This window comes from Streptomyces yerevanensis (genome assembly GCF_000716805.1).
In the GTDB taxonomy this organism is placed as follows: domain Bacteria; phylum Actinomycetota; class Actinomycetes; order Streptomycetales; family Streptomycetaceae; genus Streptomyces; species Streptomyces flaveus.
In genome coordinates, this window is sequence record NZ_JNWJ01000058.1 from 1 (window position 1) to 46,685 (window position 46,685).

General features: G+C 70.3%; 45 protein-coding genes and 2 riboswitches. Of the genes, 26 read left to right on the forward strand and 19 right to left on the reverse strand.

Going from position 1 to position 46,685, the window contains the following annotated elements; genetic code table 11:
- Positions 1–319: 319 nt before the first annotated feature.
- A riboswitch (SAM riboswitch) is annotated at positions 320–436 on the forward strand.
- A 39-nt stretch (positions 437–475) separates the two neighbouring features.
- The gene (locus OP79_RS38930) at positions 476–1,867 is read left to right on the forward strand and encodes an aminotransferase class V-fold PLP-dependent enzyme (protein ID WP_033327383.1); all 1,392 of its coding nucleotides are present in this window, start codon (positions 476–478) and stop codon (positions 1,865–1,867) included.
- Here OP79_RS38930 and OP79_RS38935 read toward each other — a convergent pair.
- The 7 genes from OP79_RS38935 to OP79_RS38965 all read right to left on the reverse strand — a co-directional run bounded on the left by OP79_RS38935 (position 1,798) and on the right by OP79_RS38965 (position 8,128).
- Positions 1,798–3,012 carry a glycerate kinase gene (locus tag OP79_RS38935; protein ID WP_033327384.1) on the reverse strand — a complete coding sequence of 405 codons (1,215 nt, stop codon included), beginning with the start codon at positions 3,010–3,012 and terminating at the stop codon, positions 1,798–1,800. The genes OP79_RS38930 and OP79_RS38935 overlap by 70 nt on opposite strands.
- A gap of 67 nt (positions 3,013–3,079) precedes the next feature.
- The gene (locus tag OP79_RS38940) at positions 3,080–4,501 is read right to left on the reverse strand and encodes an SLC13 family permease (RefSeq protein WP_425428670.1); all 1,422 of its coding nucleotides are present in this window, start codon (positions 4,499–4,501) and stop codon (positions 3,080–3,082) included.
- An 83-nt stretch (positions 4,502–4,584) separates the two neighbouring features.
- Positions 4,585–5,247: a response regulator transcription factor gene (locus tag OP79_RS38945; protein WP_033327386.1), complete on the reverse strand. Its 663-nt coding sequence runs from the start codon at positions 5,245–5,247 to the stop codon at positions 4,585–4,587.
- Between the two features lie 13 nt (positions 5,248–5,260).
- Positions 5,261–6,736 carry a sensor histidine kinase gene (locus OP79_RS38950; protein WP_078492284.1) on the reverse strand — a complete coding sequence of 492 codons (1,476 nt, stop codon included), beginning with the start codon at positions 6,734–6,736 and terminating at the stop codon, positions 5,261–5,263.
- Complete coding sequence (locus OP79_RS38955) at positions 6,690–7,037, reverse strand: hypothetical protein (RefSeq protein ID WP_033327387.1); 348 nt, start codon at positions 7,035–7,037, stop codon at positions 6,690–6,692. The genes OP79_RS38950 and OP79_RS38955 overlap by 47 nt, the downstream gene beginning before the upstream one ends.
- A gap of 81 nt (positions 7,038–7,118) precedes the next feature.
- On the reverse strand, positions 7,119–7,400 hold the full coding sequence (locus OP79_RS38960) for an Lrp/AsnC family transcriptional regulator (RefSeq protein ID WP_033327388.1): 282 nt from the start codon (positions 7,398–7,400) through the stop codon (positions 7,119–7,121).
- Positions 7,397–8,128: a rhomboid family intramembrane serine protease gene (locus tag OP79_RS38965; protein WP_033327389.1), complete on the reverse strand. Its 732-nt coding sequence runs from the start codon at positions 8,126–8,128 to the stop codon at positions 7,397–7,399. The genes OP79_RS38960 and OP79_RS38965 overlap by 4 nt, the downstream gene beginning before the upstream one ends.
- Before the next feature lie 160 nt (positions 8,129–8,288).
- On the opposite strand from OP79_RS38965, the gene OP79_RS38970 reads away from it, so the two are divergent.
- From OP79_RS38970 to OP79_RS38995, 6 genes are all read left to right on the forward strand, one after another.
- Positions 8,289–8,528 carry a hypothetical protein gene (locus OP79_RS38970; protein ID WP_033327390.1) on the forward strand — a complete coding sequence of 80 codons (240 nt, stop codon included), beginning with the start codon at positions 8,289–8,291 and terminating at the stop codon, positions 8,526–8,528.
- 34 nt (positions 8,529–8,562) lie between these two features.
- Positions 8,563–9,912, forward strand: coding sequence for an NYN domain-containing protein (locus OP79_RS38975; protein ID WP_033327391.1), 1,350 nt, complete (start codon positions 8,563–8,565; stop codon positions 9,910–9,912).
- A 352-nt stretch (positions 9,913–10,264) separates the two neighbouring features.
- Positions 10,265–11,296 (forward strand): C40 family peptidase, encoded by a 1,032-nt coding sequence (locus OP79_RS38980; protein ID WP_033327436.1) that lies wholly within the window; start codon positions 10,265–10,267, stop codon positions 11,294–11,296.
- 30 nt (positions 11,297–11,326) lie between these two features.
- Positions 11,327–12,370 carry an alpha/beta hydrolase family protein gene (locus OP79_RS38985; RefSeq protein ID WP_078492285.1) on the forward strand — a complete coding sequence of 348 codons (1,044 nt, stop codon included), beginning with the start codon at positions 11,327–11,329 and terminating at the stop codon, positions 12,368–12,370.
- 215 nt (positions 12,371–12,585) lie between these two features.
- A complete protein-coding gene (locus OP79_RS38990; protein ID WP_033327392.1) occupies positions 12,586–13,605 on the forward strand; it encodes a C40 family peptidase in 1,020 nt (339 codons plus the stop codon).
- A gap of 64 nt (positions 13,606–13,669) precedes the next feature.
- Positions 13,670–14,839 (forward strand): lipoprotein, encoded by a 1,170-nt coding sequence (locus OP79_RS38995; RefSeq protein ID WP_033327393.1) that lies wholly within the window; start codon positions 13,670–13,672, stop codon positions 14,837–14,839.
- Here OP79_RS38995 and OP79_RS39000 read toward each other — a convergent pair.
- Complete coding sequence (locus OP79_RS39000; RefSeq protein ID WP_033327394.1) at positions 14,827–16,059, reverse strand: glycosyltransferase family 87 protein; 1,233 nt, start codon at positions 16,057–16,059, stop codon at positions 14,827–14,829. The two genes, OP79_RS38995 and OP79_RS39000, sit on opposite strands and share 13 nt — an antisense overlap.
- A 133-nt stretch (positions 16,060–16,192) precedes the next feature.
- Here OP79_RS39000 and OP79_RS39005 point away from each other — a divergent pair, with 133 nt between their 5' ends.
- A complete protein-coding gene (locus OP79_RS39005) occupies positions 16,193–17,335 on the forward strand; it encodes a glycosyltransferase family 4 protein (protein WP_033327396.1) in 1,143 nt (380 codons plus the stop codon).
- A gap of 59 nt (positions 17,336–17,394) precedes the next feature.
- Positions 17,395–19,017, forward strand: coding sequence for a GMC oxidoreductase (locus OP79_RS39010; protein ID WP_483855338.1), 1,623 nt, complete (start codon positions 17,395–17,397; stop codon positions 19,015–19,017).
- Between the two features lie 22 nt (positions 19,018–19,039).
- Here OP79_RS39010 and OP79_RS39015 read toward each other — a convergent pair whose 3' ends face one another.
- Positions 19,040–20,836, reverse strand: a complete 1,797-nt coding sequence (locus tag OP79_RS39015) for an AMP-dependent synthetase/ligase (protein WP_033327398.1) — start codon at positions 20,834–20,836, stop codon at positions 19,040–19,042.
- A gap of 306 nt (positions 20,837–21,142) precedes the next feature.
- Between OP79_RS39015 and OP79_RS39020 the strand changes: the two genes are divergently transcribed.
- From OP79_RS39020 to OP79_RS39045, 6 genes are all read left to right on the forward strand, one after another.
- On the forward strand, positions 21,143–21,934 hold the full coding sequence (locus OP79_RS39020) for a metallophosphoesterase family protein (protein ID WP_033327400.1): 792 nt from the start codon (positions 21,143–21,145) through the stop codon (positions 21,932–21,934).
- Between the two features lie 136 nt (positions 21,935–22,070).
- Positions 22,071–22,514 (forward strand): SRPBCC family protein, encoded by a 444-nt coding sequence (locus OP79_RS39025; RefSeq protein ID WP_033327401.1) that lies wholly within the window; start codon positions 22,071–22,073, stop codon positions 22,512–22,514.
- A gap of 209 nt (positions 22,515–22,723) precedes the next feature.
- Entirely contained in the window at positions 22,724–23,893 is a 1,170-nt protein-coding gene (locus tag OP79_RS39030) for an ArsA family ATPase (RefSeq protein ID WP_033327402.1), read from the forward strand.
- A 122-nt stretch (positions 23,894–24,015) separates the two neighbouring features.
- Positions 24,016–24,501 carry a DUF5304 domain-containing protein gene (locus OP79_RS39035; protein WP_033327404.1) on the forward strand — a complete coding sequence of 162 codons (486 nt, stop codon included), beginning with the start codon at positions 24,016–24,018 and terminating at the stop codon, positions 24,499–24,501.
- 332 nt (positions 24,502–24,833) lie between these two features.
- Positions 24,834–25,787: an ROK family glucokinase gene (locus tag OP79_RS39040; protein WP_033327405.1), complete on the forward strand. Its 954-nt coding sequence runs from the start codon at positions 24,834–24,836 to the stop codon at positions 25,785–25,787.
- 234 nt (positions 25,788–26,021) lie between these two features.
- Positions 26,022–26,771 (forward strand): endonuclease/exonuclease/phosphatase family protein, encoded by a 750-nt coding sequence (locus tag OP79_RS39045; protein WP_033327407.1) that lies wholly within the window; start codon positions 26,022–26,024, stop codon positions 26,769–26,771.
- Positions 26,772–26,786: 15 nt separating this feature from the next.
- On the opposite strand, the gene OP79_RS39050 is transcribed toward OP79_RS39045, so the two are convergent.
- Together OP79_RS39050 and OP79_RS39055 are read right to left on the reverse strand one after the other, a co-directional pair.
- Positions 26,787–27,491, reverse strand: a complete 705-nt coding sequence (locus tag OP79_RS39050; protein WP_033327409.1) for a hypothetical protein — start codon at positions 27,489–27,491, stop codon at positions 26,787–26,789.
- Positions 27,484–28,320 carry an alpha/beta hydrolase gene (locus OP79_RS39055; RefSeq protein WP_033327411.1) on the reverse strand — a complete coding sequence of 279 codons (837 nt, stop codon included), beginning with the start codon at positions 28,318–28,320 and terminating at the stop codon, positions 27,484–27,486. Before OP79_RS39055 ends, OP79_RS39050 begins: the two co-directional genes overlap by 8 nt.
- 244 nt (positions 28,321–28,564) lie before the next feature.
- On the opposite strand from OP79_RS39055, the gene OP79_RS39060 reads away from it, so the two are divergent.
- From OP79_RS39060 to OP79_RS39075, 4 genes are all read left to right on the forward strand, one after another.
- Positions 28,565–29,362: a lysophospholipid acyltransferase family protein gene (locus OP79_RS39060; protein ID WP_033327438.1), complete on the forward strand. Its 798-nt coding sequence runs from the start codon at positions 28,565–28,567 to the stop codon at positions 29,360–29,362.
- A gap of 50 nt (positions 29,363–29,412) precedes the next feature.
- The gene (macS, locus tag OP79_RS39065; protein ID WP_033327413.1) at positions 29,413–30,624 is read left to right on the forward strand and encodes a MacS family sensor histidine kinase; all 1,212 of its coding nucleotides are present in this window, start codon (positions 29,413–29,415) and stop codon (positions 30,622–30,624) included.
- Positions 30,625–30,775: 151 nt separating this feature from the next.
- Complete coding sequence (locus OP79_RS39070) at positions 30,776–31,453, forward strand: response regulator (protein WP_033327414.1); 678 nt, start codon at positions 30,776–30,778, stop codon at positions 31,451–31,453.
- A gap of 174 nt (positions 31,454–31,627) precedes the next feature.
- The gene (locus tag OP79_RS39075; protein ID WP_033327415.1) at positions 31,628–32,656 is read left to right on the forward strand and encodes a 6-phosphofructokinase; all 1,029 of its coding nucleotides are present in this window, start codon (positions 31,628–31,630) and stop codon (positions 32,654–32,656) included.
- A 25-nt stretch (positions 32,657–32,681) separates the two neighbouring features.
- On the opposite strand, the gene OP79_RS39080 is transcribed toward OP79_RS39075, so the two are convergent.
- Positions 32,682–34,589 (reverse strand): anthranilate synthase family protein, encoded by a 1,908-nt coding sequence (locus tag OP79_RS39080; RefSeq protein ID WP_033327416.1) that lies wholly within the window; start codon positions 34,587–34,589, stop codon positions 32,682–32,684.
- A 118-nt stretch (positions 34,590–34,707) separates the two neighbouring features.
- A complete protein-coding gene (locus tag OP79_RS58690) occupies positions 34,708–34,770 on the reverse strand; it encodes a trp operon leader peptide (protein WP_152788727.1) in 63 nt (20 codons plus the stop codon).
- Between the two features lie 117 nt (positions 34,771–34,887).
- On the opposite strand from OP79_RS58690, the gene OP79_RS39085 reads away from it, so the two are divergent.
- Together OP79_RS39085 and OP79_RS39090 are read left to right on the forward strand one after the other, a co-directional pair.
- Positions 34,888–36,243: a class II 3-deoxy-7-phosphoheptulonate synthase gene (locus OP79_RS39085; RefSeq protein WP_033327418.1), complete on the forward strand. Its 1,356-nt coding sequence runs from the start codon at positions 34,888–34,890 to the stop codon at positions 36,241–36,243.
- A gap of 173 nt (positions 36,244–36,416) precedes the next feature.
- Entirely contained in the window at positions 36,417–36,656 is a 240-nt protein-coding gene (locus tag OP79_RS39090) for a (2Fe-2S)-binding protein (protein WP_078492286.1), read from the forward strand.
- Between the two features lie 28 nt (positions 36,657–36,684).
- On the opposite strand, the gene bfr is transcribed toward OP79_RS39090, so the two are convergent.
- Positions 36,685–37,164: a bacterioferritin gene (bfr, locus tag OP79_RS39095; protein WP_033327421.1), complete on the reverse strand. Its 480-nt coding sequence runs from the start codon at positions 37,162–37,164 to the stop codon at positions 36,685–36,687.
- 155 nt (positions 37,165–37,319) lie between these two features.
- Between bfr and OP79_RS39100 the strand changes: the two genes are divergently transcribed.
- A complete protein-coding gene (locus tag OP79_RS39100) occupies positions 37,320–37,952 on the forward strand; it encodes a sulfite oxidase-like oxidoreductase (RefSeq protein ID WP_033327422.1) in 633 nt (210 codons plus the stop codon).
- 22 nt (positions 37,953–37,974) lie between these two features.
- On the opposite strand, the gene OP79_RS39105 is transcribed toward OP79_RS39100, so the two are convergent.
- The 5 genes from OP79_RS39105 to thiO all read right to left on the reverse strand — a co-directional run bounded on the left by OP79_RS39105 (position 37,975) and on the right by thiO (position 43,589).
- Positions 37,975–38,844, reverse strand: coding sequence for a deoxyribonuclease IV (locus tag OP79_RS39105; RefSeq protein WP_033327423.1), 870 nt, complete (start codon positions 38,842–38,844; stop codon positions 37,975–37,977).
- Between the two features lie 68 nt (positions 38,845–38,912).
- Positions 38,913–40,853: a Stk1 family PASTA domain-containing Ser/Thr kinase gene (gene pknB / locus OP79_RS39110; RefSeq protein WP_033327440.1), complete on the reverse strand. Its 1,941-nt coding sequence runs from the start codon at positions 40,851–40,853 to the stop codon at positions 38,913–38,915.
- A 538-nt stretch (positions 40,854–41,391) separates the two neighbouring features.
- The gene (locus OP79_RS39115; RefSeq protein ID WP_033327425.1) at positions 41,392–42,186 is read right to left on the reverse strand and encodes a thiazole synthase; all 795 of its coding nucleotides are present in this window, start codon (positions 42,184–42,186) and stop codon (positions 41,392–41,394) included.
- Between the two features lie 3 nt (positions 42,187–42,189).
- Positions 42,190–42,390 carry a sulfur carrier protein ThiS gene (thiS, locus tag OP79_RS39120; protein WP_033327442.1) on the reverse strand — a complete coding sequence of 67 codons (201 nt, stop codon included), beginning with the start codon at positions 42,388–42,390 and terminating at the stop codon, positions 42,190–42,192.
- Between the two features lie 11 nt (positions 42,391–42,401).
- Positions 42,402–43,589 (reverse strand): glycine oxidase ThiO, encoded by a 1,188-nt coding sequence (gene thiO, locus OP79_RS39125; protein ID WP_033327426.1) that lies wholly within the window; start codon positions 43,587–43,589, stop codon positions 42,402–42,404.
- Positions 43,587–43,700, reverse strand: a riboswitch (TPP riboswitch). Its footprint overlaps the gene before it by 3 nt.
- Positions 43,701–43,752: 52 nt before the next feature.
- Here thiO and OP79_RS39130 point away from each other — a divergent pair.
- The 4 genes from OP79_RS39130 (at position 43,753) to thiE (ending at position 46,590) form a co-directional block, all read left to right on the forward strand.
- A complete protein-coding gene (locus OP79_RS39130) occupies positions 43,753–44,100 on the forward strand; it encodes an avidin-fold protein (RefSeq protein ID WP_033327428.1) in 348 nt (115 codons plus the stop codon).
- An 86-nt stretch (positions 44,101–44,186) separates the two neighbouring features.
- Positions 44,187–45,416 (forward strand): NAD(P)/FAD-dependent oxidoreductase, encoded by a 1,230-nt coding sequence (locus OP79_RS39135; protein ID WP_078492287.1) that lies wholly within the window; start codon positions 44,187–44,189, stop codon positions 45,414–45,416.
- A gap of 79 nt (positions 45,417–45,495) precedes the next feature.
- A complete protein-coding gene (locus OP79_RS39140) occupies positions 45,496–45,861 on the forward strand; it encodes an Rv2175c family DNA-binding protein (RefSeq protein WP_033327430.1) in 366 nt (121 codons plus the stop codon).
- 78 nt (positions 45,862–45,939) lie between these two features.
- Positions 45,940–46,590, forward strand: a complete 651-nt coding sequence (thiE, locus tag OP79_RS39145) for a thiamine phosphate synthase (RefSeq protein WP_033327432.1) — start codon at positions 45,940–45,942, stop codon at positions 46,588–46,590.
- Positions 46,591–46,685 lie beyond the last annotated feature (95 nt).

Consider the following 46,685-nt stretch of genomic DNA (forward strand, 5'->3'; position numbering starts at 1 on the left):
TTGGGGGCGCGGGCTTCCCCCGGGGGCGGGCTTGTGCGGCGAGCGGGCTTTCTCGGGGCACGGGCAGGCGCAGGCTTTTCAGGGGCGCGGGGCTGTATCAATGTGCGGCTCCGCCGCGCGGGCGCGACCAGCCACGACGCACCCGCAGCCGCGACACGCAGTGTCACCCACCACCCCCTGGCGGGGGCCAGGGGCGCAGCCCCTGGGATGGGACGGGTAGGGGCGGCGGGGGCGAAGAAACCCCTTGTCCCGACCCCGGCGGTCCGGGATCCGGACGGGAGTTGCGGGCGGACGATCAGACTGCGTATGTTCGATGGCAGGTCATGAGTGACAGCCAAAAGGCCCCGGCCGGCTGTCCGGCAACCCTCCGTCCGTGGCGGGGTGCCCCGGGTGAAGACCAGGTCGTAGGCAGCAAGGCCTGCGACAAGCGCGGACCCCTCGCACAGACCAGGGGTCCTGGTCTTGAGGGAGTGTCATGTCTGTCTCCACCGCTGTCGCCGAGCAGTCCGTCGCCGAGCCGTTGCCCGTTCTGGGACGTGACGTCACCGTCCCGCTCGTCACCGGCGGCGAGGTCACGTACGCCGCACTCGACTACGCCGCCAGTGCCCCGGCCCTCCAGCGCGTCTGGGACGACGTGGCCGCGTACGCGCCGTACTACGGGAGCGTGCACCGTGGGGCCGGGTACCTGTCCCAGCTGTCCACCGACCTGTTCGAGAACGCCCGGAAGACCGTCGCCGAGTTTCTCGACTGCCGGGACGGTGACCAGGTCGTTTTCACCCGGTCCACCACCGACTCGCTGAACCTGCTCGCCGCCGCCCTCCCCGCCGACTGCCAGGTCTACGTCTTCGAGACCGAGCACCACGCCTCGCTGCTGCCCTGGCGGGAGGCCCGCGTCACGTACCTCGACGCGCCGCGCACGCCCGCCCAGGCCGTCGCCATCCTCGAGCGCGCTCTCGCCGAACGCGACCCCGAGGGGCCGGCTCTCGTCTGCGTCACCGGTGCCTCGAACGTCACCGGCGAGCTGTGGCCCGTACGCGAACTGGCCGCTGCCGCGCACGCACACGGTGCGCGGATCGTGCTCGACGCCGCACAGCTGGCGCCCCATCACCCCGTCTCCGTACGGGAGTTGGACGTCGACTGGGTCGCGTTCTCGGGGCACAAGCTGTACGCGCCCTTCGGGGCGGGTGTGCTGGCCGGGCGCTCCGACTGGCTGCGTACGGCCGACCCGTACCTCGCGGGCGGCGGTGCGAGCCGGAAGGTCTCTCGGCGTACGGACGGCGGCGTCGATGTGGAGTGGCATGACAGTGCCGCCCGCCATGAGGCCGGGTCGCCCAACGTCATCGGCGCCTACTCCATCGCCTCCGCCTGCAAGGCCCTCACCGAGGCCGGCTTCGACACGCTCGTCGCCCGTGAGCAGCATCTGATCGACACCGTACGGGCAGGTCTCGCCGAGGTGCCCGAGGTCCGGGTCCTCTCCCTCTTCGGGGACGACGCCCCGCGCGTCGGCGTCATCTCCTTCGTCGTCGAGGGGTGGAACAGCTCGCACTTCGCCGCCGCGCTCTCCGCCGAGTACGGCATCGGGGTACGGGATGGGCTGTTCTGCGCCCACCCTCTCCTTCGTACCCTTCTCGGCAGTGACCCGCAGACCCAGGGCGAGTGCGGCGCACCCGAGGCCGCGCCCGGTGAGAAGTCGCTCAACGCGATCCGGGTGAGCTTCGGGGCGGGGACGCCGGACGAGCACGTGGAGCGGTTCGTGGGCGCGGTCAAGGAGCTGGTGAGGGACGGCGCACGGTGGAACTACCGTACGGAGGACGGCCGTTGTGTCCCGGACACCTCCACCGGCACGTCTGCCGCAACCTCCGCGTGAACCGGTAGCCGGGCGCCCAGCAGGATCATCCGCAGGGCCCGCTCGGTCGCGTCCGTGAGGAGTTCGCTGCCGCGGACCAGTGCTTCGGCGAGGGCCATCGGGGCGGGGAGGATGCCGGTGAAGGCGTCCACACCCGGCACCGTGTGCGCGCCCTCGCCGAGCGTGCCCGCGAGGGCGAGGACCGGACGCCCGTGCAGCTTGGCGCGGCGGGCCACCTCCGCCGGGATCTTGCCGCGCGGCGTCTGCAGGTCCAGGGCGCCCTCGGCGGTGAGGACCAGGTCGGCGCGGGCGAGGCGGGCGTCCAGGTCGAGGTGGTCCAGGAGGACGTCGAAGCGGGGGAGGAGTCGGGCGCCCAGGGCGGCCAGGCCCGCGCCCAGGCCTCCGGAGGCGCCGGTTCCGGGGCCGCCGCACAGGTCGGAAGTGACCGAGAGGTCCCGCTTGAGGACGTACGCCCAGTTCTCCAGGCCCGCCGACAGCTCCTCGACCTGCGCGGGCGTCGCGCCCTTCTGCGGGCCGAAGACCCGCGCCACGCCGCGCTCGCCGCACAGCACGTTGTACGGGTTGCAGGCGACCAGCAGTTCCGTCTCCGCCAGACGGGCGTCGAGGCCGGTCGGGTCGATTCGGTGCAGGCGGATCAACTCCCGTCCGCCGTGCGGGAGTTCGAAGCCGTCCGCGTCGAGCAGCCGGGCGCCGAGTGCCTGGAGCGCACCGGCGCCCCCGTCCGACGTACCCGAATCGCCGCAGCCCACCAGGATCCGCCGTACGCCCGTGTCGAGGGCGGCGCGGATCAGTTCGCCGACGCCGTACGTGGTCGTGGCGCCCGGGTCGCGCAGGCTGTGCGGGACGAGGGAGAGGCCCGCGACCGCCGCCATCTCCACCACCGCCGTGTCCCGCGAACCGAGGAGCGCGAAGTGGGTGCCGACGAGTTCCCCCACCGGACCCGTGGCGGGCAGGGCGACCAGCCTGCCTCCGGTCGAGGCGGCCAGTGCGGCGGCCGTGCCCTCGCCGCCGTCGACCAGGGGGATGAGGTCGATCTCGGCGTCGGGGACGACACGGCGTACGCCGGCCGCGATGGCGTCGGCGGCGGCCCGGGCGGACAGGGACTCCTTGAAGCCGCTGGGGGCCACGGCGAAACGGGTCAGCATGGTGGAACTCCTTGTGGACTTCAGAGGGTTGAGGGGGTTGGGGGTGAGGGCTTCGGGACCGCGGGCGTCAGGGCTTGAGGACCGGCACGCCCAGCAGCGGCCATACCGCGAGCGCGAAGAGCAGGACGAGTGCGGCGGTCAGCGGGGCCAGTACGGCGGACAGGCGCAGCAGGTCGTGCGAGGTGTAGGTCGGCGTGCCGGGGATCTCGGCGAAGAGCGTGACCGGTTTCGCGGAGGCCGGGAGCGTGTGGCAGAAGCCGGCCGCTGCGGTGGACGCCAGCGCGGCGGCCACCGGGTTGACGCCGGCGCCCACGGCCGCCGCGATGACCAGCGGGACGAGGACGGACGAGCGGGCCGAACGGGACTGGAGCACGAGATGCGCCGCCGTGCTGACCGCGATGACGAGCGCGAGGAAGAGCCACGGCTCCACATCGACCGGCAGGCCGGCGACCAGCCACTTCGCCGCCCCGGAATTCGCGAGCGCGACGCCCATCGCCATCGTCGCGGCCATGAAGAGGAGCAGCGACCAGGGGACGGTCTTGAGGGCGTCCTTGAGATGTACGGTGCCGAGCGCGGGGGAGGACGCGACGATCGCGCCGATCAGGGCGACGATCGCGGGGGGCACCTGGTGGAGCGGTTCGCTGCACCACAGGGCCACCACGGTGGCGAGCAGCATCAGACAGCGGGACTCGGCGGACGACCACGGACCGGTGACCGGGTTCTCGCTGTGCCGCTGGATGTCATCGGCCGTGATCCGTACGGGACCTCGGCGGTCCGCGCGCCGTGTGGTCGTCAACAGCACGACCTCGGCGGCCAGATGGGAGGAGGCCACCGCCAATGGCAGGCCGATCAGCAGCCATTGTGTGAAGCCGACCCGGTTGCCGGTCGCCTCCCACAGCACCGACACCGTGATCAGATGCGCTCCCGCACCGATCAGGGTCGCCACCGCGGACAGAAGGATCACGGTCGGAAACAGCAGCGCCAGCATCACGACCAGTCGCTTCCGGTCGGCCAGCACCTTGGCGAGCGCGAGGAACACCGGCAGCGCGAGCGCCGCCCGGCCGGAGGTCGCGGGCACCGCGAAGGCCGTCACGACCAGCGCCGCCGTGGTCAGATGGGCCAGCTGACGGACGCTGCGCGCGCCGCTGACCAGGAACGCGGCCGCCCGTCCGGCGAGTCCCGTCCGGGCCACCGCCGCCGCGAGCACGAAGGCGCAGATCAGCAGCCACACGGTCGAGTCGCCGAGAGTGCCGAAGAGCGTCTCGCTGCTGATCACCCCGGTCACCGTGAGGGCGAGTCCGGCACCCAGGGCGATGTACGTGTCGTCGATGGGCGTACCGATCCAGGCGCAGGTCGCAAGCGCGAAGACGGCGAGCGTCAGTCTCGCGTCACCGCTGAGCCCGGGGAAGTTACCGGGCACGACCAGCAGGGCGCAGATGCTGAGGGCCACGCAGAGGGCGGCGGCTTGGCGTATTTGTGGGGAAGTCAGGCTCACGACATCCAGAGTTCATGCGCGCGGTGAGCCCTCAATGAGCCTTGGATGAAGGGAACTTCATGCGGCCGGGCCCGGCGTCATCCGGGCAGCCGGTACCCCATCCCGCGCACCGTCTCCACGCTCTGCGCCCCCAGCTTCTTGCGCAGCGAACGGACGTACACGTCAACGATGTTGGACCCCGGATCGAAGTCGTAGCCCCATACGTGGGACAGGATCTGCTCGCGCGAAAGGACCTGTCCGGGGTGGCGCAGGAACAGCTCCAGGAGTACGAACTCACGCGCCGTCAGATCGACCGTCCGCTCTCCCGCGCGGGCCCGGCGGGTGCGCAGGTCCAGGGTCAGGTCCCCGCCGCGCAGCATGGTCACCTCGGGCGCCCCGACCGCCGTACGCAGCCGCAGCCGCACCCGGGCGAGGAGTTCCTCGAAGCGGAACGGCTTGGTCATCCAGTCGTCGGCACCGCCCTCCAGACCGGCCACCGTGTCGCGTACGGAGTCCCGGGCGGTCAGCACGATCACCGGGACCGTCACCCGGGCCTCACGCAGTTCCCGCAGCACCGTGAAGCCGTCCCGGCCCGGCAGCCCGATGTCGAGGATCACGAGGTCGAAGCCACCGGTCAGCGCGTACTCGTAGGCCGCGTCGCCGTCGCCGACGACAGTCGTGGTGAAACCGCCCGCACGCAGCCCTTTCTCGACGAAGGAGGCGATGCGCTCCTCGTCCTCGACGATCAGGATCCGGTTCATGCGCGACAACCCGTCATGTGCGTTCCTCTTCCAGTACGAGTACGAAGGTGGCCCCGCCGCCCTCGGTGTCCCGCAGCTCCACCTGCCCGCGATGCCCCTCCGCGATGGCCCGGACGATCGACAGGCCAAGGCCCGCGCCGGAGCCGCGGGCGCCGCGCCGTGCGGTGCCCCGGCGGAACCGTTCGAAGATCAGCTCGGCGTCCTGCGGCTGAACGCCGGGCCCCGAGTCGGCGACGTACAGCTCGATGCGGGAGCCGGTGAGGCGCGAGCCGATGCGGATGGCCTGGCCGGGGGTCGTGTGCTGTACGGCGTTCTGCGCGAGCTGCACCATCGCCTGGGTGATGCGCTGCGGGTCGAGGCGGACCTCCCCGTCGGCGACTTCGGCCAGTTCCCAGCGGCGCTCACCGAGCGTGCGGGCCTTGACGAAGACATCGGCGGTGAGCTCGCCGAGCTGTACGGGCTCGGGCGTGACGAAGTCGGGGCGCTCGGCCTTGGCGAGCAGCAGCAGGTCCTCGACGATCCGGCTCATCCGGTCCAGCTCGTCGGTGACCAGACGTACGGTCTCCTCGCGCTCGGCCGGATCGTCGCCCATCAGTTCCAGGTGACCGCGCACGATCGTGATCGGGGTGCGCAGCTCGTGGCCCGCGTCGTCGACGAACTCCCGCTGCGCGGCGAAGGCCCGCTCCAGGCGGTCCAGCATCGCGTTGAACGTCTCGGCGAGTGCGGCAACGTCGTCCCGGCCCTGGACCGGGATACGGCGGGTGAGGTCCTGCTCGGTGAGCTGTGCGGCGGCGGTACGGACCAGGCGTACGGGATTGAGGATCCGCCCGGCCACCACCCAGCCGATGCCCGTCGTCATCACCAGCGCGACCCCGGAGATGGCCAGCAGGATACGGAACACCTCGTTCGCGCGGGCCTGCTCGCGCCCGGGGTGGAAGGCGACGACGAAGGCGGCCTCGGGCTCGCCGCCGGACCGGGCGATGGCGACCTTGGCCCAGCGGATCTCTCCGGAGGCGCGGTGCAGCGTACCGGTGGAGTCGGGGGACTCGAAGATGCGGCGACGGGCTTCCCGGTCGTTGTGCAGCGGCCGGGGGACGTCGATCTCGCGTTGCTGGGTGCGCTGTGCGGGGCCCTGGTCCGGCCGTCCGATCAGGCCGATCAGCTCCTCGTCGGGATCGGCGTACTGCCGCTCGAGGAAGACCACCAGCAGCCGCTCGGGGTCGGTGAAGGGACGACCGGTCTCCGGGTCCTTGCCCCGGGTCTCGAAGTTGGCGAACTCACCGGTCTCCTGCGCGAGCAGCCGGCTGACCCGGTTGTCGACGTCGCGCAGAAGGATCGAGCGCGTGGTCATGGCCACCGCCGCGAAGGCGACCGCCGTCACGAGCAGCAGCCAGAGCAGGATGCGGACCCGGGCCGTGATCCACCGGCGTACGGGAACGGGCTCAGCCGTCGTCGCCGGGACCGTCGTCGTCGCCGGGCCCGTCGTCATCCGACCCGCCACCTGTTCCGCCGCCGCTCGTCTTGCCACCTGTCGCGTCGTCCGTCCCGGCTCCCGCTCCGCCGTCGTCGTTGTTGTCGTCGTCGGTCACCGGAGGCCGGGAGACGACCTCGTCACTGGGGGTGGGTTTCTTCGAGGGGGTCTCCGAAGGTGTCCCACCCTTGTCGAGCTCGACCTTGGCGGGGACCTTGGGAGACTCCGGGCTGTCGGTCAGGGCGTAACTGGTCGCGGCGATCCCCAGCGGAATGGCCACGACGGCCGTGAGGGCTGCGATGCGATGAGAGAAGCTCATGGCCCAGATCCTCCGGCCGGAACCCGGCACGGAGGATGAGCCCAAGATGAGGAACTCTTCATCCGGCGGCCATGACGACCGTCAGCTGTCGAGCCCGAGGGCGAACGCGGCCTCAAGATCATGCTGCGAGTACGTACGGAACGCCACATGCGTGTCCGTGGCCTCGACCCCCGGAATCTTGCTGATCTGCCCGGGGATGATGTCCGCCAGATCGTCATGAGCCTTTACCCGGACCATGGCGATCAGGTCGTAGGTGCCGGTCACGGAGAAGACCTCGCTGACGGAGTCCAGCGCCGCGATCGACTCGGCGATCTCAGGAATCCGGTCCACGCTGGTCTTGATGAGCACGATCGCGGTGATCACGGCTGGTTTTCTCCCTCGGTGGCCTTCGCTGGGGATTTCACTGTAGCCGTCCAGCGATAGCGCACCCACGCGTAGCCGAAGCCGAACGAGAACCCCAGCAAGTGGGCCAGATACGCGACCCCCGGGCCCCGCGTCTCGCGGGTCGCCGCCAGCCACTGGAGGGACGCCCAGAACGGCAGGACCACCCAGGCCGGGAACCGCAGCGGCAGGAAGAACAGGAACGGGAAGAGACTGGTCACCCGGGCTTTGGGGAACAGGTAAAGGAACGCGCCGAGGACCGCGGAGATCGCACCGGAGGCGCCGACCAGGGTGTGTCCGGAGTCGGCGTGGGCGGCCGCGTAGCCCAGCAGGGCCAGGCAACCGCAGCCCACGTAGAAGAGGGCGTACTGGATGTGACCCATCCGTTCCTCGGCCATCCCACCGAAGACATGGAGGAAGAGCATGTTGCCGAGGAGATGCAGCCAGCTGCCGTGCACGAAGAGCGCCGTGGCCGGGGTGAGGGCGGCGCGCGGTGCCCCGCTGAACAGCTCGACGGGCACGACACCCCAGCGCTCGAAATAGGCCCGCTGCGCGGAAAGGAGCTCGTCACCGGTGCCGTACGCGGGGTTGAGCCCCGAGGCCGGGCCGACCAGGAAGATCAGACAGCACAGGGTGATCAGTGAGTGGGTCACCGGTGCGGACTGACTCCGGGCCGCACGGATGACGGTCGTACCCCAGTTGCCGATCATGGACAGATCATGACGTAACCGGACCAGATGGCACAGAGTGCCTCGCCGTTCCCTGGTGACGGGCGTCGACTACACGCCAGGCCGTAGGGTTACGAGCCAACACGCTCCGGCGTATGCCCGGCGCGGAACGAGAACTTGAGGAAAGCGAGCGACTGCGACGATGACGGTTCCCCTGCCGACTGCCGAGACCCGGTGGCGCTGCACGCTCTGCGGCAATCTCACACGCTTCGACGTGACCCGTTCGTCGAAGGTCGTCGAGTACGTGCACCTCGATCTGGCCGGTGAGCCGAAGGTCGAGGAGCGGGAGGTGGTCAGTGAGACCATCGAGTCGGTGCGCTGCCGCTGGTGCAACGCGGTGGATCAGGTGGAACTGGTGGACAGGCCGGGCGCCGGCTCCTGAGGGAGCGGGCCCCGTCGAGATATTGGGGTGACCGATGGTGGAGACCACAGGCGGGGAGCCGGCCGACGGCGCCGCTGAGGTGCTCGACCGTCCGATGCCCGACGGAGTGCGCCGCAGAGTCGTACAGATCGTCTCGGACGGCTTCGGTGGACTGACGGTCGCCGAACTGCCCACCCAGCTGCGGCAGTACGCCCGCTTCACCCCGACCCGCCGCGCCAAGTTCGCGGGGAACGCCATGGCCGCGGCGCTGGAGACCGATCCGCTCTTCCGGCAGCGGATCGGTGAGCGGTTCAGAGAGACCCAGCCGGAGCTCTGCGGTGCCCTCGACTCGGGCTCGCCGCCCCCGGCCGCGGACCCGCTCGACGTGGCGGCCGCGGCCTATGTGCTCCGGCCCACGGGCTGGGTGAAGCTGGTGACCGCCGCGGGCGAGGAGGCCCAGCGGGCGGACGCCGAGCGCGCCGACGAGGAGAACCGCGCCGAGCTGGAGCGGCTGCGCGAGGAGCTCGCCGAGGCCCGCGACCAGACCCGGGCCGAGACCGAACGGCTGCGTACGGAGCTGGAGTCGGCGAAGAGAGAGGCCGATTCGCTGCATCGCAAGCTGCGTTCGGCCCTCAGTGACGTCAAACGCGGCGAGGCCGCCCTGCGGAAGGTGCGGGGCGAGATCGAGTCCGTACGGGCCGAGGGGCAGGCCCAGGTGTCGGCCGCCGAGAGCGAGAGCCGGCGGCTGAAGGCACGGCTCGGGGAGGCCGAGGCCGCCCTGGAGACCGCCCGCAGAGCGGCGCGGGAGGGCCGCAGCGTCGAGGACATGCGCGTACGGCTGCTGCTCGACACCGTGCTCGACGCGGCACAGGGGCTGCGGCGCGAGCTGGCCCTGCCGCCCGTGTCGGTGCGGCCTGCGGAGACCGTGGACGCGGTCGAACCGGGACGTATGACCCCGAAGGACATCGCCGCCCGCGCGCTGTCCGAGAACGATCCCGCGATCCTGGACCAGCTGCTCGCGCTGCCGCAGGCGCATCTGGTCGTCGACGGCTACAACGTCACCAAGACCGGCTATCCCCAAATGCCGCTGGAGAAGCAGAGGTTGCGCCTCCTCGGCCAGCTCTCGCAGCTCGCCGCACAGACCGGCGCCGAGGTCACCTGCGTCTTCGACGGAGCCGAACTGGCCGCCCCGGTACTGCTCGCGCCGCCGCGCGGCGTGCGGGTGCTGTTCTCCAAAGCGGGCGTCACCGCTGATGAGTTGATCCGTCAGCTGGTGCGCGCCGAGCCGCCCGGGCGGCCCGTCATCGTCGCCTCGACCGACCGTGAGGTGGCCGACGGAGTGGCCAAGGCGGGCGCGCGGCCGGTGGCTTCCGCGGTGCTGCTCAAGCGATTTTCGCGGGGTTGAGCCGGGCTGTTCGGGGCAGGTGACCCGGCCGTCTCCAGCAGGGCGGAGCTTATGCGTCATACGCCCCATGAGGGTCATAGGTCCCAACCGCAACTTCTGTGCTGCTTGCCCTAATTGGCATGGTCTTCACGCAACGTAGTGTCAAGCGCGTATTACCGCATGTGAGTTCGGAGTAAAGAAAACGCTCGGTAACCGAGAATTTTCCTGCAAGGATTTGATCTGATCACAGGAGGATCACTAAGGTCTGGCCTCGAACCTCCACTCGGGCGATCACTCATTGGGAGTGACGGTGGAGGGGCACCGCCAACCGGTGTTCTCGGTGGCGGCTGAGGTAATGAAGGAGCTCGCCCACGTGGCGTCCCACCGTCGACCTAAGCAGCCGAGCCGCACCCGCGTGACCGTGCTCACCACCGCCGCCGCTGCTGCCGTGGCCCTCACCTCACAGGCGGCCAACGCCGCGCCCGGCGAAAAGCCCAGCAAGGACGAGGTCAAGTCCAAGGTCGACAAGCTCTACCACGAGTCGGAGCTGGCCACCGACAAGTACAACGGCGCCAAGGAGAAGCAGGACAAGCTGGAGAAGGAGATCGACACCCTCCAGGACCAGGTCGCACGCGGCCAGGGCGATCTCAACGAACTCCGCGACGGCCTCGGCCTGATGGCCAGCTCCCAGTACCGCACGGGCGGCATCGACCCCTCCGTGCAGCTGTTCCTCTCCTCGGACCCGGACGACTACCTCGACAAGGCGTCCGCGATGGACCAGCTGAGCTCTCAGCAGGTCGAGACGCTCAAGAAGGTCCAGGAAAAGCAGCGCACGCTCGCCCAGCAGCGCCAGGAAGCCGCCAAGAAGCTCAAGGACCTCGCCGACACCCGCGAGACCCTGGCCAAGAAGAAGAAGGAAGTCCAGAGCAAGCTCGCCGACGCGCAGAAGCTCCTCAACACCCTGACCGCCGCGGAGAAGGCGGCGCTCGCCACCGAGGAGCAGCGCGCCAGCCGTTCCGCCGGGGACCGCGTCGACCTCGGCAACGAGAAGCCGGCCTCCGGCCGCGGTGCCGCCGCCCTCGCCGCCGCCGAGACCCAGCTCGGCAAACCGTACGTCTCCGGCGGCAGCGGCCCCAACTCCTACGACTGCTCCGGGCTTACCCAGTGGGCCTACGCCCAGGCGGGGGTGTCGATCACCCGGACCACGTACACGCAGGAGAACGACGGCACGAAGATCGGTCGCGGCGAGCTCGCGCCCGGCGACCTGGTCTTCTTCAACAACCTCGGGCACGTCGGCCTGTACGCGGGCAACGGCACGATCATTCACGCCCCGAAGCCGGGCGCCGTCGTCCGCTTCGAGTCGATGAGCACCATCGGCACCTTCCAGTTCGGCGTACGCGTCTGATCCCCTCGCGCTCGGGCGATACTGGGCCGCATGCGGATACTGGGCACGGCCCGTGCCGCCGCCGGGCTGGTACTGGTCCTGGTGGCGGCGATCGGCTGCACCGGAAGCGATGACGGCGACGATGCCGGGCGTACGAATCCACCGGCGTCCACCCGCGCGGCGAGCAAGTCCCCCAGCGCGACGCCCAGTCCGAGCGCTTCGCCGGCCAACCCCGTGTCGATCCCGGGCCTGATCGAGCGCAAGCACACCGGTTCCGACCTGCGGCTCGGCGACGTACGCGCACGGACCGACGCCTACACCAGCTACACGGTCACGTACGAGGCGAACGGGCTCACCATCTCGGGCCTGATGAACATCCCCCGGGGCAAGGGACCGTTCCCGGCACTGGTGCTGGCCCACGGCTACATCGACCCGGCCATCTACACCACCGGCCGCGGGCTGGCGCGCGAGCAGGACCTGCTGGCCCGTAACGGCTACGTGGTCCTGCACACCGACTACCGCAACCACGCGGGCTCCGACAAGGACCCTGACAACGACGTCAACCTCCGCCTCGGCTACACCGAGGACGTCATCGGTGCCGCCATGGCACTGCGCTCCTCCGGCCGCCCGGAGATCGACGGCGAGCGGATCGGCCTGCTCGGCCGGTCGATGGGCGGCGGCGTCGTCTACAACACGCTGGTGGTGGCACCCGGCCTCTTCGACGCCGCGGTGGTCTTCGCGCCCGTGAGCTCACGTCCGGCCGAGAACCTCGACCACTTCCAGCGCCGTAACGGCGATCCGGTCGTCGCCGAGATCGAGGCGAAGCACGGCACCCCCAAGGAGAACCCGGAGTTCTGGGAGCAGATCTCGCCGCTCACCCACGTCGACCGGGTCACCGAGCCGCTGCTGCTGCTCCACGGCACCGCCGACGACACCTGCCCGATCGCCTGGTCGGAGCGGACGGTCGCCGACTTCGAGGCGGCGGGCAAGAGCGTCGAGTTCGTGAAGTACGCCGGTGAAGGGCACACGTTCGCGCCCCGGTGGCCGGACTCGATGGACCGGACGATGGCGTTCTTCGAGCGGCACCTTCGCTGAGCGAGCGGCGCTTTCGCTGAGTGACCGGCCCGTCCGAACGGGGGAATTCCTCCGCCTCCCACGGACCGTACGCCCCGCTGATGACCTGCTTCTGAGGCGGGACGTCACGTTCTGTGCACGCCGGGTGCTTTGTTCGCTGCGTGATCGCGCGGCTACTGTCTGGCGCGCTTCCCCCAACTCAGGGGGTCCGTAAGCGGAAGGGAGAGCGGCTTCCCATGGGGTCACATCGCCGTCCCGCACCATCCGGTCTCGACCGGGGCGCCCGCAGCGCCACCCTTTGCGTACTGTCCGCCGCGGCAGCGGCCCTCGGCGTCATTCCGGCCGGCGCCGAACCGGCCGCACCGCAGGAGGACGCCCGCGCCGAGGTGGACCGGCTGTACGCGGAGGCCGAGCGGGCCACCGATGCGCACAACAAGGCCGACGAGCGCGCGGACACCCTGCGCGAGAAGGTGACCAACGCCCAGGACCGGATCGCCCGGCAGCAGGACCGCATCAACACCATGCGGGACGCGCTCGGCCTGCTCGCCGGGGCCGAGTACCGCTCGGGCGGCCTCGGCCCCGCCCTGGCGCTGATGTTCTCCGACGACCCCGACGACTACCTCGACAAGGCGGCCGTACTCGACCGGATCAGCGCCCGCCAGGCCGGAGCACTCCGGGCCCTGAGGAGCGCCACGCGGGATCTCTCCCAGGAACGCGAGGAAGCCACCCGCCACCTCGCCGAGCTGGAGCAGAGCCGCGCGGCCGTGGCCCGCCACAAACACACCGTCGAGCGCAATCTCGCCAGGGCACAGCAGCTCCTCGGCGCGCTGCCGGACGACGCGCGCGCCACCTACGACCGGACCTCCCGCTCCGGCCGCGTCCTCGACCTCGGCGGCGCCGTCCCGTCCTCCGCGCGCGCGGCAGCCGCCGTCGCCGCGGCCCGCTCGGCCGTCGGCCGCCCGTACGTCTGGGGCGGCAACGGGCCCACCGGCTTCGACTGTTCGGGCCTCATGCAGTGGTCGTACGCGCAGGCCGGCGTCGGCCTGCCGCGCACCTCGCAGGCCCAGGCGTACGCCGGACGCCAGGTGCCGCTCTCGCAGGCGCAGCCCGGCGACCTGGTCACCTACCGCGACGACGCCAGCCATATCGGGATGTACATGGGCGACGGACAGGTGATCCACGCGCCCCACCCGGGCGCTCCCGTGCGCTACGACCCCGTCGGCATGATGCCGATCTCGTCCGTGACGCGCCCCTGACCCCCCAGACACGGGCCCCGTACGATCGGGACTCGTGGCTGGTCATAGGCGTGCGCCGTGGTGGATGGTCGGGCTGTTGCTGGCCGGCCTGGTGGGCTGCGGCTCCGCGGGCTCCGACGCCGCGGCCGCAGACGTCCAGCGGCTGCTCGACCGGCGGGCGCGGGCGGTGCTCGACGACAGCGAGAGCGCGTACGTCGCGACACAGGCGCCCAGCGGTGAACGGGCCGCCGCCCGCACCGAGTTCGAGCGGCTACGGGCCCTGCCGCTGGCGTCCTGGTCCTACCGCGTGACCGGCTTCCACCGCTCCGGCGACCGCGCCACGGCCGACGCGGACCTCCGCTACCGCATAGCCGGGTACGACAGGGCGCCCCTCGTCACCGCCCGCACCCTGAGCCTGGGACGCGCCGACGGCCGCTGGTACGTCGCCTCCGACCGGCCGGCCGAGGACGCCGGCGAGCAGCTGTGGGAGCAGGGGGCCGTCGAGGTCGTACGCGGGGAGCGCAGCCTCGTCCTCGGCGTCGGGCAGACGGCCGAGGCCCTGCGCGGGTACGCGGAACTGGCCGACCGCGCGGTGCCCGCGGTGCGGGAGGCGTGGGGCGAGGAATGGTCGGGACGGGTCGTCGTCCTCGTACCGAAGTCGCTGGAGGAGATGGCGGAGCTGCTCGGGGCGCCCGCGTCCGGATACCGGGGGATAGCGGCGGTCACCACCGGCGAGACGGGCGGCGCGGCGCAGGCGCCCGCGGACCGGATCGTGGTCAACCCCGACGCGTACGCCGTCCTCGGAGACTTCGGCCGGCAGGTCGTCCTCACCCACGAGACCACCCATGTCGCGACCCGCGCCCAGACCACGGCGGCGACCCCCCTGTGGCTCTCCGAGGGCTACGCGGACTGGGTCGGCTACCGCGGCACCGGCCGCGCCCCCGCACAGGCCGCCCCCGAACTGCGGGACGCGGTCCGCGAGGGGCGGATGCCCGGTGGGCTCCCGGCCGACAAGGACTTCGAGTTCGGCGGGGAGACGGGCGGCCTTGCGCAGGCGTACGAGGCCGGCTGGATGGCCTGCCGGCTGATCGCCGAACGGTGGGGCGAGGTGCGCCTCGGCGAGTTCTACCGCGCCGTGGGCGCGCACGGGAGGCGCGAGGGTGCGGTTCAGGCCGCGATGCGGGAGGTGCTGGACACGACCCCGGAGAAGTTCACCGAGCGGTGGCGGGCGTATCTGCGCTCTCAACTCGGCTGAATCAGTTCCTCGGTGCGGGGCGCCCGAGCGGGTTCCGGAGCCGGCGGCGCGGACGGGACCGTGTCGCGCCAGAGGCGCAGCGCCGCGATGACCGTCGCTGCGACCAGCAGGCCGTTGCGGGCGAAGAGGAGGGTGATGCCCAGTGCGTCGCTGGCCACGACATGGCCGAACCAGAGGGGGAACTCCAGGACCGTCAGGAAGGCCGCCGCGAGCAGCAGGACGGTCGGCAGGGGCATCCGGCTGTCGCGGAAGACCAGGCAGACGGCGGCGAGGCCGATCAGCCACACCAGGTACTGCGGGCTGATCACCCGGCTGGTGACCGTGAACAGGAGCACGGCCACGAACGCGGCGTCCGCGAGCGTGTGCGGCGCGAACCGCCTGGCGCGCAGCCGCCACAGCAGGAGCCAGCCGAAGGCGAGCACGGTCAGCATGAGAGCCGCGGTGCTCACGACACCGACGTACGGGCCGACGAACTCCACGGAGCCGTAGTTGAGCTTCACCTCGCCCTCCCAGCCGTAGTGCCGGGCGACGTGGAAGACGAGGGAGCCGACGGACTCGACCTCGGTGCCCCGGTCGCGCTGGGAGGTCAGGAACGCGAACGCGCCGGGCATCGCGACGAACAGCAACAGGAGCGACGTGGCCGTCACCGCCGCGGCGTCCCAGGGCCTCCGTTTCGTGGCGCCCACGAGCAGCAGCGCCGGCCACACCTTCAGGAGCGCGCCGAAGGCCGCGAGCGCGCCCAGCAACCGTGGCCGCCCTACGCCCGCGAGCAGCGCCGCCACGGCGACGGCCGTCACCATCACGTCATAGCGGGCGTACACCGTCGGGCCGAGCAGGGGGACACCCACCGTCCACACCCAGGCGCCGCGCGGACTCCGGCCGGGGCGCCGGCCCGCGTACCCGAGCAGGGCGAGGACGCACAGGTCGGCGAGGCAGGCGAGGACGAAGAACGCCGAGGCGTAGTCGAGGAACGGCAGCAGTGCGGGGGAGAGGATGGGGAGCGCGGCGGCGGGCGGATACTGCCAGGCCACGTCGCTCAGCGGGAAGGTGCCGTCGCGCAGGGTGTGGTACCAGCCCTGGTAGATCCCCGAGACGTCACTCGTGACGTCCGGACCCGGGAACACGACCACCTTGAAGACGAAGAGGAGCAGCACAATCCTGGTCAGGCACCAGACCGCGAGCAGCCCGTACGGAACCCTTGTCGCCCTTGCGCCCGCCATGGCCACCCAGTTCTCTCGATACGGATTCCGTGTGTGGCCATGATGGCCTGCCCGACTGTGAGCGGGCCAATGAAACGAGGCCGGGCGGAGCCGTGAGAGCCGGGCCGGGACGGGTTCGATACTGTCGGGCCCGATGCACAAGACCCTCATCGTGACCAACGACTTCCCGCCCAGACCGGGTGGCATCCAGGCCTTCCTGCACAACATGGCGCTACGCCTGGACCCCGACCGGCTCGTCGTCTACGCGTCCACGTGGAAACGCGGACGCGACGGCATCGAGGCGACCGCCGCCTTCGACGCCGAGCAGCCCTTCACCGTCGTACGCGACCGCACGACGATGCTGCTGCCGACACCGGACGCCACGCGACGGGCCGTCGGGCTGCTGCGGGGGCACGGCTGCACGTCGGTGTGGTTCGGCGCGGCGGCTCCGCTCGGCCTGATGGCGCCCGCACTCCGCAAGGCCGGTGCAGAGCGCCTCGTGGCCACCACACACGGCCACGAGGCGGGCTGGGCCCAGCTGCCCGCCTCACGCCAACTCCTGCGCCGTATCGGCGAGTCCACGGACACGATCACCTACCTCGGCGAGTACACCCGTTCACGGATCGCCACCGCGCTGACGCCCGCGGCGGCGGGCCGTATGGTCCAACTGCCGCCCGGCGTCGACGAGAAGACCTTCCACCCCGGTTCGGGCGGAGCTGCCGTACGGGCCCGCCTCGGCCTCACCGACCGCCCGGTGGTCGTCTGTGTCTCACGGCTCGTCCCGCGCAAGGGCCAGGACACGCTCATCCTCGCCATGCCGCGCATCCTCGCGAAGGAGCCGGATGCCGTCCTGCTGATCGTCGGCGGCGGACCGTACGAGAAGGAACTGCGCAAACTCGCGTACGAGACCGGGGTCGCCGACTCCGTGCACTTCACCGGCGCCGTCCCCTGGTCCGAACTCCCCGCCCACTACGGCGCGGGCGACGTCTTCGCCATGCCCTGCCGCACCCGCCGGGGCGGGCTCGACGTGGAGGGCCTCGGCATCGTCTACCTGGAGGCCTCCGCGACGGGCCTGCCGGTCGTCGCCGGCGACTCCGGCGGCGCGCCGGACGCCGTGCTGGACGGCGAGACCGGCTGGGTCGTCCGAGGCGGCTCCCCGGAGGCGGCAGCGGACCGCATCGTCACGCTCCTGGGCGACGCGGAGCTTCGGCGCCGGATGGGGGAGCGGGGGCGGGAGTGGGTCGAGGAAAGGTGGCGCTGGGACTTGCTGGCGGACCGCTTGCGGGAGTTGCTGTAGCGGGAGCCCTAGGCGGAACGGGAAAATCCGCACATGCTGCGCACATGACAGCAAAACTGATGCAGCATCAGCTGACGAGACGTCAAATCCTGGGCATGGCGGCCCTCCAGACCGCCGCCGCGTCCGGTCTCACCCGCATCGGTCTGCAGTCGGCGTCGGCCGCCGAACCGGCCGCCGTCGACAACGCTCCCGCCATCGTGATCGGCTCGGGCTACGGCGGTGCCGTCGCCGCCCTCCGCCTCGGTCAGGCAGGCATCCGCACGATCGTCCTCGAGATGGGCCGGCTGTGGAACACGCCGGGCTCCGACGGCAAGGTCTTCTGCTCCACGGCAGCCCCCGACCAGCGGTCCATGTGGTTCCGCACGCGCACCGAGGCGCCGCTCGCCACCTTCCTGTGGCTCGACGTCGTCAACAGGGACATCAGCCGGTACCCCGGGGTCCTGGACCGCGTGCGCTTCGCCGACATGTCCGTGTTCGTCGGCCGGGGCGTCGGGGGCGGTTCGCTCGTCAACGGCGGTATGGCGGTCACCCCGCTCCAGTCGTACTTTGCCGAGCAGTTCCCCACCGTGGACGTGAACGAGATGTACGGCACGTACTTCCCGCGCGCCCGCTCCGTGCTCGGCGTCAACACCGTCGACCCCGCCTGGTTCGAGTCGACCGAGTGGTACCAGTTCACGCGTGTGTCCCGCAAACACGCCCAGAACACCGGCCTGCGGACCACCTTCGTGCCGAGCGTCTACGACTTCGGCCACATGCAACGCGAGGCGGCCGGTACGGCGACGAAGTCGGCGCTCGCCCAGGAGGTGATCTACGGCAACAACCACGGCAAGCGCAGCCTGGACAAGACGTATCTGGCATCGGCGCTCGGCACCGGGAACGTCACCATCCACACCATGGAGAAGGTGAGGGCCATCAGCCGGGCGAGCGACGGCACGTACGTCCTGACCGCCGACCGCATCGACGCCACCGGCACGGTCGTCGAGACCAAGCAGTACGGCTGCACGTACCTCTTCCTCGGCGGCGGCAGCCTCGGCACCACCGAACTCCTCGTCCGCGCGCGGGAGACAGGGACGCTTCCCGCCCTGGACGCGAGCGTCGGCAGCGGCTGGGGGACCAACGGGAACGTGATGCTCGGGCGGGCCAACCATCTGTGGGACACCGTCGGGGCCAACCAGTCCACCATGCCCGTCATGGGCATCGACGACTGGGCCAACACCGCCAACCCCGTCTTCGCCGAGATCGCCCCGCTGCCCACGGGCCTCGAGCACTGGGTCAGCCTCTATCTGGCGATCACCAAGAACCCGCAGCGGGCGTCGTTCTCGTACGACAGCGGCACCGGCGGGGTGAGGCTCGGCTGGACGGCCGCCCAGAGTGCGGTCTCCGTCTCCATGGCCAAGAAGCTGTTCGACCGGATCAACTCCGCGAACTCGACGATCTACCGGTACGACCTGTTCGGCTCGTCCAACAAGATCTTCGCCGACGACTTCACGTACCACCCGCTCGGCGGCTGCGTGCTGGGCAAGGCGACGGACAACTACGGGAGGGTGAAGGGATATTCGAAGCTGTACGTCACCGACGGCTCGCTCGTGCCCGGCTCGATCGGGGTGAACCCGTTCGTCACGATCACGGCGCTCGCCGAACGCACGATGGCGCGGGTCCTCGCCGAGGACACCGCGCCATGAGTCGTCGTACGGCCGGGGTCGGCTACTTCTGGTAGAGCGCCTCGATCTCGGCCGCGTAGTCCTTCGCCACCACGTTCCGCTTGAGCTTCAGGGACGGCGTCAGGTGGCCCGAATCCTCCGTGAACTGGGAGGGGAGAATGCGGAACTTCCGCACCGATTCCGCCTTCGACACCGCGGCGTTGCCGTCGTCGACCGCCGACTGGATCGCGGCCAGCAGGTCCGCGTCCTCGCACAGCGACGCCGCGGTGGAACCCTCCGGCTTGCCGTGCTCGTCGGCCCAACGGCCCAGGAACTCCTCGTCGATGGTGACCAGCGCGCCCACGAACGGCCGCCCGTCGCCCACCACCATGCACTCCGCGACCAGCGCATGCGCACGGATACGGTCCTCGATCACCGCCGGAGCGACGTTCTTGCCGCCCGCGGTGACGATGATCTCCTTCTTGCGGCCGGTGATCCTCAGATACCCGTCCTCGTCGAGCGTGCCGATGTCACCGGTGTGGAACCAGCCGTCGGCCAGCGCCTCCTCGGTCGCGGCCTCGTTGTTCCAGTACCCCTTGAACAGGTGCTCGCCGTGCAGCAGCACCTCACCGTCGTCCGCGATCCGGATCACGGAGCCGGGCAGCGGCTGGCCGACCGTACCGATCTTCTGCCGGTCCCAGGGGTTGAAGGCTGTGGCCGCGCAGGACTCGGTCAGTCCGTAGCCCTCCAGGACCGTGAAGCCGATGCCGCGGAAGAAGTGCCCGAGCCGTTCACCCAGCGGGGCGCCGCCGGAGATCGCGTACTCGCCCTTGCCGCCGAGAACGGCTCGCAGCTTGCTGTAGACGAGCTTGTCGAACGTCCTGTGCTTGATCTTCAGACCGAGCGACGGGCCCGACGGGGTGTCCAGCGCCTTGCTGTACGCGATCGCCGTGTCCGCCGCCTTGTCGAAGATCTTGCCCTTGCCGTCCGCCTGCGCCTTGGCGCGCGCCGAGTTGTAGACCTTCTCGAAGACCCGCGGCACACCGAGGATCAACGTCGGCCGGAACGAGGCCAGTTCGTCCGTGAGGTTCTTGATGTCCGGGACGGTGCCCAGCTTGATCGGCGCCATCATCGGCGCGACCTGCACGAGCCGCCCGAAGACATGCGCGAGCGGCAGGAAGAGGAGAACCGAGCACTCGCCCGTACGGAACAGGGGCCGCAGCCGCTCCACGATGTTGCCGCACTCCGCGAAGAAACTGCGGTGGGTGAGCACACAGCCTTTGGGGCGGCCGGTGGTCCCGGAGGTGTAGACGATGGTCGCCGGGTCGTCCGCCTTGGCGCGCGAACTGCGCTCCGCGACCGTCTCGTCGGCGACGGCCTTGCCCGCGCGGCCCAACTCCTCGATGCCGCCCGCCTCGATCTGCCAGACGTGCTTCAGCTCGGGCAGCCGGTCGCGCACCGACTCGACGGACGCGGCGTGGGTGTCCAGCTCCACGATGCAGGCGGTCGCGCCCGAGTCACCGAGGATCCACTGCACCTGCTCCGGCGAACTCGTCTCGTACACCGGCACGGTGACCGCGCCCGCGCTCCAGATCGCGAAGTCCAGCAGCGTCCACTCGTAGCGCGTACGGGACATCAGGCCGACCCGGTCGCCGGGCTGCACCCCCGACGCGATCAGCCCCTTGGCGGCGGTCTGCACCTCGGCGAGGAACACGGTCGCGGTGACATCCGTCCAACTGCCGCCCACCTTGCGGGCGATGACCGCGACATCCGGATGCTGCGCGGCGTTTCTGTGGACGATGTCGGTCAGATTGCCGTCCGCGGGGACCTCGTACAAAGCCGGAAGGCTGAACTCGCGCAAGACTGCTGCTCCTCATAGTGCGCCGACGCCACGACCTCGTGTGTTGCGACGGAGCGGTCCAAGGCTCGGGCGGGTACTTCGGGGAATCAGTTGTTGAAACCCTAAGTACAACGGGACTACCCGGACGTTACCCGCCAGTACCACTTCTACGACAGGGGGGTCCGGGAGATGTTCCCCGCGTCACAATGGCGTCACGCGCGCGGGCCTTTCCTTGCGAGCGTAGTCCAATCCGTTACGGCCCACGAAGTCATCGCAGGTCCGACCACGTCTACACACGTTTGCTTCACAGGCTTACCCTTGATCGCCATGGCAGGCACACAGGGCGGCACCCCCAGGACGCGGATCCACGTCGTCAGCGACGTCCATGGAAACGCCCGTGACCTGGCAAGAGCCGGCACCGGCGCGGACGCCCTGATCTGTCTCGGGGACCTCGTGCTCTTCCTCGACTACGCCGACCACTCGCGCGGCATCTTCCCCGACCTGTTCGGCGCCGAGAACGCGGACCGCATCGTCGAGTTGCGCACCGCCCGCCGCTATGAAGAGGCGCGAGAGTTCGGCAACCGGCTCTGGGCGGGCGTCGACCGCGGCTCGGCCATCGAGAAGGCCGTACGCAAGCAGTACGCCGAGATGTTCGCCGCGTTCCCCACGCCGACGTACGCCACGTACGGCAATGTCGACATGCCGACCCTGTGGTCCGAGTACGCAGGACCCGGCACCACCGTGCTCGACGGACAGCGCGTCGAGATCGGCGGCTGGACCTTCGGCTTCGTCGGCGGGGGCCTGCGCTCGCCGATGCGGACACCGTACGAGATCAGCGACGAGGAGTACGCGGCCAAGATCGAGGCTCTCGGTGAGGTCGACGTCCTCTGCACGCACATCCCCCCAGAGGTGCCCGAGCTCGTCTACGACACGGTGGCGCGGCGCTTCGAGCGGGGCAGCCGGGCGCTGCTGGACGCGATTCGGCGGACCCGGCCGCGGTACTCCCTCTTCGGGCACGTCCACCAGCCGCTGGTACGGCGGATGCGCCTTGGGGCGACCGAGTGCGTCAACGTCGGGCACTTCGCGGGATCGGGGAAGCCGTGGGTTCTGGAGTGGTGAGGGCTCCCGGCGACGGAAGGCCCGCTGTCACGCGGTAGCCTTCACGCTGCATCCGCAGGTAAGAACCTTGAGCAGCACCAAGAAGCACCGAGAGACACCCCTCTTGTCCGGACCCGCATCTGGAGGAGCCACGACGATGGCGGAACACACCAGCTCGAGTATCACGATCGAGGCGGCACCGGCCGACGTCATGGGGGTGATCGCCGACTTCGCGCGCTATCCGGACTGGACCGGCGAGGTGAAGGAGGCGGAGGTGCTCGCCAGCGACGAGCAGGGCCGCGCCGAGCAGGTACGCCTCGTCATGGACGCCGGCGCCATCAAGGACGACCAGGTCCTGGCCTACACCTGGACCGGCCCTCACGAGGTCTCCTGGACCCTCGTCAAGTCCCAGATGCTCCGCTCACTCGACGGCGCCTACATCCTCAAGCCGGCGGGCGCGGGCGCGACCGAGGTCACCTACAAGCTCACGGTCGACGTAAAGATCCCCATGCTCGGCATGATCAAGCGCAAGGCCGAGAAGGTCATCATCGACAGGGCGCTGGCGGGCTTGAAGAAGAGGGTGGAAACGGGCGGCAAGTAACTACCGCCGCCGCTACGGCTGTGGGCAGCCGAGCCGCTACTGCTGCCGCTGTGGGCGGTCGTGCCGCTACCGCTGTGGGCAGTCGTTCCGCAGGGCGATGGGGGTCCCCCCGCTCGAGCGAAGCCGAGAGTGGGGGAGGGTGGGCACAGCACACCAGCACCGGGTGCCGTCATAAAAGGGCTCAACAATAAGCAACCCGAGCGGAGCGCATGCGCACAGTCCTGATCACCGGCCCCGGCGGCTCCGGCCGCACCACGGTCGCCGCAGCCACGGCACTGCAAGCCGCCCGCCAGGGCAAAAGAACCCTGCTCCTGAGCGCAGACCGCACAGACACCCCCGGCGCCGCCCTGGGCAAACCCACCGGCCCAACCCCCGCGGACGCGGAACCGCACCTGACGACCTGGCGCCCCGACTCCGGCGAGGACTTCCGCGACGACCTCCTCGCCTTCCAGGAACGGGCCGCCTCCGCCCTGGACCTGCTGGGCGCCACCCGCCTGGAAGCGGAGGAGCTCACCCCCCTCCCCGGCGCCGAGGAACTCGCCCTCCTGCGCGCCCTGCGCGACGCGGCGACGGCAGACACGTACGAACTCCTGATCGTCGACCTGCCCCCCACCCCCCAGGCGCTCGCCCTCCTCGCGCTCCCGGAGCAACTGCGCCGCTACCTGAGCCGCCTGCTCCCCGCGGAGCGCCAGGCGGCGCGCGCCCTGCGCCCCGTACTCGGCCGTCTCGCCGGCGTCCCGATGCCCACGGACCGGCTGTACGAGACGGCCGCCCGCTGGGACCTCGAACTCGCCGCCGTAGCGGCGGTGTTGGCGGACCGGACGACGACCGTACGCCTGGTCGCCGAACCCGGCCCGGCCGGCACCGACGCCCTACGCACCGCCACCACCGGCCTCGCCCTGCGCGGACTGCGCGCCGACGCCCTGGTCGCGAACCGCGTCCTGCCCGACGCGTCCCCCGACACCTGGCTGGCGGGCCTCGCCGCCCAGCAGCGCAAGGCGTTGGACGAGTGGCGGGGCACGTACGAGGTGTGTGAGGTGCCACACCTCGGCCACGATCCGCGCGGCACCGACGACCTCACCGCGCTGACCGTGCCGGGCGCGGGTCAGGCCCCGCGCCCGGTCGAGTGGCCGATGACCGACCAACTCGCCACCGACGGTGTGATCGTCTGGCACATCCCGCTCCCCGGTGCGATACGGGACGACCTCGACCTCATCCGGCGTGGCGACGAACTCGTCGTCACCGTCGGCCCGTTCCACCGCATCGTCCCGCTCCCGTCGGCCCTCCGCCGCTGCACCGTGCAAGGCGCCGCCCTGCGTGACGGTGAGCTGCGCATCCGTTTCGCACCGGACCCGGAGCTGTGGCCGCAGGAAAGGTGACGGTCTTCGGTACGTTGGCCGAGACCCTGTCCGTACGGGATTCTGTGCCGCCGCAGACGGTGAACGGCGCATCCCCGTTCGGGTAACGTCAAGAGACACAGAGCCAATGCTTGGAGTCCGCCATGAGCGATGAGCGCCCCACGTCCGACGCCGCGGAGGACGCGCTCGAGAAGGCGCACGGCAACGAGGTGCGAGCGACCGACGCCGACGCCTGGGCGACGGCCTGCGCGGAGGACCTGGCCGCCGAGAAGGCCCGTCGTCGCACCCAGTACGGCCCGCCCCCGGGCTCGGCAGGCGAGGAGCTGCGCAAGCTCTTCGACACCGTCGCCGACCGGCTGTCCGGACTGCAGTCGCCGCTGCTCGGTGCCGTGGCCGGCGGTGCCGCCCAGCAGGTGGTGAACCAGGTCGTGCAGCAGGCCAAGGCCGCCGTCGAGCCCGTGATCGAGCGCAACCCCGAGCTCTTCGACCACCTGGCCGCGGCCGGTAACGAGCTGCTCGCCGCGTACCGCTCCGCCGTCGAGTCGCAGGAGCGCCGCTGGACCCAGGACCGGCCCCAGAACCGGCCCGACGAGGACTCCGGTCCCGGGGAACACATCGACCTGGACTGATGGCCCCCGAGGGCCTGCCGCCGGCTTCCCGCCTGCCCGGCGAGGCCTGGCACGCACTTCCCCCACTGCCTTAAGGGCGTGGGGGGACCCCCAGCGGCGTTGTCGTCGGTCGCGATGGCTCCGCCATCACTCCCTCCTCCGCCTTGCAGCTGCACGCTCCCCCACTCTCGGCTTCTCCCCCACTCTCGAATTCGCTCGAGCGGGGGGACCCCCATGAGCGGGGGACCCCCATGGCCTCGCCGGGCCCGCCCTCCGGGCGGACGACGGGAAGCCGGCGGCAGGCCCTCGGGTACGGTTGGCCGTAGCGGGGCTCGACCGAAACTGAGGGATTCATGGGACTCACCATCGGCGTCGACATCGGCGGCACGAAGATCGCGGCCGGTGTGGTCGACGAGGAAGGCAACATCCTCTCGACCCACAAGGTGCCGACTCCGGGCACGCCCGAGGCCATCGTGGACGCCATAGCCTCCGCCGTCGAGGGCGCCCGTGCCGGACACGAGATCGTCGGCGTGGGCATCGGCGCCGCAGGGTACGTCAACCGGCAGCGTTCCACGGTCTATTTCGCGCCGAACATCGACTGGCGGCAGGAGCCGCTGAAGGACGAGGTCGAGCGCCGGGTGGGCCTGCCGGTCGTCGTGGAGAACGACGCCAACGCGGCCGCCTGGGGCGAGTACAAGTTCGGCGGGGGCAAGGGCCACCGCAACGTCATCTGCATCACGCTCGGCACCGGCCTGGGCGGCGGCATCATCATCGGCAACAAGCTCCGTCGCGGCCACTTCGGCGTCGCCGCCGAGTTCGGCCATATCCGGGTTGTGCCGGACGGCCTCCTCTGCGGCTGCGGCAGCCAGGGCTGCTGGGAGCAGTACGCCTCCGGGCGCGCCCTCGTCCGGTACGCGAAGCAGCGGGCCAACGCCACCCCCGAGAACGCGGAGGTCCTCCTCTCGCTGGGCGACGGAACCCCCGAGGGGATCGAGGGCAAGCACATCTCGATGGCGGCGAGACAGGGCGACCCGGTCGCCGTGGACTCGTACCGCGAACTCGCCCGCTGGGCAGGCGCGGGCCTGGCGGACCTCGCCTCGCTCTTCGACCCCTCCGCCTTCATCGTGGGCGGCGGCCTCTCGGACGAGGGGGAGCTGGTCCTCGACCCGATCCGCAAGTCCTACAAGCGCTGGCTGGTCGGCGGGAACTGGCGCCCCGTGGCCGACGTGATCGCCGCCCAGCTCGGCAACAAGGCCGGTCTGGTGGGCGCGGCGGACCTGGCGAGGGAGCCGGACCCGATCATGTAACGGTGTCCTTTGCGCCTCCGGGGCGCACCTCGAAGGGGCGCGGGGCTGTGTCGATTTGCGGCTTCGCCGCGATGGGGGTCCCCCCGCTCTGGGGGTCCCCCAGGCCCTTAAGGCACTGGGGGAGCAGCCGAGAGTGGGGGAGCGACCAGCCACAGATGACCGTCAGTCGCACACAACCCTCGCGTCCCGAGCTATTAGGCGCCCCGACCCGCGGTCCTTGCGTAAATTGACCGCATGGCAGCGGCGCTCCCAACCTCCCGCACCGAACCCGACGGTTCAGCCGTCATCCGGGTGCTCAGCTACAACATCCGCTCGATGCGCGACGACACCGAGGCGCTCGCCCGGGTCATCCGCGCCTGCGCGCCCGACCTCGTACTCGTACAAGAAGCCCCCCGCTTCTTCCGCTGGCGCAAGAAACTGGCCCGCCTCGCCGCCGCGTCGGGCCAGGTGATCCTCTCCGGCGGGGCCACCGCATCCGGCCCCGCCCTTCTCTCCTCGCTCCGGGCGACGGTGGAGCGTACCGAGGACATACTCCTGCCGCTCACACCCGGCCTTCACCGGCGAGGCTTCGCCACCGCGGTCGTACGGTTCGGGCGTGCGCGGCTCGGCGTGCTGAGCTGTCATCTCTCGCTGCAGAAGGACGAACGGTACGAGCAGGGCGGCATGCTGCTCGACCAGTTGGCCGCGCTCGGGACGCCGCATACGATCGCGGGCGGCGACCTGAACGAACGCCCGGGTGGACGTACGTTCAAGCGCCTCGCCACCGAGCTCCAGGACTGCTGGACGGTCGCCCCCTGGGGCGGCGAGTACACCTCCACGCCTGCCGAGCCGCATCAGCGGATCGACGCCCTCTTCGCCACCGAGGGCATCGAAGTCCTGGGCTGCGGCGTGCCCTTGAGGCAACCGGGCGTCACGGAAACGGACTTGAGGGCGGCCACGGACCATCTGCCCGTACTGGCCGCCCTCAGGGTTCCCGCTTCCTAGGCGCGGGGCTGCCGGTCACACCACCGCGCCGCGCCCCGGATCGTCGTCGTCCTCGTCGTCCGAGCGCATTCGCAGGACCAGCGTGCCGAAGCCGCCGACGAAGCCGCCGATGCCGAGCGTGGTCAGCCACCACGTCATGTGCCAGCCGAGCAGAACGGCGAGCATGAGCAGGAGCGGGCCGCCGAGCACGGCGAGCCAGGCGAACTTGGCCGTGGTGTCCGCGGCGGGCAGCGGGGGCGGCTCGGGCGGTACGAAGTGGCCCTCGTCGTCCTCTTCGAAGTCCTCCTCGGACGGCTCCGGCGCCTGGTAGTCGCGCGGTCCCCCGACGCCGGGCGGGAAGGCGACGGAACTGCCGAGCGGCTTCTCGGCGGCGGGCTTGTCGTCCGCCTTCTTGCCGGCCGTCTTCTTTTCGGCCGCCCTGTCACCCTTTTCGCCGTCGGAGCCCTCGGACACCTCGGAGTTCCTGGGCTTCTCCATGGTGTCCCCGGGCCGCTCGGGGTCGGCTGTGTTCGCCTCGCTCGCGCCGTTCGTCTCGGACTCCAGGAGTGCCAGGTCCTCGACCGACTTGAAGGGCTTGGCGCCGGGCGGGTCCGGCGGTTCCTCGCCGTACCCGGCGACGATCGCAGCCCAGGCCGCGGCCTCGTCGAACGACGGGCCCTGCTCCTCGCCGGGCGGCGCGTCCTTCTCCTCGGGCTCGCGGTCCGCGTCGTGCTCAGCCACCAGTGGCCGTCCCTTCCTGCTGACCCACCTGACCTGCCTGACCTGACTGGTCCAGCCGAACCGCGTCGGGCTGCTTGCCGGCTTCCGGCGCCAGCCGCTCGACGAAGGCGAAGCTCTCCTCGAAAATACGGTCCGCGTCGTGGTCCAACGTCGCGACGTGGTAGCTCTGTTCCAGCACGATCTCCTGTACGTCCGTCGAGGACACCCGGCTCAGCACGCGCGCCGAGTCGGCAGGCGGCACCACATGGTCCTGGACGCTGTGCAGGAGCAGCAGAGGCTGCGTGACCTGCGGAAGCTCGCCGTCGACCAGCCGGAAGAAGTTCCGCAGCGAGTGCGCCGCGTGCAGCGGGACCTTGTCGTAGCCGAGTTCGACGCTGCCCTCCTTGGCGATGTCGCTGGCGATTCCCTTCGTCGTACGGACGACGTGGCGGGCCAGCGGAAGGGCGTACGCGGACAGCCCGTGCACCTTGTTCGCCGGGTTGACGACGACGATGCCGCTCACGGCGTCGCCGTGCTTCGCGGCCAGCCGCAGGGCCAGCGCGCCGCCCATGGACAGGCCGCAGACGAAGACCCGGGAGCAGCGCTCACGCAGGGCGCGCAGCTCGCGGTCCACCTCCGCGTACCAGTCCTGCCAGCCGGTGAGCTGCATGTCCTCCCAGCGTGTGCCGTGCCCGGGCAGCAGGGGCAGCGAGACGGTCAGCCCGCGCTCGGCGAGATACTCCGCCCAGGGGCGCAGCGACTGCGGGGAACCCGTGAAGCCGTGGCAGAGGAGGACGCCGACCTCGCCGCCCTCGTGGCGGTACGGCTCGGCTCCAGGAAGGACCGGCACCTTCGGTCTCCTGTTCGTCTGAAGGGGCGTACAAAGGGACGTACATAAGGGACATGCAAAGGGGTGTTGCTCAAAGGGGCGTTCATCCGACGGAGGCGACAAGACGATCACCCCGGGACTTCGAGGTGTACTTCACCGTACGCGACGGCACTGACACCGACCAGGGCCGTCGGGTCCTTTGACAGTGCTCCGGGTTAGGGTCTGATCCACGGACACAGGAGGCACTCGGGTGATCTATGGCGCGATGAAGGTTGCCGTCGGAGGGCCCCTGAAGCTCGCCTTCAGGCCCTGGGTGGAAGGCCTCGAGCACGTTCCCGCAGAAGGGCCCGCTATCCTGGCGAGCAATCACCTGTCGTTCTCCGACTCCTTCTTCCTGCCCGCCGTCCTCGACCGCAAGGTCACCTTCATCGCGAAGGCCGAGTACTTCACGACGCCCGGCATCAAGGGCCGTATGACCGCCGCCTTCTTCAAGGGCGTCGGCCAGCTTCCGGTGGACCGTTCCGGAGCACGCGGTGCGGGCGAGGCGGCCATCAAGAGCGGCCTCGGCGTACTCGAGCGCGGCGAGCTGTTCGGCCTCTATCCCGAGGGCACGCGCTCGCCCGACGGCCGCCTCTACCGGGGCAAGCCCGGCGGCCTCGCGCGCGTGGCGCTTGCGAGTGGGGCGCCGGTCATCCCGGTCGCCATGATCGACACCGAGAAGATCCAGCCGCCCGGCAAGGTCATGCCGAAGCTGATGCGACCGGGGATCCGTATCGGGAAGCCGCTGGACTTCAGCCGGTACCAGGGCATGGAGCACGACCGGTTCGTGCTGCGGGCCCTGACCGACGAGGTCATGTACGAAATCATGAGGCTCTCCGGCCAGGAGTACGTCGACATCTACGCGACCGCCGCCAAACGGCAGCTCGCGGAGGCGGCGAAGACGGAGAAACAGGCGCAGAAGCAGGCCGAGCAGGCGCGTAAGGAAGCCGAGAAGGCGTCCGAACGGGAAGCGGCCGGACGGGAAGCGGAGAAGGCGGCCGGGAAGGAACGATCCGACCCCTAGGAGCGTCCGTCTGGGGGGTGGGGTGATCGTCAAAGGTGGGGGCGGGGGACATGGCCAAGCGCGAGAGAGTCATGAGGATGTCGGTCGAGCAGCCGCTGTGGCGTGCGCTCTCGGCATACCGCGTACTGACGATGTGTTACGCGATCGGGCTCTTCGTCTCCGCGTACGACGAGTTCGTCCGGCCCGAAGTGGCCATCGCCTTCTTCTCCGTACTCTTCGTGTGGACGCTGGTGACGCTGCCCAAGGTGGCCAACGAGGCGAGCTGCACCAAGCGGTTCCTGGCCGCCGACCTGACCGTGGCGCTCACCGGCATCCTGCTCACACCGGTCGCGCACTCCCACGACCGGATCGTGGCCGGTGGCCCGACGCTGCCGTCGATATGGACCGCGGGTTCCGTCCTGGCGTTCGCGGTCAAGGGCGGCTGGCGCTGGGCGGCCTTCGCCTCGACGCTCGTCGGCATCGCGAACGTCGTCCAGCGCGGGACGCTCAGCCAGGACACGCTCCACAACGTACTGCTCGTCTGGGTCGCCTCCATCGCCATCGGGTACGTCGTCGAGGTCGCCCGCGCCTCCGAGCGCACCCTCGCGCGGGCCCTGGAGATCGAGGCCGCGACGCGGGAGCGTGAGCGGCTGGCCCGCGACATCCACGACAGCGTCCTCCAGGTCCTCGCTATGGTGCAGCGACGCGGCTCTGCGCTCGGCGGCGGGGCGGCGGAACTGGGCCGCATGGCGGGCGAGCAGGAGGTGGCGCTGCGCACGCTGGTCTCGGGCGGGCTGCCGGCCTCCCGCGTCTCGGAGGACGCGACGCAGGGAGCCCTGGTGCGCGCGGTGGACGAACCCGACGACGAGGCAGGCGAGGACGACCCCTCCGACCTCCGCGCACTGCTGACCCCGTACGCCACCGCGAAGATCACCTTCTCCGAGCCCGGCGCCCCCGTCCTCCTGGCCCCGTCCGCGGCGAAGGAACTGGCCGCCGCCGTCGGCGCCGCCCTGGACAACGTCCACCGCCACGCGGGCGAGAACGCCCGCGCCTGGATCCTCGTCGAAGACGAACCGGACGCGGTGATCGTCACCGTACGAGACGACGGCCCCGGCATCCCCGAGGGCCGCCTGGCCCAGGCCGAGGGCGAGGGCCGTATGGGCGTGGCCCTCTCGATCCGCGGTCGCCTGCGAGACATCGGCGGCACGGCTGAGGTGATCTCGATCGCGGGGCAGGGCACGGAGGTAGAGCTGAGGGCGCCGAAAAAAGCGACCCGAGGATGAAGGCGCCCCTATAGGGGTGCGGGGAACTGCGCGACCAGCCACAACGGCGCCCGGCAGCCGAAATACGACCCAATGGGGGTCTGGGGGCGAAGCCCCCAGTTCCGGGAAGGGGCGGGGCTGGGGAAAAACAAACGGCGAAGGCGGAGCAACGATGAGAGAGCAACAGAACCCGATCAAGGTCATGGTCGTGGACGACCACCCCATGTGGCGGGACGCCGTCGCCCGGGACCTGGCCGAGGCCGGCTTCGACGTGATCGCCACGGCGAGCGACGGCGACCAGGCGGTGCGCCGCGCCCAGGCCGCCGGCCCCGACGTGCTCGTACTCGACCTGAACCTCCCCGCCAAGCCCGGCGTCCAGGTCTGCAAGGAACTCGTCGGAGCCAACCCGGCCCTGCGCGTCCTGGTCCTCTCCGCGAGCGGCGAACACGCCGACGTCCTGGAGGCGGTCAAGTCGGGAGCCACCGGCTACCTGCTGAAGTCGGCCTCCACGGAGGAACTGATCGACGCGGTGCGTCGCACGGCCGTGGGCGACCCCGTCTTCACGCCCGGCCTCGCGGGCCTGGTCCTCGGCGAGTACCGCAGACTCGCCTCCGAGCCCGCCCCCGCCCCGGGCGCCGACCAGCCCAAGGCCCCACAGCTCACCGACCGCGAGACCGAGGTCCTGCGCCTGGTGGCCAAGGGCCTGAGCTACAAGCAGATCGCCGAACGCCTCGTCATCTCCCACCGCACCGTCCAGAACCACGTCCAGAACACCCTGGGCAAGCTCCAGCTGCACAACCGTGTGGAACTCGTCCGCTACGCGATAGAACGCGGCCTGGACGACGAGTAGACAACCTGACGAGTGGACAACCTTTGGACACCGACGAGCAGACCCCTTCGAGTGAACCTCGTTGATCAATCTCCGCATAATTCACCGGAATTGACCCTTCGCGCCATGCCTAAGTGACCTGGATCACTATTAGCGTGACCTTCATCAGGCAACCGCTGGCGAAGGGACATTTCCATGCGGGTCGGAGTACTGACCGGAGGCGGCGACTGCCCCGGACTCAACGCCGTCATCCGGGGCATCGTCCGCAAGGGCGTGCAGGAGTACGGCTACGACTTCACTGGCTTCCGGGACGGCTGGCGCGGTCCGCTGGAAGGCGACAGCATCCAGCTCGACATTCCCGCCGTACGCGGCATCCTGCCCCGCGGCGGCACCATCCTCGGCTCCTCGCGCACCAACCCCCTCAAGGTGGACAACGGCATCCGCCGGATCAAGGAGAACCTCGCCAAGAGCGAGGTCGACGCGCTGATCGCGATCGGCGGAGAGGACACCCTCGGCGTCGCCGCCACCCTCTCCGACGACCACGGCGTCCCCTGCGTCGGCGTACCCAAGACCATCGACAACGACCTCTCGGCCACCGACTACACCTTCGGCTTCGACACGGCCGTCAACATCGCCACGGAGGCCATCGACCGCCTCCACACCACCGCCGAGTCGCACATGCGCGTCCTCGTCGTCGAGGTCATGGGCCGGCACGCGGGCTGGATCGCCATCCACTCCGGACTGGCCGGCGGCGCCAACGTCATCCTCATCCCCGAGCAGCCCTTCGACGTCGACCAGGTCTGCGCCTGGGTCACCTCCCGCTTCAAGGCCTCGTACGCCCCGATCGTCGTCGTCTCCGAGGGAGCGAAGCCCAAGGACGGCGACATGGTGCTCAAGGACGGTTCGCTGGACGAGTTCGGGCACGTCCGGCTCTCCGGCGTCGGCGAATGGCTCGCCAAGGAGATCGAGAGGCGCACCGGCAAGGAGGCCCGTACGACGGTCCTCGGCCATGTCCAGCGCGGTGGCACCCCCAGCGCCTTCGACCGCTGGCTCGCCACCCGCTTCGGCCTGCACGCCATCGACGCGGTCCGCGAGGGCGACTTCGGCAAGATGGTCGCCCTGCGCGGCACCGACATCGTGCGCGTCCCGATCGCTCAGGCCACGGCCCAGCTGAAGACGGTGGACCCGAAGCTGTACAACGAGGTCGGCGTGTTCTTCGGCTGAGGCCGCTCCACCACACGTATGCGACCTACACGGCGGGGCGCCGCTCGGAGACCGGGCCGGTGCCCCGCAGCTGACCGATCAACTCCCGTACGACAGCGGTGCCGTTGAGGCTCAGCACCGACTCCGGGTGGAACTGCACGCCGGCGACTGCACTCCTGGGCGCGCCTCCGGCACGACGTCTCCCGCGCAGCCCGTGCACCTCCCCGCTGTCACTGCGGCTGACCTCGACACCGTGCGCCGCCAGCTCCGCCGCACGCTCGTCGTCGCAGTGCGCCACGAAGCTGTTGTAGAAGCCGACGGTCTCCGTCCGCCCGAAGAGCTCGATCTCCGTCTGCGCGCCCTGGTACGGGACTTCCTTCCGTACGATCTCCAGGCCCAGCTCCGCCGCGATCAGCTCATGCCCGAGACAGACACCGAGCACGCCGTGCGGGTGGCTGCCGAGCACTTCGGCGGTGAGCCCGCGCAGGAACGCCATCTTGGGATCGGCCGTGTCCGAGGGATCACCCGGACCGGGGCCCAGGATCAACGGCCCCTCGTGCGTCAGAACCGCCTCCCGCAATCCCGGCTCGTCGTACCGCCGCACGGACACCTCAAGACCCGACGAACGCAGCAGATGCGCGAGCATCGCCGTGAAGGTGTCCTCCCCGTCGACGACCAGCGCATGGCCCTCCAACTCGGCCGAACGCTCCTGCATCCGCAGCCAGAACGGCGCCAGCGAGGACCGCCGCCCGTCGAGCGCGGCCCGCACCCGCGGGTCGTCGGCCAGCCTCGGCCGTACGCGCTCCTCGGGCCGCCTTCCCGGACGTACCCCCAGCGCGGCCAGCACCCCCGCCGCCTTCGCATGCGTCTCGGCGACCTCGCTCGCCGGATCGGAGCCGCGTACGAGCGTGGCGCCGACCGGCACCCGCAGCCGTCCCCCCGCGTCGATGTCCGCGGTACGGATCAGGATGGGGGAGTCGAGGGTCTGGGCGCCGCCGGAGTCGCGGCCGACGAGCGCCAAGGCCCCGGCGTAGTACCCGCGGCCCCCCACCTCGTGCCGCTCGATCACCCGGCAGGCGTTCTGCACCGGCGACCCGGTGACGGTCGCCGCGAACATGGTCTCGCGCAGGACGTCGCGCACATCGAGCGACGACCGCCCCCTCAACTCGTATTCCGTGTGCGCGAGATGAGCCATCTCCTTCAGCCGCGGCCCGATGACGACCCCGCCCATGTCGCCGACCGTGCACATCATCTTGAGCTCTTCGTCGACGACCATCGACAGCTCCTCGATCTCCTTGCCGTCGGAGAGGAAGTCCAGCAGATCCTCGGGGGTCGGCCCTTCGGCCGGATAGCGATACGTCCCGCTGATCGGGTTCATGACCACCGTCCCGCCCGACATCCGGACATGCACCTCGGGGCTCGCACCGACAAGCGTCCGCTCCCCGGTGTGCACGACGAACGTCCAGTACGCACCCCGCTCGCCCTCCAGCAGCCGCCGGAACAGCGCAAGCGCGTCCGCCCTGCCGAAGCCGGGGATCTCCCCCTCGTACGTGCGCCGGATGACGAAGTTCGCGCCCTCGCCCTGTCCGATCTCCTCGCGCAGCACGCGCCCGACGATCTCCGCGTACTCCTCGTCATCGACGTCGAAGCCACCGCCCGTCACCTTCACGTCGTGTGCGGGCAGCTGGGACAGGGCCTGGTCCAGGGGGAGTTCGTACGCCTCCTCGGGGGTCAGCACCGTGAGCGGCGTACCGTCGTCGCGGACGTCGAAGCCGCGCTCGCGGATCTGGCGGAAGGGGATGAGGGCCAGGCCCTCGTCGGGGATGTCGGCGAGACGGTCGTACGTGGTGACCGGGCCGAGCAGGACTTCTACGGTGTCGTGGTCGTGTCCGGGGGTACGGCGACGCAGCAGCGCGAACGGGCGGTCGTCGTGCAGGAGCCGGGCCAGGTCCATGGGTTCCTCTTCATCGTGATCGTCAGTGATCGTCGGTGATCGGGAGGAACGGCCCTGGTCGTGAAAACACTGAAGGCCGCCCCTCGGGCGGCCTTCGCGAAGTCTTGCGTACGCGCAGTCAGTGGGCCGCCGGGTGAGCGGTCCACCACCAGTTCTGGTTCTGGGTCGAGTGCGCGAACATGTGCGGCACCTTATCCCATGTAGAGGGCCGGTCGCGGGCGTACTCCACCCCGTCTGATCCGTCTCATCAGTCGAGCGGGACGAAAATCAGTCGACACGACCCCGTAATGTTTACGAGGTGACCGTGAACGCTGATACCCGAGCCGTCGCCGCCCAAGCGACCTGGCGAGACCTGCCCGCGGCGCAGCAGCCCGACTACCCCGATGCCGAGGCCCTGCGCGAAGTGATCGCCGAGCTGGCGAGCTATCCGCCACTCGTCTTCGCGGGCGAGTGCGACCAGCTGCGCGCCCGGATGGGAGCCGTCGCCAAGGGCGAGGCGTTCCTCCTTCAGGGCGGCGACTGCGCGGAGAGCTTCGACGCCGTCGGCGCCGAGCACATCCGGGCCAAGCTGAAGACGCTTCTCCAGATGGGCGCCGTCCTCACGTACGCGGCCTCCGTGCCGGTCGTGAAGGTGGGCCGTATCGCCGGCCAGTACTCCAAGCCGCGCTCCAAGCCGACCGAGACCCGCGACGGCGTGACCCTGCCGACCTACCGCGGTGACTCCGTCAACGGCTTCGAGTTCACCGAGGCCGCCCGCATCCCGGACCCCGAGCGCCTGAAGCGGATGTATAACGCCTCCGCCTCCACGCTGAACCTGGTGCGCGCCTTCACCACCGGCGGCTACGCCGACCTGCGCCAGGTGCACGCCTGGAACCAGGACTTCGTGAAGTCGTCCCCCTCCGGGCAGCGCTACGAGCAGCTGGCGCGCGAGATCGACCAGGCGCTGAACTTCATGCACGCCTGCGGGGCCGACCCGGAGGAGTTCAAGACCGTCGAGTTCTACTCCTCGCACGAGGCACTGCTGCTCGACTACGAGTCGGCGCTGACCAGGGTCGATTCCCGTACGGGCCACCTGTACGACGTCTCGGCCCACATGGTGTGGATCGGTGAGCGCACCCGACAGATGGACGGCGCGCACATCGAGTTCGCCTCGAAGATCCGCAACCCGATCGGGATCAAGCTGGGCCCGACGACGACGGCCGAGGACGCGCTGCAGTACATCGAGCGCCTGGACCCGGACCGCGAGCCGGGTCGGCTGACCTTCATCGTCCGCATGGGCGCCGACAAGGTCCGCGACAAGCTGCCCGAGCTGGTCGAGAAGGTCACCGCCTCGGGCGCGACCGTCGCCTGGATCACCGACCCGATGCACGGCAACACCTACGAGGCGGCCTCCGGTCACAAGACCCGCCGCTTCGACGACGTACTCGACGAGGTCAAGGGTTTCTTCGAGGTCCACAAGGAGCTGGGCACGCACCCGGGCGGCATCCACGTCGAGCTCACCGGTGACGATGTCACCGAGTGCGTGGGCGGCGGCGACGAGATCTTCGTCGACGATCTGCACCAGCGCTACGAGACGGCCTGCGACCCGCGTCTGAACCGCAGCCAGTCCCTGGATCTGGCCTTCCTGGTGGCGGAGATGTACCGCGACCAGTAGTGGTTCGGTCGTTGCACAAGGCAGGCGATGGGGCGCGGATCACATACGATCCGCGCCCCATCCCACTTTTAAGACGGACGCCCGACGGGTAAGGTTAGGTTTGCCTCACCGATAAATCTGCTGATAAGTCGGGATGGCGCTACCTGTCCGTCCCGCTTCTCTCCCGTCGGGTGGTGAACCGCGTGTACGTCTGCAACTGCTTCGGTGTCACCGAGGCGCAGGTGAGGAAGCACGCGGAAGCCGGTGCCTGCACGCCACGCCAAATCGCGTCCGCCTGCAAGGCGGGCACGGACTGCGGTTCCTGCGTACGACGCATTCAGGCACTGCTGGGCCGGGGCGCGTGCCGCACCGAGGTGGCCGACCAGGCGCAGCCCGCTCTCTCCGGAGTCTCGGAGCTGGACGAAGCCGCTTAAGCATGAAGCTGCGTAGGTGTGCAGCTGCTCAGCTGTCCGGCTGCTCGATGAGCTGGGCGATGTAGAGCGCCTCGCCGAGTTTCTCCACCAGTTCCAGCTGGGTGTCCAGATAGTCGATGTGGTGCTCCTCGTCCGCGAGGATCGACTCGAAGATGTTCGCGGACGTGATGTCGCCCTTGTTCCGCATCACCTCGATACCGCGCCTGAGGCGGTCGATCGCCTCGACCTCGACCTGCCGGTCCGCCTTGAACATCTCGGTGACCGTCTGTCCGACCCGGACGTGGAAGAGCCGCTGGTAGTTCGGCAGGCCCTCCAGGAAGAGGATTCGGTCGGTGAGCACCTCCGCGTGCTTCATCTCGTCGAACGATTCGGCCCGGGTGTATTTCGCGAGCTTTGTCCAGCCGAAGTTCTCCTGCATCTTCGCGTGCAGGAAGTACTGGTTGATCGCGGTCAGTTCGGCGGTCAACTGCTCGTTGAGGAATTCGATGACCTCGGGGTCGCCCTGCATTGCAGAGGCTCCTTCCACGCGGGGGGACTGGCGGAATGCGCCGCATAATTCCACCGGCATCAGAGGCCGTCCAGTAAGTGCAGGCTTAGTAGCAGATGCCCGAATCGGGACAGGCCTGGTCATCTGCACCGACTCCGGTCTGTCAGGATGGAGACATGGGTCAGCCGGTGGAGCGTGAATCTGGAGGAGCGGCGCAGTCGGAGCTTCCGCCGGGGCAGCGACTGCAGCGCGGCTGGCCGGTTACGCACTACGGGCCCGTTCCCAAGTTCCGGCCCGAGCGCTGGGAGTTCAGGGTCTTCGGCGCCACCGCCGACGGAGAAAAGCACTGCTGGAACCACGAGGAGTTCTCGGCCCTGCCGTATACCACGGTCATGGCCGATCTGCACTGCGTGACGAAGTTCAGCATGCTCGGGGCCGAATGGGGCGGCATCCCGGCCCGTACGCTCCTGGAGATCGCCCCGCCCGCGGCCGGCGTCACGCATGTGATGGTCTGGGCGGAGTACGGCTTCAGCTCGAATCTCCGCCTCACCGACTTCGCCTCCGAGCGCACGATCTTCGCCACCCACAAGGACGGCGAACTCCTCACCGCGGAACACGGCTTCCCGCTGCGCCTGGTGGTGCCTCATCTGTACGCCTGGAAGGGCCCCAAGTGGGTCCGCGGCATCGAGTACATGACCGCCGACCGCCGCGGCTTCTGGGAGGAACGCGGCTACCACAACATCGGCGACCCCTGGCGCGAACAGCGCTACTCGTACCAGGAGGAGCCTGGGGACGGCCCAGAGCTCTGAGTCCTGGCCGGTCCTCAGGTCCTCAGCCGTCCCGCAGCTTCTTCAGCCGCTCCACATCTGCCGCGTGGCCCTCCTTGCCGCCGGGCGTCTCGATGATCAGGGGCACGTTCTCGGTGGCCGGGTGGGTCATCAGGGCGCGGAAAGGGTCCTCGCCGATGTGGCCGGCGCCGATGTTGGCGTGGCGGTCCTTGTGGGCGCCGACGACGTCCTGGGAGTCGTTGGCGTGGATCAGTTTCAGCCGGCCCTCGCCGATCGTGTCCACCAGCAGATCGAGGGTCTGGTGCGTTCCGGTGGGGCCGGTGAGGTCGTGGCCCGCCGCGAAGATGTGGCAGGTGTCCAGGCAGACGCCGAGCTTCGGGTGGGCGTCGAGTGCCTCGAAGTACGGGCCGAAGTCCCAGGTCCGGGAGCACAGGGAAGCGCCCTGGCCCGCGGTCGACTCGATCAGCAGGTCCGGGTCGTCGTCGTGGGTCAGCTCGTCGAGCAGGGGCAGCAGATGCTCGCGCACCTGCTTCAGCGCGACCGCCCGCGTCCGCCCACCGGTCGCCGAACCGGTGTGTACGACGACTCCCCGCGCCCCGATCGCACGCCCCCGCCGCAGCGAGTGCCGCAGCGACTCCACGGATCGCACCACAGTCGCCTCGGTGTGTGAGCCGAGGTTGATCAGATAGGGCGCGTGCACGTACGCCGAGATCGACCCTGCGGCGCAGGCCGCGCGGAACTCCTCGTCCTGCCGCGGATTCCCCGGCGGGGTCGCCCAGCCGCGCGGGTTGGCGACGAAGACCTGGACGGTCTCGGCGGCCAGGTCACGCGCATACGACAGGCCTACGGAGGCGAGGCCGCCGGCCACGGGGACGTGGCTGCCGACGGGGTTGCGGGACTGCTGAGCGCTCACCCCTCCAGGGTGTCACGGCGTCCTGCGCACCCTGTCGGCGGATACCGCCCGGCCCTGCCGACCTGCCGTCACTCGATCTCGATGGTGATCTCTGAGCCCTTCGGCGCCGTGTCGCCACCGGTCACCGACTGGCTCTTGACCGTGTCCCCGAAGAGCCCGAGGAAGCCCCGGTCCTCCTTGACCTCGAAGCCGGCGGCCTCCAGCTTCCGCTTGGCGTCGTCGACCTTGTCGCCCACCACGTCCGGGACCTCGATCTGCTCCGGGCCCTTGGAGATCGTCAGGGTGACGGTGTCGCCCTCGCCCAGCTGCCGGTCGGGGGACGGCGACTGCTGGGCGACCTGGCCCGCGTCGAACTCGGAGTTGATCTGCTCGGGGGCGATCTCGACCTTCAGGCCTGCGTCCTGGAGCTCCTGCCGCGCGTCGGCGAGTTCGTCGCCCGTGACGTCCGGTACGTCCACCGGGCTGCCCTTGCTGATGATGAGCGCGATGGCGGAGCCCGCGCGGCGCGTGGTGCCCGTATCCGGATCCGTGCTGATCACATAGCCGAAGGGGACCTCCTCACTGAAGTCCCTGGCGATCATGCCCGCCTTCAGGCCCTCGTCCTTCAGCCGCGCCCTGGCCTCGTCCAGCGCGTAGCCCTTCACATTCGGCACCCGTACGGTCTCGGGGCCCCTGGAGATCGTCAGAGACACCGGGTCGTTGTCACGGATCCGGGCGCCCGCCTCGGGATCGCTGCTGATGACCGTGCCGCGCTCGACGGTGTCGCTGTACTCGCGCTCGACCTGCCCCACATCGAGCCCGGCGCTCTCGAGCCGGTCCTCGGCCTTCGCCTCGGTCATCGCGAGCAGCGGCGGGACCTTGGTGAACTGGCCGGAGTTGATGTACCAGACACCCGCGCCGAGGCCGAGGACCAGCAGCACGGCGGCGACGATCGCGAGCATGCCGCGCCGGGGGCGCGGGGTGCGGGTACGGCGGCGCGAGGGAGGGTCGTCGGGGGGCGGGGTCTGAAGGATGCTCGTGTGGTGCAGCCCGCGATCGCCGTCGTCCTCGTTCACGGGGAGCGGCCGTGGCACGGACAGCGAGCGCGGGATCACGCTCGTGCGGTCCTCGCCGATGTCATGGTCCTCGTTGATCGCCTGCGGCGGCACTGCGTCCAGTTGCTCGGCGGTCAGCCCGCTGCGTGCGTTCCGGGCCTGCGCGAGCAGCGCCACCGCGTCGTGCGGACGTACGTCCGGAGTGCGCGCGGTCGCCGACGCGACCAGTTCGTCGAGCTCGTAGGGCAGGCCCGGCACCTCCGCCGACGGCGGCGGTACGTCCTCATGGAGGTGCTTGTAGAGCACCGCCGCGGGCGAGTCCGCGAGGTGCGGCCGGTCGCCGGTCAGCATTTCGTAGAGGACGATTCCGCAGGCGTACACGTCGACCCGTGGATCGGCCGTGCCGTGTTCTATCTGCTCCGGGGCCAGATACGACACCGTGCCAAGCACGGACCCTGTGGTGTTGGTGACCGTGTCCACAGCTCGTACGAGGCCGAAATCGGCCACCTTGACCCGGCCGTCGTCCCCTATCAGGACGTTCTCCGGCTTCATGTCACGGTGCACGAACCCGGCGCGGTGCGCGGCGCCGAGCGCGGCGAGCACCGGCTCCAGGATGTCCAGCGCTGCCCGCGGCTGCAGGGCGCCGCGCTCGCGCAGTACGTCCCTCAGAGTGCACCCGGCGATGTACTCCATGGCGAGGTAGACGTACGGCCCGTCGGTCCCCTGGTCGAAAATCTGCACCACATTGGGGTGTGCAAGGCGGGCCACCGACTTGGCCTCGCGGATGAACCTGTCGACGAACGTGGCGTCGGCAGCCAGTGTGGGATGCATCACCTTGAGCGCGAGCACGCGGTCCAGACGGGTGTCCACGGCCCTGTAGACCGTGGCCATCCCGCCGACCGCGATCCGTGCGTCGATGCGGTAGCGGCCGTCGAGCACCTGCCCGACCAACGGGTCCTGAAGGGTCGTATCCACGCAGGTGAGTGTACGAGCCGACACTGTCAACGCTGCGGGATCGGTTGAGATCGGGGCGGTCCTGAAGCGGAGCTGTGACGTATTCCATATCGCGGGTGGGGGTTGCCTCCGGCGGTTGGGCGGCTGCGGGTTGGTGGGTGGCTGGTCGCGCCGTTCCCCGCGCCCCTTGGGTGGGTGGTGGGTGCGGGGTCGTGGGCCGGTGCGTCAGCCCGTCGCAGGGCGGGCATACGGCCCTGGGCCGGTACAAGGCCCTGGTCCTCCGAGACCGGACCTAAGCGACGGGCATACGACGCACCGGCCCACGACCCCTCCCGCCGGAGGGAGGGCGCGGGGTTCGTCGGGGTGCGGGCTTCCCCGGGGCGCCCGGGTAGGCGCAGGCTTTTAGGGGCGCGGGGAACTGCGCGACCAGCCACGACGCACCCGCAGCCGCGACACGACATGTCACCCCACCCCCTTGCGGGGGGCCTGGGGGCGCAGCCCCCAGTTCCGGGAAGGGGCGGGACTGGGGAAAGAAAACCCTCTCCCCACCCACCGCAACTCAGAAGGCCGGCCTCTCCGGATCCAGCCGAGCCAAACCCTCCGCAGGAGACGACGGCGAGGCGAAGTGGCGGCGAGGGATGCGGCCGGCGAGGCGAGCCAACCGCCCCGCCTCCACCGCGTGCTTCATGGCCTCAGCCATCAGCACCGGCTCCTGCGCCCGAGTCACGGCAGACGCGAGCATCACACCGGCGCACCCCAGCTCCATGGCAAGGGCGGCATCGGAAGCCGTACCGGCCCCCGCGTCCAAAATGACCGGCACGCGCGCGTGCTCGACGATCAGCTGGAAGTTGTGCGGGTTCCGGATCCCGAGCCCGGACCCGATGGGCGACCCGAGCGGCATGATCGCGGCGCAGCCCACGTCCTCCAGCTTTCGCGCGAGTACAGGGTCGTCGTTCGTGTACGGCAGGACTGTGAAGCCGTCGTCGACGAGGGTCTCGGCCGCGTCGAGCAGCTCGATCGGATCGGGCAGCAGCGTGCGCTCGTCGGCGATGACCTCCAGCTTCACCAGCGAGGTACCAAGTGCTTCGCGAGCGAGCCGGGCCGTCAGGACGGCCTCCCCGGCGGTGTAGCAGCCGGCCGTGTTCGGCAGGACACGGATGCCGAGCCGGTCGAGTACGGAGAGCACCGAACCGTGCACGGAAGCGTTTACGCGCCGCATCGCGACCGTCGTCAGCTCCGTGCCGGACGCGACGAGCGAACGCTCCAGCACGTCGAGGCTGGGCGCGCCGCCGGTGCCCATGATGAGGCGGGACGTGAAGGACGTACCGCCGATGAGGAACGGGTCGTCGGCCATGGGTCAGCCTCCTTGGACGGCGGTGAGGACCTCGACGCGGTCTCCCTCGGAGAGGGATGTGTTCGGCCACTGCGCGCGCGGGACGACGGTTTCGTTGAGCGCGGCGGCGACCCCGGAGGGCGCGGTGGTGAGGGTGGCGACCAGCGTGCCGAGGGCGGTGTCGGCGGCGATCTCCTGTCGCTCACCGTTGACGAAGACGTTGATGACGAAGACGTTCATACGGGCTGCTCCGTGCGGGCCGTACTGAAGCGCTTGGGCGTGAACGGGCGGGCCTCCTCCGGGAGTTCGCCGGTGGTCAGCAGGTGAGCCATGGCGTCGCCCGTGACGGGGGTGAGCAGGACGCCGTTGCGGTAGTGACCGGTGGCCAGGAGCAGGCCGTCCAGTTCCGTCGGGCCGAGCAGGGGCGCGTTGTCGGGGGAGCCGGGGCGCAGTCCCGCGCGGGTCTCGGTGAGCGGGAGTTCGGTGATGCCGGGGATCAGTTCGTGGGCGTCGCGCAGCAGTTCGTACACGCCGCCCGCGGTCACCGTCGTGTCCCAGCCCTGTTCCTCGCTGGTCGCGCCGACGACCAGTTCGCCGTTCTCACGCGGCACCAGGTACACATGGCTGCCCCGGACGACGGCCCGTACGGTGCGGCTCAGGAACGGCGCGTACCGCTTCGGCACGGTCAGCCGCAGTACCTGGCCCTTCACCGGCCGTACGGGCGGCAGCACGGCGTCGGGAACGTCCGCGAGCCGCCCGCTGAGGCTGCCCGCGGCGAGGACGACCTGGTCCGCGGTCAGTTCGGTGCCGTCGGTGGTGACGACTCCGGCGGCCCGGTCACCTGCGACGCTGAGCCGCTCCGCCCAGACCCGGTGGAAGGCCACCCCGGCCCGCTCGCACGCCGTGACCAGCGCCTTGGCGAGCCGCCGCGGATCGATCTGGTGATCGCCGTCGACTCTGAGCCCCCCGCGCACGCCCGGCGCGAGCATCGGCTCCAGGCGCCGGCACTCGCGTCCGCTCAGCCACTCCGACTCCAGGCCCGACCGGGCTTGCAGGGTGTGCAGTTCGCGCAGATGGGCGCGGTCGTCGGCGTCCAGCGCGACGGCGAGCGCGCCGCACCGGCGGTAGCCGAGGTCCACGCCCGTCGCCTCGGTGAGCTCGGTGGCGAACTCCGGGTAGCGCCGGGCGGAGGCCAGGTTCAGGCCGAGCAGGGTCTGCTCGCCGTAGTGGAGTTCGGTGACGGGGGCCAGCATCCCGGCGGCCACCTGGGCCGCTCCGCCGCCGGGTTCGGGGTCCACGAGTGCGGTGGCGAAGCCGCGTTGTGCGGCCCGCCAGGCGGTCACCAGGCCGATGACTCCGCCCCCGACGACCAGGACGTCTGATGTGCTTGACGACGCGTGCGATGCGACCGATGTACGCGACATGGGCGTCCAGCCCCTCCCTTCGCCGGCATGACCCGGATCAGGTTCGTACGGTCGGAGGCCGTCCCAGCCTCCCTCTCAGCCCGGTGCGTCCGGACTCCCGCGAGTGCTCTACGTTGGCCACCCTAACTCTTCGTGTCACACCTCAGTAAGGGAGCCGCAGGGCATGGCCGGTTCGCTCGAAGGTCTCGTCCTCGCCCCCGTCGCGGACCAGGCCCCAGGCCAGGTGGGCACGCGCACCCGCTTCACGTACCACGAGAAGGACGGGGAGATCTGGGCCGAGTACTCGGGCGGCGACGTCGTACGCGGCCACCTCGTGGGTACGCGCGAGGGTGACAGTCTCGACTTCCGGTACGTGCAGCTGAAGCGGGACGGGAGCACCTCCTCGGGGCACTGTGTGTCCCGGGTGGTCGAGCTGGCCGACGGGCGGCTGCGCCTGGAGGAGACCTGGGAGTGGGAGTCGCAGGCGGGCAGCGGGACGAGCGTGGTGGAGCAGCTCGCCGACGACCGCTGACGGCGGTGCGGGACGATCGATGGTTGTGCAACACGTCACTGATCGCACCCGCTGACTGACAAAACGTCAGTGTCTATGGTGATCCGGTGAACGAGCAGACGCGGGAACGGAGCCGACCGGCGCGACGACGTGTCGTGATCGTCGGCGCGGGCATGGCCGGCGTGCAGACCGCGGTCGTCCTGCGGGAACAGAGCTTCACCGGCACCGTGACGCTGATCGGCGCGGAGCCGCATCAGCCGTACGACCGCCCGCCGCTCTCCAAGGCCGTCCTGCTCGGCAAGGCCGAGGGCTCCGCCTTCGACGTCGACTTCGAGGCACTGGGCGTCGAGTTGCGCCTGGGACTCGAGGTGACCGGCGTACGCCCCCTCGATCACGAACTCGACACGGCCACGGGGCCCGTTCCGTACGACGTCCTGGTCGTCGCCACGGGCGCGGAACCGATGCGGCTGCCGGGCGCGGAGGGCGTACCGGGCGTGCATCTGCTGCGCACCCTGGACGACGCCGAGCGGCTGCGGCCCGTACTCGCCCGCCAGCACGACATCGTGGTCGTCGGTGCGGGCTGGATCGGTGCCGAGTTCGCCACGGCGGCGCGGGAGGCCGGGTGCGCGGTGACCGTCGTCGAGGCCGCCGACCGGCCGCTCGCCGGAGCGCTGCCCGCCGAGGTGGCGGCCCCCATGGCCGCCTGGTACGCGGACAGCGGCGCCTCATTGCGTACCCACGCGCGCGTGGAGCGCATCGAACCCGGCGTGGTGGTGCTGGACGACGGCTCACGGCTGCCCGCGGGGGCCGTCGTCGTGGGCATCGGGGCGCGGCCCGCCACCGCCTGGCTGACCGGGTCGGGAATCGAGCTCGGCGCCCAGCGCGAGGTGGTCGCGGACGACCACCTGCGTACCTCTGTCCCGGACGTGTACGCGGTCGGCGACTGCGCCTCCTTCCCTTCACGAAGGTATGGCGAGCGTCTTCTGGTCCACCACTGGGACAACGCCCTCCAGGGGCCCCGTACGGTCGCGGCGAACATCATCGGTGAGACGCCCGCCGCGTACGACCCCGTGCCGTACTTCTGGTCCGAGCAGTTCGGCCGCTTCGTCCAGTACGCGGGTCACCACGCGCGCGCGGACGCCACGATCTGGCGCGGCGACCCGACGGGCCCCGCCTGGTCGGTGTGCTGGCTCCGGGAGAACCGGCTGGTCGCCGTGCTCGCGGTAGGGAGGCCCCGGGACCTGGCGCAGGGACGCAAGCTGATCGAGGCCGGTGCCCCGATGAATCCGGACCTGCTGTCGGACCCGTCCCGGCCTCTGAAATCGGCCACTGCGTAGGTTGCCGGGGTCCGGCGAACGGCCCAGGCGGGGCGGCCACGACTTCCGACTGTCAGTCCGGGATGGCACGCTTGATCCCGTGACCGAGATTGACGCAAAAATCGATGCTCTCGTCCCCGCCTGGCTCACCCTCCCCGACATCGCCGAACAGCTCGGCGTCGAGGTGACCCGTGTGCGGCAGCTGGTCAAGGAGGGCCAGCTCATCGCCGTACGCCGTGGTGAGAACCGAGCGCTGCACGTCCCCGCCGCCTTCATCGACGGGGACAAGGTCGTCAAGGGCCTGTCCGGCACCCTGACGCTCCTGAGGGACGACGGCTTCTCCGACGAAGAGATGCTGGAGTGGCTCTTCACCCCCGACCCGAGCCTGCCCGGCACCCCCGCGCAGGCCCTCAGCGAAAACCGCGGTACGGAGGTGAAGCGCCGAGCCCAGGCGCTCGCCGTCTGACCTGAACACACCGTCCCGGCGTACGGGCCGTGCCCCGCACGGCAGGGTCCGTACGCCACCGACAACGGGGGATTCCGCATGCCCGAAGCCACCGCACGCGCACAGCTCGCCGACGCCCGCGTCTACCTCTGCACGGACGCCCGAAAGCGCCAGGGCGACCTCGCCGAGTTCCTGGACGCGGTCCTCGCGGGCGGTGTCGACATAGTGCAGCTGCGCGACAAGGGCATGGAGGCCGCCGAGGAGCTGGAGCACCTCCGGGTGTTCGCCGACGCCTGCGCGCGGCACGGCAAGCTGCTCGCTGTGAACGACCGCGCCGATGTCGCCCACACGGCAGGCGCCGACGTGCTGCACCTGGGCCAGGGTGACCTGCCCGTCCCCGCCGCCCGCGCGATCCTCGGCGACGAGATCCTGATCGGCCGCTCCACACACGCCGAGCCGGAGGCGGCAGCCGCCGCGGTCCAGGACGGCGTGGACTACTTCTGTACGGGTCCCTGCTGGCCTACGCCCACCAAGCCGGGCCGCCATGCGCCTGGCCTGGACCTCGTCCGGTACACGGCCGCGCTCGGCACCGACCGTCCCTGGTTCGCCATCGGCGGCATCGACCTCGGCAACCTCGACGAGGTGCTCGAAGCGGGCGCCCGCCGCGTCGTCGTCGTACGGGCGATCACGGAGGCCGACGATCCGGGCGCGGCGGCCCAGGAGTTCGCGAAACGATTGCGTCACGGTTAGGGCGTTTCTGATGGCTCTTGGACGATGTCTCGGAGCCAGATGACGACGGCCGTGACGGTCAGGGTGCCGTTGAAGATGTAGTCGCGTTTGTCGTA

Excerpts from the sequence above, each read along its gene's own strand:
- OP79_RS38955 (WP_033327387.1), bottom strand. The coding sequence starts at position 7,037 with ATGAGCTTCTCTCATCGCATCGCAGCCCTCACGGCCGTCGTGGCCATT.
- thiE (WP_033327432.1), top strand. The coding sequence starts at position 45,940 with ATGCCCGAAGCCACCGCACGCGCACAGCTCGCCGACGCCCGCGTCTAC.
- OP79_RS39025 (WP_033327401.1), top strand. The coding sequence starts at position 22,071 with ATGGCGGAACACACCAGCTCGAGTATCACGATCGAGGCGGCACCGGCC.
- OP79_RS39100 (WP_033327422.1), top strand. The coding sequence starts at position 37,320 with ATGGGTCAGCCGGTGGAGCGTGAATCTGGAGGAGCGGCGCAGTCGGAG.
- OP79_RS39020 (WP_033327400.1), top strand. The coding sequence starts at position 21,143 with ATGGCAGGCACACAGGGCGGCACCCCCAGGACGCGGATCCACGTCGTC.
- OP79_RS39040 (WP_033327405.1), top strand. The coding sequence starts at position 24,834 with ATGGGACTCACCATCGGCGTCGACATCGGCGGCACGAAGATCGCGGCC.
- OP79_RS39035 (WP_033327404.1), top strand. The coding sequence starts at position 24,016 with ATGAGCGATGAGCGCCCCACGTCCGACGCCGCGGAGGACGCGCTCGAG.
- OP79_RS38990 (WP_033327392.1), top strand. The coding sequence starts at position 12,586 with ATGGGGTCACATCGCCGTCCCGCACCATCCGGTCTCGACCGGGGCGCC.
- OP79_RS39005 (WP_033327396.1), top strand. The coding sequence starts at position 16,193 with ATGCACAAGACCCTCATCGTGACCAACGACTTCCCGCCCAGACCGGGT.
- thiO (WP_033327426.1), bottom strand. The coding sequence starts at position 43,589 with ATGTCGCGTACATCGGTCGCATCGCACGCGTCGTCAAGCACATCAGAC.
- macS (WP_033327413.1), top strand. The coding sequence starts at position 29,413 with ATGGCCAAGCGCGAGAGAGTCATGAGGATGTCGGTCGAGCAGCCGCTG.
- OP79_RS39070 (WP_033327414.1), top strand. The coding sequence starts at position 30,776 with ATGAGAGAGCAACAGAACCCGATCAAGGTCATGGTCGTGGACGACCAC.
- OP79_RS39080 (WP_033327416.1), bottom strand. The coding sequence starts at position 34,589 with ATGGACCTGGCCCGGCTCCTGCACGACGACCGCCCGTTCGCGCTGCTG.
- OP79_RS38970 (WP_033327390.1), top strand. The coding sequence starts at position 8,289 with ATGACGGTTCCCCTGCCGACTGCCGAGACCCGGTGGCGCTGCACGCTC.
- OP79_RS38950 (WP_078492284.1), bottom strand. The coding sequence starts at position 6,736 with ATGACGACGGGCCCGGCGACGACGACGGTCCCGGCGACGACGGCTGAG.
- OP79_RS39115 (WP_033327425.1), bottom strand. The coding sequence starts at position 42,186 with ATGGCCGACGACCCGTTCCTCATCGGCGGTACGTCCTTCACGTCCCGC.
- OP79_RS38945 (WP_033327386.1), bottom strand. The coding sequence starts at position 5,247 with ATGAACCGGATCCTGATCGTCGAGGACGAGGAGCGCATCGCCTCCTTC.
- OP79_RS39030 (WP_033327402.1), top strand. The coding sequence starts at position 22,724 with ATGCGCACAGTCCTGATCACCGGCCCCGGCGGCTCCGGCCGCACCACG.
- OP79_RS38930 (WP_033327383.1), top strand. The coding sequence starts at position 476 with ATGTCTGTCTCCACCGCTGTCGCCGAGCAGTCCGTCGCCGAGCCGTTG.
- OP79_RS38965 (WP_033327389.1), bottom strand. The coding sequence starts at position 8,128 with ATGATCGGCAACTGGGGTACGACCGTCATCCGTGCGGCCCGGAGTCAG.
- bfr (WP_033327421.1), bottom strand. The coding sequence starts at position 37,164 with ATGCAGGGCGACCCCGAGGTCATCGAATTCCTCAACGAGCAGTTGACC.
- OP79_RS38995 (WP_033327393.1), top strand. The coding sequence starts at position 13,670 with ATGGTCGGGCTGTTGCTGGCCGGCCTGGTGGGCTGCGGCTCCGCGGGC.
- OP79_RS39000 (WP_033327394.1), bottom strand. The coding sequence starts at position 16,059 with ATGGCGGGCGCAAGGGCGACAAGGGTTCCGTACGGGCTGCTCGCGGTC.
- OP79_RS38975 (WP_033327391.1), top strand. The coding sequence starts at position 8,563 with ATGGTGGAGACCACAGGCGGGGAGCCGGCCGACGGCGCCGCTGAGGTG.
- OP79_RS38935 (WP_033327384.1), bottom strand. The coding sequence starts at position 3,012 with ATGCTGACCCGTTTCGCCGTGGCCCCCAGCGGCTTCAAGGAGTCCCTG.
- OP79_RS39045 (WP_033327407.1), top strand. The coding sequence starts at position 26,022 with ATGGCAGCGGCGCTCCCAACCTCCCGCACCGAACCCGACGGTTCAGCC.
- OP79_RS39075 (WP_033327415.1), top strand. The coding sequence starts at position 31,628 with ATGCGGGTCGGAGTACTGACCGGAGGCGGCGACTGCCCCGGACTCAAC.
- OP79_RS39130 (WP_033327428.1), top strand. The coding sequence starts at position 43,753 with ATGGCCGGTTCGCTCGAAGGTCTCGTCCTCGCCCCCGTCGCGGACCAG.
- OP79_RS38985 (WP_078492285.1), top strand. The coding sequence starts at position 11,327 with ATGCGGATACTGGGCACGGCCCGTGCCGCCGCCGGGCTGGTACTGGTC.
- OP79_RS39010 (WP_483855338.1), top strand. The coding sequence starts at position 17,395 with ATGCAGCATCAGCTGACGAGACGTCAAATCCTGGGCATGGCGGCCCTC.
- OP79_RS39060 (WP_033327438.1), top strand. The coding sequence starts at position 28,565 with ATGAAGGTTGCCGTCGGAGGGCCCCTGAAGCTCGCCTTCAGGCCCTGG.